This window comes from Nocardioides sp. 503 (genome assembly GCF_004522095.1).
Taxonomy (GTDB): domain Bacteria; phylum Actinomycetota; class Actinomycetes; order Propionibacteriales; family Nocardioidaceae; genus Nocardioides.
Genome location: NZ_SPUI01000004.1, coordinates 225,457 through 280,349, shown reverse-complemented (window position 1 = coordinate 280,349; position 54,893 = coordinate 225,457). Strand labels below are relative to the sequence as shown.

At 72.8% G+C, this 54,893-nt stretch carries 60 protein-coding genes, 2 tRNA genes and 1 other RNA gene (2 of these 63 only partly in view); 23 read left to right on the top strand and 40 right to left on the bottom strand.

Features of this window, described 5'->3' with window-relative positions:
- A protein-coding gene (gene nhaA, locus E4622_RS15170) for a Na+/H+ antiporter NhaA (protein ID WP_134741058.1) crosses the window boundary here: on the top strand, nt 1-559 show its 3' end. It extends 767 nt beyond the left edge of the window; only the last 559 of its 1,326 coding nucleotides appear in the window; the start codon falls outside the window, past its left edge; the stop codon is at nt 557-559.
- A 66-nt stretch (nt 560-625) separates the two neighbouring features.
- Nucleotides 626-1,039 (top strand): phage holin family protein, encoded by a 414-nt coding sequence (locus E4622_RS15165; RefSeq protein ID WP_134741057.1) that lies wholly within the window; start codon nt 626-628, stop codon nt 1,037-1,039.
- Nucleotides 1,040-1,055: 16 nt separating this feature from the next.
- Here E4622_RS15165 and E4622_RS15160 read toward each other — a convergent pair whose 3' ends face one another.
- The 4 genes from E4622_RS15160 to nth are packed head-to-tail and all read right to left on the bottom strand — an operon-like array spanning nt 1,056 to nt 4,154.
- Nucleotides 1,056-2,228, bottom strand: coding sequence for a MarP family serine protease (locus E4622_RS15160; RefSeq protein WP_134741056.1), 1,173 nt, complete (start codon nt 2,226-2,228; stop codon nt 1,056-1,058).
- Complete coding sequence (locus tag E4622_RS15155) at nt 2,225-2,938, bottom strand: CoA pyrophosphatase (RefSeq protein WP_245156050.1); 714 nt, start codon at nt 2,936-2,938, stop codon at nt 2,225-2,227. The genes E4622_RS15160 and E4622_RS15155 overlap by 4 nt, the downstream gene beginning before the upstream one ends.
- Nucleotides 2,935-3,453, bottom strand: coding sequence for a TlpA disulfide reductase family protein (locus E4622_RS15150; RefSeq protein ID WP_167736106.1), 519 nt, complete (start codon nt 3,451-3,453; stop codon nt 2,935-2,937). The genes E4622_RS15155 and E4622_RS15150 overlap by 4 nt, the downstream gene beginning before the upstream one ends.
- A complete protein-coding gene (nth, locus tag E4622_RS15145; RefSeq protein ID WP_134741055.1) occupies nt 3,450-4,154 on the bottom strand; it encodes an endonuclease III in 705 nt (234 codons plus the stop codon). The genes E4622_RS15150 and nth overlap by 4 nt, the downstream gene beginning before the upstream one ends.
- 129 nt (nt 4,155-4,283) lie before the next feature.
- Here nth and E4622_RS15140 point away from each other — a divergent pair, with 129 nt between their 5' ends.
- From E4622_RS15140 to E4622_RS15130, 3 genes are all read left to right on the top strand, one after another.
- Complete coding sequence (locus E4622_RS15140) at nt 4,284-4,961, top strand: Crp/Fnr family transcriptional regulator (protein WP_134741054.1); 678 nt, start codon at nt 4,284-4,286, stop codon at nt 4,959-4,961.
- Nucleotides 4,962-5,152: 191 nt separating this feature from the next.
- Nucleotides 5,153-5,644, top strand: a complete 492-nt coding sequence (locus E4622_RS15135; RefSeq protein WP_245156049.1) for a SigE family RNA polymerase sigma factor — start codon at nt 5,153-5,155, stop codon at nt 5,642-5,644.
- Nucleotides 5,641-7,314 carry a hypothetical protein gene (locus E4622_RS15130; protein ID WP_134741052.1) on the top strand — a complete coding sequence of 558 codons (1,674 nt, stop codon included), beginning with the start codon at nt 5,641-5,643 and terminating at the stop codon, nt 7,312-7,314. The genes E4622_RS15135 and E4622_RS15130 overlap by 4 nt, the downstream gene beginning before the upstream one ends.
- A gap of 131 nt (nt 7,315-7,445) precedes the next feature.
- Here the strand turns inward: E4622_RS15130 and E4622_RS15125 are convergent, their stop codons facing one another.
- From E4622_RS15125 to E4622_RS15110, 5 genes are read right to left on the bottom strand one after another with little or no spacing between them, the layout of a single operon-like run.
- A complete protein-coding gene (locus tag E4622_RS15125) occupies nt 7,446-8,264 on the bottom strand; it encodes an MBL fold metallo-hydrolase (RefSeq protein ID WP_245156048.1) in 819 nt (272 codons plus the stop codon).
- Entirely contained in the window at nt 8,261-9,127 is an 867-nt protein-coding gene (locus E4622_RS15120) for an NUDIX hydrolase (protein ID WP_209021964.1), read from the bottom strand. The genes E4622_RS15125 and E4622_RS15120 overlap by 4 nt, the downstream gene beginning before the upstream one ends.
- 4 nt (nt 9,128-9,131) lie before the next feature.
- Nucleotides 9,132-9,590, bottom strand: a complete 459-nt coding sequence (locus E4622_RS15115; RefSeq protein ID WP_134741051.1) for a RidA family protein — start codon at nt 9,588-9,590, stop codon at nt 9,132-9,134.
- A 3-nt stretch (nt 9,591-9,593) separates the two neighbouring features.
- The gene (locus E4622_RS22855; RefSeq protein ID WP_167736105.1) at nt 9,594-9,752 is read right to left on the bottom strand and encodes a DUF4177 domain-containing protein; all 159 of its coding nucleotides are present in this window, start codon (nt 9,750-9,752) and stop codon (nt 9,594-9,596) included.
- 23 nt (nt 9,753-9,775) lie between these two features.
- On the bottom strand, nt 9,776-10,126 hold the full coding sequence (locus tag E4622_RS15110) for a hypothetical protein (RefSeq protein ID WP_134741050.1): 351 nt from the start codon (nt 10,124-10,126) through the stop codon (nt 9,776-9,778).
- Nucleotides 10,127-10,309: 183 nt separating this feature from the next.
- On the opposite strand from E4622_RS15110, the gene E4622_RS15105 reads away from it, so the two are divergent.
- From E4622_RS15105 to E4622_RS15080, 6 genes are all read left to right on the top strand, one after another.
- A complete protein-coding gene (locus E4622_RS15105; RefSeq protein ID WP_134741049.1) occupies nt 10,310-11,473 on the top strand; it encodes a sensor histidine kinase in 1,164 nt (387 codons plus the stop codon).
- Entirely contained in the window at nt 11,470-12,162 is a 693-nt protein-coding gene (locus E4622_RS15100; RefSeq protein ID WP_134741048.1) for a response regulator transcription factor, read from the top strand. Before E4622_RS15105 ends, E4622_RS15100 begins: the two co-directional genes overlap by 4 nt.
- An 89-nt stretch (nt 12,163-12,251) precedes the next feature.
- A complete protein-coding gene (locus tag E4622_RS15095) occupies nt 12,252-13,007 on the top strand; it encodes an ABC transporter ATP-binding protein (RefSeq protein WP_134741047.1) in 756 nt (251 codons plus the stop codon).
- A 5-nt stretch (nt 13,008-13,012) separates the two neighbouring features.
- On the top strand, nt 13,013-15,403 hold the full coding sequence (locus tag E4622_RS15090) for an ABC transporter permease (RefSeq protein WP_209021963.1): 2,391 nt from the start codon (nt 13,013-13,015) through the stop codon (nt 15,401-15,403).
- A gap of 76 nt (nt 15,404-15,479) precedes the next feature.
- The gene (locus tag E4622_RS15085; protein ID WP_134741045.1) at nt 15,480-16,070 is read left to right on the top strand and encodes a hypothetical protein; all 591 of its coding nucleotides are present in this window, start codon (nt 15,480-15,482) and stop codon (nt 16,068-16,070) included.
- A 53-nt stretch (nt 16,071-16,123) separates the two neighbouring features.
- Entirely contained in the window at nt 16,124-16,729 is a 606-nt protein-coding gene (locus tag E4622_RS15080) for an SGNH/GDSL hydrolase family protein (protein WP_134741044.1), read from the top strand.
- Nucleotides 16,730-16,740: 11 nt separating this feature from the next.
- Here E4622_RS15080 and E4622_RS15075 read toward each other — a convergent pair whose 3' ends face one another.
- Nucleotides 16,741-17,130 (bottom strand): hypothetical protein, encoded by a 390-nt coding sequence (locus E4622_RS15075; RefSeq protein ID WP_209021962.1) that lies wholly within the window; start codon nt 17,128-17,130, stop codon nt 16,741-16,743.
- 1 nt (nt 17,131) lies between these two features.
- Nucleotides 17,132-17,809: a VOC family protein gene (locus E4622_RS15070; RefSeq protein WP_134741043.1), complete on the bottom strand. Its 678-nt coding sequence runs from the start codon at nt 17,807-17,809 to the stop codon at nt 17,132-17,134.
- On the opposite strand from E4622_RS15070, the gene E4622_RS15065 reads away from it, so the two are divergent.
- Nucleotides 17,808-17,987 (top strand): hypothetical protein, encoded by a 180-nt coding sequence (locus E4622_RS15065; RefSeq protein WP_134741042.1) that lies wholly within the window; start codon nt 17,808-17,810, stop codon nt 17,985-17,987. The genes E4622_RS15070 and E4622_RS15065 overlap by 2 nt on opposite strands.
- Nucleotides 17,988-17,989: 2 nt before the next feature.
- On the opposite strand, the gene E4622_RS15060 is transcribed toward E4622_RS15065, so the two are convergent.
- The 9 genes from E4622_RS15060 to E4622_RS15020 are packed head-to-tail and all read right to left on the bottom strand — an operon-like array spanning nt 17,990 to nt 28,035.
- Complete coding sequence (locus E4622_RS15060) at nt 17,990-19,192, bottom strand: MFS transporter (protein ID WP_134741041.1); 1,203 nt, start codon at nt 19,190-19,192, stop codon at nt 17,990-17,992.
- Nucleotides 19,189-20,760, bottom strand: a complete 1,572-nt coding sequence (locus tag E4622_RS15055) for a bifunctional 3-(3-hydroxy-phenyl)propionate/3-hydroxycinnamic acid hydroxylase (protein WP_134741040.1) — start codon at nt 20,758-20,760, stop codon at nt 19,189-19,191. Before E4622_RS15055 ends, E4622_RS15060 begins: the two co-directional genes overlap by 4 nt.
- A gap of 43 nt (nt 20,761-20,803) precedes the next feature.
- The gene (locus E4622_RS15050; RefSeq protein ID WP_134741039.1) at nt 20,804-21,808 is read right to left on the bottom strand and encodes a branched-chain amino acid ABC transporter permease; all 1,005 of its coding nucleotides are present in this window, start codon (nt 21,806-21,808) and stop codon (nt 20,804-20,806) included.
- A complete protein-coding gene (locus E4622_RS15045) occupies nt 21,805-22,662 on the bottom strand; it encodes a branched-chain amino acid ABC transporter permease (RefSeq protein WP_167736104.1) in 858 nt (285 codons plus the stop codon). The genes E4622_RS15050 and E4622_RS15045 overlap by 4 nt, the downstream gene beginning before the upstream one ends.
- Nucleotides 22,663-22,675: 13 nt before the next feature.
- Nucleotides 22,676-23,917 (bottom strand): ABC transporter substrate-binding protein, encoded by a 1,242-nt coding sequence (locus E4622_RS15040; RefSeq protein ID WP_134741037.1) that lies wholly within the window; start codon nt 23,915-23,917, stop codon nt 22,676-22,678.
- Nucleotide 23,918: 1 nt separating this feature from the next.
- Nucleotides 23,919-25,412 (bottom strand): ATP-binding cassette domain-containing protein, encoded by a 1,494-nt coding sequence (locus E4622_RS15035; protein ID WP_134741036.1) that lies wholly within the window; start codon nt 25,410-25,412, stop codon nt 23,919-23,921.
- Between the two features lie 3 nt (nt 25,413-25,415).
- The gene (locus E4622_RS15030) at nt 25,416-26,228 is read right to left on the bottom strand and encodes a 3-keto-5-aminohexanoate cleavage protein (RefSeq protein WP_134741035.1); all 813 of its coding nucleotides are present in this window, start codon (nt 26,226-26,228) and stop codon (nt 25,416-25,418) included.
- A gap of 19 nt (nt 26,229-26,247) precedes the next feature.
- Nucleotides 26,248-27,168 carry a VOC family protein gene (locus E4622_RS15025; RefSeq protein WP_134741034.1) on the bottom strand — a complete coding sequence of 307 codons (921 nt, stop codon included), beginning with the start codon at nt 27,166-27,168 and terminating at the stop codon, nt 26,248-26,250.
- Between the two features lie 12 nt (nt 27,169-27,180).
- The gene (locus E4622_RS15020; RefSeq protein WP_134741033.1) at nt 27,181-28,035 is read right to left on the bottom strand and encodes a fumarylacetoacetate hydrolase family protein; all 855 of its coding nucleotides are present in this window, start codon (nt 28,033-28,035) and stop codon (nt 27,181-27,183) included.
- Nucleotides 28,036-28,178: 143 nt separating this feature from the next.
- Here E4622_RS15020 and E4622_RS15015 point away from each other — a divergent pair, with 143 nt between their 5' ends.
- Together E4622_RS15015 and E4622_RS15010 are read left to right on the top strand one after the other, a co-directional pair.
- Nucleotides 28,179-28,859 carry a GntR family transcriptional regulator gene (locus tag E4622_RS15015; RefSeq protein WP_134741032.1) on the top strand — a complete coding sequence of 227 codons (681 nt, stop codon included), beginning with the start codon at nt 28,179-28,181 and terminating at the stop codon, nt 28,857-28,859.
- A 559-nt stretch (nt 28,860-29,418) separates the two neighbouring features.
- Nucleotides 29,419-29,952, top strand: a complete 534-nt coding sequence (locus E4622_RS15010; RefSeq protein ID WP_134741031.1) for a hypothetical protein — start codon at nt 29,419-29,421, stop codon at nt 29,950-29,952.
- A 70-nt stretch (nt 29,953-30,022) separates the two neighbouring features.
- On the opposite strand, the gene sigJ is transcribed toward E4622_RS15010, so the two are convergent.
- The 5 genes from sigJ to E4622_RS14985 form a co-directional block, all read right to left on the bottom strand.
- Nucleotides 30,023-30,907 (bottom strand): RNA polymerase sigma factor SigJ, encoded by an 885-nt coding sequence (gene sigJ / locus E4622_RS15005; RefSeq protein WP_134741030.1) that lies wholly within the window; start codon nt 30,905-30,907, stop codon nt 30,023-30,025.
- Nucleotides 30,889-31,617 (bottom strand): NAD(P)H-binding protein, encoded by a 729-nt coding sequence (locus E4622_RS15000; RefSeq protein WP_134741029.1) that lies wholly within the window; start codon nt 31,615-31,617, stop codon nt 30,889-30,891. Before E4622_RS15000 ends, sigJ begins: the two co-directional genes overlap by 19 nt.
- Entirely contained in the window at nt 31,614-32,027 is a 414-nt protein-coding gene (locus E4622_RS14995) for a hypothetical protein (RefSeq protein WP_134741028.1), read from the bottom strand. The genes E4622_RS15000 and E4622_RS14995 overlap by 4 nt, the downstream gene beginning before the upstream one ends.
- Before the next feature lie 75 nt (nt 32,028-32,102).
- Nucleotides 32,103-32,729 carry a CoA transferase subunit B gene (locus E4622_RS14990; protein ID WP_134741027.1) on the bottom strand — a complete coding sequence of 209 codons (627 nt, stop codon included), beginning with the start codon at nt 32,727-32,729 and terminating at the stop codon, nt 32,103-32,105.
- Entirely contained in the window at nt 32,726-33,514 is a 789-nt protein-coding gene (locus tag E4622_RS14985; RefSeq protein WP_134741026.1) for a CoA transferase subunit A, read from the bottom strand. Before E4622_RS14985 ends, E4622_RS14990 begins: the two co-directional genes overlap by 4 nt.
- A 102-nt stretch (nt 33,515-33,616) precedes the next feature.
- Here E4622_RS14985 and E4622_RS14980 point away from each other — a divergent pair, with 102 nt between their 5' ends.
- From E4622_RS14980 to E4622_RS14970, 3 genes are read left to right on the top strand one after another with little or no spacing between them, the layout of a single operon-like run.
- The gene (locus E4622_RS14980; protein WP_134741025.1) at nt 33,617-34,375 is read left to right on the top strand and encodes an IclR family transcriptional regulator; all 759 of its coding nucleotides are present in this window, start codon (nt 33,617-33,619) and stop codon (nt 34,373-34,375) included.
- Between the two features lie 41 nt (nt 34,376-34,416).
- Nucleotides 34,417-35,418 carry an ArsA-related P-loop ATPase gene (locus E4622_RS14975; RefSeq protein ID WP_134741024.1) on the top strand — a complete coding sequence of 334 codons (1,002 nt, stop codon included), beginning with the start codon at nt 34,417-34,419 and terminating at the stop codon, nt 35,416-35,418.
- Nucleotides 35,415-36,587: an ArsA-related P-loop ATPase gene (locus tag E4622_RS14970; protein WP_134741023.1), complete on the top strand. Its 1,173-nt coding sequence runs from the start codon at nt 35,415-35,417 to the stop codon at nt 36,585-36,587. Before E4622_RS14975 ends, E4622_RS14970 begins: the two co-directional genes overlap by 4 nt.
- 37 nt (nt 36,588-36,624) lie before the next feature.
- Here E4622_RS14970 and E4622_RS14965 read toward each other — a convergent pair whose 3' ends face one another.
- Nucleotides 36,625-36,909 (bottom strand): WhiB family transcriptional regulator, encoded by a 285-nt coding sequence (locus E4622_RS14965; protein WP_134741022.1) that lies wholly within the window; start codon nt 36,907-36,909, stop codon nt 36,625-36,627.
- A gap of 220 nt (nt 36,910-37,129) precedes the next feature.
- Here E4622_RS14965 and E4622_RS14960 point away from each other — a divergent pair, with 220 nt between their 5' ends.
- Complete coding sequence (locus E4622_RS14960) at nt 37,130-39,445, top strand: transglycosylase domain-containing protein (RefSeq protein ID WP_134741021.1); 2,316 nt, start codon at nt 37,130-37,132, stop codon at nt 39,443-39,445.
- 36 nt (nt 39,446-39,481) lie between these two features.
- Here E4622_RS14960 and E4622_RS14955 read toward each other — a convergent pair whose 3' ends face one another.
- Nucleotides 39,482-39,940 (bottom strand): GatB/YqeY domain-containing protein, encoded by a 459-nt coding sequence (locus tag E4622_RS14955; protein ID WP_134741020.1) that lies wholly within the window; start codon nt 39,938-39,940, stop codon nt 39,482-39,484.
- Nucleotides 39,941-39,966: 26 nt separating this feature from the next.
- On the opposite strand from E4622_RS14955, the gene E4622_RS14950 reads away from it, so the two are divergent.
- The 3 genes from E4622_RS14950 (at nt 39,967) to E4622_RS14940 (ending at nt 42,217) form a co-directional block, all read left to right on the top strand.
- The gene (locus E4622_RS14950; protein ID WP_134741019.1) at nt 39,967-40,890 is read left to right on the top strand and encodes a metallophosphoesterase; all 924 of its coding nucleotides are present in this window, start codon (nt 39,967-39,969) and stop codon (nt 40,888-40,890) included.
- 107 nt (nt 40,891-40,997) lie between these two features.
- Nucleotides 40,998-41,074: transfer RNA gene (locus tag E4622_RS14945), tRNA-Pro, on the top strand.
- A gap of 84 nt (nt 41,075-41,158) precedes the next feature.
- Nucleotides 41,159-42,217, top strand: a complete 1,059-nt coding sequence (locus E4622_RS14940; protein WP_134741018.1) for a hypothetical protein — start codon at nt 41,159-41,161, stop codon at nt 42,215-42,217.
- On the opposite strand, the gene E4622_RS14935 is transcribed toward E4622_RS14940, so the two are convergent.
- From E4622_RS14935 to ffs, 7 genes are all read right to left on the bottom strand, one after another.
- On the bottom strand, nt 42,200-43,231 hold the full coding sequence (locus tag E4622_RS14935) for an aspartate-semialdehyde dehydrogenase (RefSeq protein ID WP_134741017.1): 1,032 nt from the start codon (nt 43,229-43,231) through the stop codon (nt 42,200-42,202). The genes E4622_RS14940 and E4622_RS14935 overlap by 18 nt on opposite strands.
- Before the next feature lie 2 nt (nt 43,232-43,233).
- On the bottom strand, nt 43,234-44,505 hold the full coding sequence (locus tag E4622_RS14930; RefSeq protein ID WP_134741016.1) for an aspartate kinase: 1,272 nt from the start codon (nt 44,503-44,505) through the stop codon (nt 43,234-43,236).
- Nucleotides 44,506-44,560: 55 nt separating this feature from the next.
- Nucleotides 44,561-45,145 (bottom strand): DUF5063 domain-containing protein, encoded by a 585-nt coding sequence (locus tag E4622_RS14925; RefSeq protein WP_134741015.1) that lies wholly within the window; start codon nt 45,143-45,145, stop codon nt 44,561-44,563.
- Nucleotides 45,142-45,738, bottom strand: coding sequence for a recombination mediator RecR (recR, locus tag E4622_RS14920; protein ID WP_134741014.1), 597 nt, complete (start codon nt 45,736-45,738; stop codon nt 45,142-45,144). Before recR ends, E4622_RS14925 begins: the two co-directional genes overlap by 4 nt.
- 6 nt (nt 45,739-45,744) lie before the next feature.
- The gene (locus E4622_RS14915) at nt 45,745-46,125 is read right to left on the bottom strand and encodes a YbaB/EbfC family nucleoid-associated protein (RefSeq protein ID WP_134741013.1); all 381 of its coding nucleotides are present in this window, start codon (nt 46,123-46,125) and stop codon (nt 45,745-45,747) included.
- A 52-nt stretch (nt 46,126-46,177) separates the two neighbouring features.
- On the bottom strand, nt 46,178-48,253 hold the full coding sequence (locus tag E4622_RS14910; protein ID WP_134741012.1) for a DNA polymerase III subunit gamma and tau: 2,076 nt from the start codon (nt 48,251-48,253) through the stop codon (nt 46,178-46,180).
- 158 nt (nt 48,254-48,411) lie between these two features.
- Nucleotides 48,412-48,502: signal recognition particle sRNA small type (ffs, locus tag E4622_RS14905), an RNA gene on the bottom strand.
- Nucleotides 48,503-48,596: 94 nt separating this feature from the next.
- On the opposite strand from ffs, the gene E4622_RS14900 reads away from it, so the two are divergent.
- Together E4622_RS14900 and E4622_RS14895 are read left to right on the top strand one after the other, a co-directional pair.
- Nucleotides 48,597-48,686: transfer RNA gene (locus tag E4622_RS14900), tRNA-Ser, on the top strand.
- 181 nt (nt 48,687-48,867) lie between these two features.
- Nucleotides 48,868-49,188: a helix-turn-helix transcriptional regulator gene (locus E4622_RS14895; protein ID WP_134741011.1), complete on the top strand. Its 321-nt coding sequence runs from the start codon at nt 48,868-48,870 to the stop codon at nt 49,186-49,188.
- Nucleotides 49,189-49,230: 42 nt separating this feature from the next.
- Here E4622_RS14895 and E4622_RS14890 read toward each other — a convergent pair whose 3' ends face one another.
- The 6 genes from E4622_RS14890 to E4622_RS14865 all read right to left on the bottom strand — a co-directional run.
- Complete coding sequence (locus E4622_RS14890) at nt 49,231-49,869, bottom strand: GTP pyrophosphokinase family protein (protein ID WP_245156047.1); 639 nt, start codon at nt 49,867-49,869, stop codon at nt 49,231-49,233.
- Nucleotides 49,870-49,918: 49 nt separating this feature from the next.
- Nucleotides 49,919-51,241 (bottom strand): S8 family serine peptidase, encoded by a 1,323-nt coding sequence (locus E4622_RS14885; protein ID WP_134741010.1) that lies wholly within the window; start codon nt 51,239-51,241, stop codon nt 49,919-49,921.
- Complete coding sequence (locus E4622_RS14880; protein ID WP_134741009.1) at nt 51,232-52,695, bottom strand: type VII secretion protein EccB; 1,464 nt, start codon at nt 52,693-52,695, stop codon at nt 51,232-51,234. The genes E4622_RS14885 and E4622_RS14880 overlap by 10 nt, the downstream gene beginning before the upstream one ends.
- Before the next feature lie 3 nt (nt 52,696-52,698).
- Nucleotides 52,699-54,066 (bottom strand): type VII secretion integral membrane protein EccD, encoded by a 1,368-nt coding sequence (gene eccD / locus E4622_RS14875; RefSeq protein ID WP_134741008.1) that lies wholly within the window; start codon nt 54,064-54,066, stop codon nt 52,699-52,701.
- A 273-nt stretch (nt 54,067-54,339) separates the two neighbouring features.
- Complete coding sequence (locus tag E4622_RS14870; RefSeq protein WP_167736102.1) at nt 54,340-54,636, bottom strand: WXG100 family type VII secretion target; 297 nt, start codon at nt 54,634-54,636, stop codon at nt 54,340-54,342.
- A 29-nt stretch (nt 54,637-54,665) separates the two neighbouring features.
- Nucleotides 54,666-54,893, bottom strand: partial view of a WXG100 family type VII secretion target gene (locus E4622_RS14865; protein ID WP_134741006.1) — the 3' portion only. The gene runs 93 nt beyond the window's last position; only the last 228 of its 321 coding nucleotides appear in the window; the start codon falls outside the window, past its right edge; it ends in the stop codon at nt 54,666-54,668.

Sequence of the window (54,893 nt, the reverse complement as noted above, 5' to 3'; positions counted from 1 at the left end):
CACGGTCCCGGTGCTGCGCCGCGACCGGGACGACGAGCGACCCGGCCTGGCCGAGCACCTCGAGCACCTCGTGCGGCCCATCTCGGCCGGGATCGCCGTGCCGGTCTTCGCGTTCTTCGCCGCGGGCGTCACCGTCGGCGGGCTCAGCGGGCTGGTCGACTCCCTCGGCGACCGGGTGGCGCTCGGCATCGTCTGCGGGCTCGTGGTCGGCAAGACGATCGGGATCCTCGGCTCGACCTGGCTGCTGGCGACGTTCACGCGCGCCGAGCTGGACGACGAGCTCACGTGGGTCGACGTGTTGGGCATGGCGATGCTGGCGGGGATCGGGTTCACGGTCAGCCTGCTCATCGGGGAGCTGGCGTTCGGCCAGGGCAGCGAGCGCGACGACCACGTCAAGGTCGGGGTGCTCGTGGGATCGCTCACCGCGGCCCTGCTCGCCTCGGTCGTGCTGCGCCTGCGCAACCGGGTCTACCGCCGCATCGAGGAGCGCGAGTCGCGCGACGACGACGGGGACGGCGTGCCCGACGTGTTCCAGCGCGACCGACCACACCCCTCCTGAGGAGGCGGAGTCGCTCGGTGGTTCTGTAGGGTCGGGGCTCCCACTTCGAGACCAGAGGAACCCTGCATGTCATCCGAACCGGTCAAGGCGCCCGCCGACGGCGATCCCACCATCGGCCGTCTCGTCGTCGACGCCAGCCGCGACATCTCCGCGCTGGTGTCCAAGGAGATCGAGCTCGCCAAGTCCGAGCTCAAGGTGAGCGTCAAAGCCGGCGGCATCGGCATCGGCCTGTTCGCCGCCGCGGGCTTCGTGGCGGTGCTCGCCGTGATCATGCTGTCGGTCGCGTTCGCCTACCTCATCAACTGGAACGGATCCGGCCTCGACCTGCACTGGGCGTTCCTGATCGTCTTCGCCTTCTACCTGCTCGTTGCGGGGCTGCTGGTCTTCGCCGGCATCAAGAAGGTCAAGAAGGTCAAGGCGCCCGAGAAGGCGATCGCCCAGGGCAAGGAGATCCCCCGCGCCCTGAAGGGCAAGGCGTAGCGACTTCGTCGCTCCACTATCCGGCGCAGTCGCCGGTCGACTCGGTCTCGGTGTTGGTGCGACCGATCGCGGCGCTGTCGGCGACCTGCGCGGACGTGAGCGCGTAGCCGGTGTCCTTGTCGGTCACCGACGCGGCGAACACCACGCCGGCCACCGCGCCGCGCGAGGTGACGATCGGCCCGCCGGAGTTGCCGGGACGCACGAGCCCGCGCAGGGAGAACACCTGCCGGATGACCGTGCCGTCGCCGTAGATGTTGGGTGAGCGCAGCTTCTGGTCGTCGCGGACCCGGCCGGGCTGGACGTCGTAGGGGCCGTCCTGGGGGTAGCCGAGGATCGCCACCCCGTCGCCGGGTGCGACCTTGGCGAAGCGCAGCGCGGGGATGTCGTCGGTCTCGAGCGCGAGGATCGCGATGTCGAGGTCGGGGTTGTACTCGACGACCTCCGCGTCGACGGTCGCGTCGCCGATCTCGACCTCGGGGTCGTCCACGCCGGCCACGACGTGGGCGTTGGTCATCAACCGGTCGGGGGCGTAGACGAAGCCGGTGCCCTCGACGCCGCGCCCGCAGCTGTTGGTGCCGCGGATCTTGAGCACGCTCTCCTCGGCGGCGACGACGTCGGGGTCCTGCAGCAGCCGCCGCGGCCCGGGGCCGACGTCGACGATGCGCTCGGGGGCGAACGGCTCGAGGTAGTCGGGGAAGAAACTCGTGCCGACCACGTCGTTGAAGGTCTGCAGGACCCCCGAGGCGGCGTGCGGCAGGGTCTTGTCGACGGCCCCCAGCACCGAGGAGCCGCGGACCATCGGCGTCACCGACCCGATGCGCGAGCCGGACACCGCGACTCCGAGCGCCCACGCGACGAGGAGTACGGCGACCGCGCTCAGCGCGGCGCCGCCCACGGCGTCGATGGCCCGGATGGGCTGCCAGGTGATGCGGTCGCGGACCTTGGAGCCGGCGTACTGGAAGGACGCCTGGCCGAGCGAGGCGCACAGGATGACGATGAACAGCGCGCCCAGCGACACCAGTAGCGAGGGGTCGACGTCGCCGAGCAGGACCGGCGCCAGCCAGATCCCGAGCAGGCCGCCGAGCAGCAGGCCGGCGGTGGCGAACGCGCCGGTGACGAACCCCTGCCAGTAGCCCGAGAGGGCGTAGGCCAGGACCAGCACCACGAGCAGCCAGTCGAGGGCGTTCACCGGCGCTCCTCGAAGCGGGTGTTGGGCTTCAGGCCGGGCGGGGGCGTGGCGGGGGCGCCGAGCAGCATGTAGGGCGGCAGGTCGTGCATGGGCGGGTCCTCGTCGGCGGGCTCGGTCCAGCCGAGGAAGTCGAAGAGCCGGGCGATGATCCCGGCGGTGAACCCCCACAGGATGACGTCCTTGTCGTCGCCGATGAGGAAGGCGGGGCCGACCCAGCCGCTGGGATGGCGGACCGCGATCCGGTGGGTCGGCTCGACCAGCTCGCGCAGCGGGACGCGGTAGATGGCGTGCACCTCGTCGGGCGAGACGACCGAGACCGGGCTCGGCTCGCGCCACCACGCCAGCAGCGGGGTGACGGCGAAGTTGCTCGGCGGCAGCCACAGCTCGGGCAGCTCGGCGAAGACCTGCACGCCGGCGGGGTCCAGCCCGGTCTCCTCCTGGGCCTCGCGCAGCGCGGCCTCGCGGGCGGTCTCGCCGGGGTCGATGCTGCCGCCGGGGAACGACACCTGGCCGGGGTGGGAGCGCATGTGGTGGGCACGCTCGGTGAGCAGCAGGTCGGGGCCCTCAGGCCCCTCGCCGAAGAGCATCAGCACCGCGCCGCGACGGGGGTCGGAGTCCTCGGGCGGCATGAACCGCGTGAGCTCGTGGACGGTGATCGTGCGCGCGCCCACCTCGACCGGCTTGAGCCAGTCGGGGAGCTCGGCGCTCACAGGTCCACGTCCAGGTGGTCCTCGACCAGCGCGACCAGCTCGTCGTAGCTCTTGATCGCCTCGGGTTGGCGGTAGGTGACCTTGCCCTCGGCGTCGATCATCCAGATCGTCGGGAGCGCGGGGATGCGCTGGTTGGGGGGCTCCCCGGTCTCGCCCTTGGGGTCGGCGATCACGTCGAAGGTGACGCCGGTGTCGTCGAGGAGCGCGAGCGCCTTGCTCTTGCGAGGGTCGGACCAGTTGAGGCCGAGCACCTGCACCTGGTCGCCGTGCTCCTGGGAGAGCCGCTCGAAGAGCGGGAGCTCCTTGCGGCACGGCCCGCACCAGTTGGCGAACAGCGGCACGACCATCGGGCCGCGCAGCGTGGAGACGTCGACCGAGCCGGAGCCTTGGAGCCGCGGCAGCGTGACGTCGGGCAGGACCTCGGGCGGCAGCTCCTCGTCCTTGCTGTCCGAGCAGCCGGCCAGCACGAGCGCCAGGGCGAGCAGTGGCGCCACGGCCGCTGACAGCCGCCTCACGCCGGTCCCTGGGTCTTGACGAGGGCGGCCGCGGCCTCCGGGTCGGTCGGCCCCTCGCCGTAGGACGGACACAGGCGGGCCACGGGGCAGGCCCCGCACGCCGGCTTCTTGGCGTGGCAGATCCGGCGGCCGTGCCAGATGAGGTGGTGGCTGAGCATCGTCCAGCTGGACTTGGGGAAGAGCGCCCCGATCGCGTGCTCGACCTTGACCGGGTCGGTCTCCTCGGTCCAGCGGAAGCGGCGGACCAGGCGCCCGAAGTGGGTGTCGACGGTGATGCCGGGGACGTCGAAGGCGTTGCCCAGGACGACGTTGGCGGTCTTGCGGCCCACGCCCGGGAGCGTGACCAGGTCGTCGAGGCGGCCCGGCACCTGACCGTCGTAGCGCTCGACGAGGGCGGCGCTGAGCTTGAGCAGCGACTCGGTCTTGGCCCGGAAGAAGCCCAGCGGGCCGACGATCTGCTCGAGGTGCTCGCGGGGGGCGGCCGCCATCGACGCGGGGTCGGGGTAGGCGGCGAAGAGGGTGGGCCGCACGGCGTTGACCCGGCGGTCGGTGGTCTGCGCGCTGAGCACCGTGACGACCAGCAGCTCGAAGGCGTTGTCGAAGTCGAGCTCGATGCCGGCGTCCGGGTAGACCTCCGCGAGCAGCCGGTCGGTCCTGCGTGCGCGCCGGACCAGGCCGGTGTGGGTCTCGGGCGCGGGCACGGCCCCAGCCTACGGCGCGGCTCCGACAGCCCCGTCGACGGCGCTGACCTGCGGACTCGCGGAGGGTCTTGTTCGTCTGTGAGATCGACCACTGGCTAGGATCAGCGTGACACCACACCAGGAGGATCCGTGGACAACGACGTACTCCGTCAGGCCCCGCTGTTCAGCGCGCTCGACGACGAGGCCGCGACGGCGCTGCGGGCGTCCATGTCCGAGGCGCGTCTGCGCCGCGGCGACGTGCTCTTCCACGAGGGCGACTCGGGCGACAAGCTCTACATCGTGCTCGAGGGCAAGGTGAAGCTCGGCCGGTCCTCCTCCGACGGTCGCGAGAACCTCCTGGCCATCCTCGGCCCCGGCCAGATGTTCGGCGAGCTCTCGCTCTTCGACCCCGGCCCGCGCTCGGCCACGGTCACCGCCGTCACCGACACGACGTTCGCCTCGCTCTCCCACGAGGACCTCCTGCGCTGGCTCGAGGGCCGCCCGGTCGTCGCCCGCGGCCTGCTGACCCAGCTCGCCGGCCGTCTGCGCAAGGCCAACGACGTCGTGGCCGACCTGGTCTTCTCCGACGTGCCGGGCCGCGTCGCCAAGGCGCTGCTGGACCTCGCCGACCGCTTCGGCCGCACCGCCGACGACGGCGTGCACGTCCACCACGACCTCACCCAGGAGGAGCTCGCCCAGCTGGTCGGCGCCTCCCGCGAGACGGTCAACAAGGCGCTCGCCGACTTCGCCGCCCGCGGCTGGCTGCGCCTCGAGCCCCGCTCGGTCGTCATCATGGACGTCGAGCGGTTGGCGCGCCGGGCTCGCTGAGTCGAGGAGTTTCACCGGGTACCCGGTGAAACTCGCGCTTCCGGTACGAAGTTTCGTACCGGAAGCGTGAGTTTCGTGACGGCACTGGGACGCGTGGGGCGACGGCCTCGCCGGCTTCCCGAGAAATGTCGCCTCCACCGACCCCCGGGCCCAGCCCTCCTCGCGTCGTCAGGGGTGGAAGGGGGCCACGGGTGAGCCGACAGCACGACTTCGACGCGTTCGTCGTCGCGCGCACCCCTGCCCTGTCGCGTACGGCGTACCTCCTCACCGGGGACGCCCACCTCGCGGAGGACCTCGTGCAGACAGCACTCTTCAAGGCGGCCAAGGCCTGGCACCGGATCGAGGGCGACCCCGAGCCGTACGTGCGCCGCATCCTCTACACGCAGAACGTCTCGTGGTGGCGCCAACGCCGCCTGCAGGAGACGTCGCTGGGGTCGTACGACGGCGCCTCGCCGGGCGTCGACGCCGACCTGCGCCTCAGCCTGGAGCAGGCCCTCGCCCGGCTCACGACGCGGCAGCGGACGGTGCTGGTGCTGCGCTACTTCGAGGACCTCACCGAGGTGCAGACCGGCCAGGCGCTGGGCATCGGGTCGGGCACCGTCAAGTCGATCTGCCGCCAGGCGCTCGCGCGTCTGCGCACCCTGTCCCCCGACCTCGCCGAGCTGATCGGGGACGCGTCATGACGCTGGACCGTCTCCGCGAGGAGCTCGCGCGCCTTGGCGACACTGCGCCGGTCGCGCAGGTGGACCACGACACCTGGCAGCGCGCCGGGCGCGCCCGCCGCCGCGACCGCCTGGTCGTCGCCGGCTCCGTCCTCGCCGTCGCCCTGCTGGCGGGTGCGCTGACCTGGCTGCCCGACCGGGTCGACCCGCCGGTCGCGGACGGCGCCGGGGGCGCCGTGCCGGACCAGGTGTGGGCCGTCCCCGAGCGGCTGGCCGAGCGGAGCGAGGACGACGGGTCCTGGGTGAGCGACGAGGTGGAGACCGACCTGGCGATCGGAACCGGAGCGCTCGCCTTCGAGAAGGACGGGCTCCCGGTCGTGGTCGACGCGGACGACGGGGACTACCACCTGCTCGAGCTGCCGGGGTTCTTCGAGCTCCAGGCAGACAGCCCGAGCTCCTCGACCGGGGACGACGCGCCGCTGTCCCTGTCCCCGGACGGACGGCGGCTTGCGTACGCGTGGGTGCGCTTCGAGACCGACTCGCCGCAGGCCGCGGTGGCGAGCGGGGTGCGCGTGGTGGAGCTGCAGACCGGGACCGTGCGCGAGATCCCGCTGCCCAGCAACGGAGGTGTCGCGGTCGGTGGCTTCGACTGGTCCCCCAGCGGTGACTGGCTCGCGTGGGTGGGTGACGACGTGTCCGGGTGGACTGGGGAATCGTCGGGAGGGACGACGCCGGTCGCCGGGCTCATCGGCCCCGTGGCCGACACGTCCCAGCCCCTGCCGGTGCTGCCCAACAACGCGTCGGTCTCCTACGCGCCCGCGGACGACGGGACGGTCGCGATCGTCGGCGACAGTCGCATGCTCGTGGTCGACGGCCCCTCGGTCGAACGACGTGTGCTCCACGTCGGCGAGCGGTTCTCGGTGGGTGCCACGTTCGTCGGCGGCGAGTTGTACGACGTGCGCACGGCCGGCGGCACCCGCGGCTACTCCGTCCACCTCGACCCGACCCGAGAGCGCCTCGACCTGCCCGACCAGGGCATGGCCTCGCAGACGGTCGAGCCCCTCGGGTGGATCGACGACCGTCACCTCGTGGCGCGGGTGACCGAGCCGTCCGACGAGGAGGGCGAGGTGTCGGCATCCGAGCTGGCCGTGATCGGCGTGGGCGACGACCCGTCGTACGACGTCGTCGGCACCATCGAGGCCGACGTGCCACCGATCAGCGTCGCCACGGACCTGATGAGCCTGGAGCAGCCGACCGTCGAGCGGCCCGAGCCGGACTGGCCGTGGTCCAGCACCCGGGTCGCCTTGACCATCGGTCTGGTGCTGGCCGCGGCGATGCTCGCGTACGCGACCACGACGTGGTGGCGACGCCGAGCCGGTGGGCGCAGGGGCACGACGGGCGACGCGCCGGGCGAACGGCGGACCAGCCGAAGCCTGCTGCTGGTCGGCGGAACGGTGCTCGGCGCGGCCGCGACGGTGGTCTGGCTGCTCGCAGTCCCGGGGATCGCCGGCGACTCGGCCAGCAACGACGACTCCTCCGCGGTGCTCCTGACGGGGGTCGCCTGCATCGTCGGTCTGGGCACTATCGCCATGGCGGTCCGTCGGTGGCGGTGGCTCGGCGCAGGGCTCATCCTCGGCGCGGTCGGAGCCGTGGTCGTGCTCCTCATGCTCCTGGTGACGACGGTCGGCTGATCCCACGTCCGTTGGTCCTGGCGTCCCACCTGCACCAGCGCCCGCACGAAACTCACGCTTCCGGTACGAAGTTTCATGACGGAAGCGTGAGTTTCACCGGGTACCCGGTGAAACTCCCCCGCCCCAGCGCCTCAGGACGAGCGGCCCTGGAGGTAGGCGAGCTGGGCGCGGACGGAGAGCTCGGCGGCGCCCCAGAGGACGGGGTCGACGTCGGTGTAGACGATCTCGACGACGCGGCGGGGCAGCTCGTCGACCGCGATGCCCTCGGGGTGGGGGGAGTCCTTCAGCGACGCGAGCGCGGCCTCGACCTGGCCCAGGCGGTCGCGGCGGTGCGCGCGGTAGAAGTCGAGGGCGCCCAGGGCGTCGGCGATGACGGGGCCGTGGCCCGGCCAGATCCAGGACACGTCCTGCGACGAGGCCAGCGCGTGCAGCCGGTCGAGCGAGTCGAGGTAGGCGCCGAGCTGGCCGTCGGGGTGGGCGACGACGGTGGTGCCGCGTCCGAGCACGGTGTCGCCGGTGAGGACGGCGCCCTCGGCCGGCACGTGGAAGGACAGGGAGTCGGCGGTGTGGCCGGGCGTGCCGACGACGCGGATCTCGAGACCGTCGATCTCGACCACGTCACCGTCGCCGAGGCCCTCGGAGCCGAGGCGCAGCTCCGGGTCGAGGGCGCGTACGCCGCAGCCCATCCGCTCCGCGAACTCCTGGGCGGCCTCGGCGTGGTCGTGGTGGTGGTGGGTCAGCAGCACGACGCCGACCTCGCCCGCGGCCTCCGCGATGGCGTCGAGGTGGGCCGGGATCGACGGGCCCGGGTCGATGACGACCGAGCGCCGGGCGCCGGGCTCGCGCAGCACCCAGGTGTTGGTGCCGTCGAGGGTCATCATGTCGGCGTTGTCGGCGAGCACGCAGCGCGCCCGCTCACCGAAGGACCCTCCCGTCCAGGGCTCGCTCACCGCGGCCGCTCCGCCACCAGGGGCCGCAGCCGGTCGGGCAGCGAGAGCGTGAAGCCGTCGCCGAGCGGCTCCACGGTCGGCGTGAACATCTCCACGGTCCGTCCCTGCGCCACCTCCAGGACCTCCTCGGGCGAGCCGAGGCGCCCGATCTCCAGGCACGTGAGGTACGTCGGCGGCAGCATCGCCAGGTCGCCCCGGTCGGCCTGGTCGGCGGCGACGCGCGCCGGCGCCCAGTGCACCGAGGACGACTCGGTCGACACGTCGCGGGTCCGCTGGCCCTCGGGCAGCGACGCGACGAAGAACCACGTGCGGTAGCGCTTCGGCTCGAAGGCCGGCGTCAGCCAGCCGTCCCAGGCGCCGAGCAGGTCCGTGCGCAGCACCAGCCCGCGCCGGGTGAGGAGCTCGGTCATCGCGAGCGCGCGCGACTCCAGGGCGTGCCGGTCGGCCTCCCAGTCGTCGCCGGTGGTGTCGGCGACGACGTTGGTCTCGGAGGTGCCGGCCAGCAGCACGCCGGACTCCTCGAAGGTCTCCCGCACGGCCGCACAGACCAGCGCCCGCGCGGTCTCCTCGTCGGTGCCGAGGCGGCGCGCCCACTCGGCCGGGGACGGGCCGGCCCACGCGACCGACGCGTCGAAGTCGCGCTTGTCGACCCCGCCGCCGGGGAAGACGCTCATCCCCGCGGCGAACTCCATCGAGACCTGGCGCCGCAGGAGGTAGACCTCGGGCCCCTCGGCCGAGGGCCGCATCACCACCACGGTGGCCGCGTCGCGCGGCTGCACCGGCTCGCGGCTGCCGTCCTCGAACTCGCGTGCCACGTCGACCAGGTCGGCCGGCAGCGGCACCGGCGGCAGCGGGATCCGCACGCGCTCAGACCTCGACGAGGAGCTCGACCTCGACCGGCGAGTCGAGCGGCAGGACGGTGACCCCGACCGCCGAGCGCGCGTGCACGCCCGCGTCGCCGAAGACCTCGCCGAGCAGCTCGGAGACGCCGTTGGCGACGCCCGGCTGGCCGGTGAAGTCGGGGGTGGAGGCGATGAAGACCACGACCTTGACGATCCGCTTGACCGCCGACAGCTCGCCGACCTCGGCCTTGATGGCCGCGAGCGCGTTGAGCGCGCACTGCCGGGCACAGCCGTAGGCCTCGTCGGCCGACACCTCCGCGCCGACCTTGCCGGTCAGCATCAGCTCGCCGTAGCGCATCGGCAGCTGGCCGGAGGTGAAGACCTGGTCGCCGCTGCGTACGGCGGGCACGTAGGCCGCCACGGGCTTCGCGACCTCGGGCACCACGAGACCGAGCTCGGACAGCCGCTCCTCGGGGGTGCTCATCGCTCAGCCCTCCAGCGGGCGCTTGAAGTAGCCGACGAGGTTCTCGGGGTTCATCCCGGGTGCGACCTGCACCAGCTCCCAACCGTCGGCGCCGAAGTTGTCCAGGATCTGCTTGGCGGCGTGGGTGAGGATCGGCGCGGTCAGGTACTCCCATTTCGTCATGGCTCGCACCCTACTCGGCCCGTTCAGCGCCAGGCGGCGGCCTTGGAGGCGAGCTTGTAGGCGCCGGTCTGGTTGGTGAAGGAGATGCCCACGGCGCCGCGCTTCGTGCAGGCCTTGTAGGCACGACCGACGACGAACTTGCCGCCGGGGAGCGGGTACTTGTTGACCTGCTTGCCGTTCGTTCCCGTCACGCGCCTGACCTTGGCGATGGTCATGCCCTTCTTGAGCTTGCGGTACTCCTTCTTGGAGACGCAGCCCTTCGCGGCCCGCTCGGACGGACCGTCGGCGGCCGCGGAGCCCGCCGGGGCCAGGGCGGCGGTGGAGGCGAGGGCGGTGGACAGTACGGCGGCGGCAGCGGCGCGGCGCAGGGACACGAGTTCTCCTGGAGGTCGGGGTGAGGCGTGGGCCCGGGGCGGGCACGCGAGGCTCCAGCGTCCCTGGGCCCGGCGGCGGTCGGTACCAACGGAATCGCGGAATCGCGCCTCCTCCCCTGGGACTGCTCGCCCTCATCCCAGGGACTGACGCGGGCGACCGGCGCCGACGTCTACCGTGGCGGCGTGGACGCCCCGCAGCCGCACCCGTGGCGCCTCGACGCGCGCGGGCAGCGCCTCTTCGACGTGCTGCTGGCGACCGCACTGCTGCTGCCAGTCGCGGCCTTCCCCTTCGTCGACGACGACGGCGTGACCTGGACCGTGCTCAGCCTCGCCCAGCTGGTCCCGCTCTACTGGCGCCGCGACCACCCCACGACCGTGTTCGCGGTGGTCGCCCTCGCCAGCGCCGCGCAGGCGCTGGTCCTCGACCTCCCGCTGTGGGGCCAGGTGGCGTTCCCGGTGGCGACCTACTCGGTGGCGCGCTTCGCCTCAGCGGTGCCGGCGGCGGTCGCGCTCGGGGTCGGCGTCTGCGGTGCGTTCGTGGCGACCTTCGACTGGCTGGGCGGCATGGACGCGCCGCTGAGCACCGCCAGCGTCGGGACCTACACGGTGTTCCTGACCGCGATCGTGGCCACCGCGTGGGCGCTGGGCACGCTGGGTCGGGTCCGGCGGGCGTACGTCGACGGGCTGGTCGAGCGCGGGGAGCGCATCGCCCGTGAGGCCGACCAGCGCGCGGAGCTCGCGGCCTCGGCCGAGCGGGCGCGGATCGCCCGCGAGATGCACGACGTGGTCGCCCACGGGCTCTCGGTGATCGTGGTGCAGGCCGACGGCGCCCGCTACGCCGCGGCGGCCGACCCGGAGGTCGCGACCGCGACGCTGGAGACGATCGCGGCCACCGGGCGTGAGTCGCTCACCGAGATGCGGCGGCTGCTCGGGCTGCTCCGCGCCGGCGAGGAGACCGGCTGGCGACCCCAGCCCGGGCTCGCGGACCTGCCGGCCCTGGTCGACGGCGCCCGCGCCGGCGGCGCCGAGGTGGACGCGGTGCTCCCCGAGGAGACGGCGTCGGTCCCCGACGGCGTGGCCCTGACGGCCTACCGCGTGGTGCAGGAGTCGCTCAGCAACGTCCGCAAGCACGCAGGGCCCTCGCCGCACGTGCGGCTGAGCGTGACCACGGGTGCCGAGCTGGTCGTCGAGGTCGAGGACGACGGCCGCGGCGCCGCGACCGCCGACGACCGCCAGGGCAACGGACTGGTCGGGATGCGCGAGCGCGTCACCGTGCACGGTGGCCGGTTCGAGGCGGGACCCCGCCCCGGCGGCGGGTTCCGGGTCGCTGCGAGGCTGCCGCTGTGACCGACTCCCCCGCCCGGCCGATCCGGGTGTTCCTCGTCGACGACCAGCAGATGGTCCGGGCCGGCTTCCGGATGCTCGTGGACAGCCAGCCCGACCTCCAGGTCGTCGGCGAGGCCGGCGACGGCGGCGAGGCCGTCGAGCGGCTCGCCGTCACCGCCGCCGACGTCGTCCTGATGGACGTGCGGATGCCGCGCATGGACGGCGTCGAGGCCACCCGCCGCATCGCCGCCGGCCCGGACGCACCGCGGGTGATCGTGCTGACGACGTTCGACCTCGACGAGTACGCCTTCGCCGCGATCCGAGCCGGCGCCTCGGCCTTCCTCCTCAAGGACGCCGCGCCGCCGGACCTGCTGAGCGCCATCCGCTCGGTGCACGCGGGCGACGCGGTGGTCGCGCCCAGCACGACCCGCCGGCTGCTCGAGCACTTCGCGGGCACCCTGCCCGAGCCTGGAGGACCCGCCCCGGATGAGGTGGCGCCGTCGCTGGCGAGCCTCACCGACCGCGAGCGCGAGGTGCTGGTGCTGGTCGGGCGCGGCCTGTCCAACACCGAGATCGCCGAGGAGCTGGTGGTGGCCGAGGCCACCGTCAAGACGCACATGAGCAGGCTGCTCGCCAAGACCGGTCGGCGCGACCGCGTGCAGCTCGTCGTGCTGGCCTACGACGCCCGCCTGGTCATCCCCGGGTCGTAGGCCGCGCCGCGGCGTACCCCCGTCGGGGGACGCCGGGTCCATCCCGGCGAGGGACGACCGGCGGCGCCGCTGCGCGAAGACTCGGAGGCATGAACCCCACCTCCACCGCCCTGGCCGCCAGCGCCCGCGGCCTCACCCGCACCTACGGCCGCGGCGACGCCCAGGTCCATGCCCTGCGCGGCGTCGACCTGGACCTTCCCAGCGGCCGCTTCACCGCCATCATGGGCCCGTCCGGCTCCGGCAAGTCCACCCTCATGCACTGCCTGGCCGGCCTCGACGTCCCCACGTCCGGCACGGTCACCGTCGCCGGCACCTCGCTGGAGTCGCTCGACGACACCGCGCTCACGGTCTTCCGACGCGAGCACCTCGGCTTCGTGTTCCAGTCCTTCAACCTGCTCCCGATGCTCACCGCCGGGCAGAACGTCCTGCTCCCCCTCGAGCTCTCCGGACGGCGCGTCGACGCCGACCTGCGCGCCCGCTACGACCTCCTGGCCGCGACGCTCGGGATCACCGACCGTCTGCACCACCGGCCCGACGCCCTGTCCGGAGGCCAGCAGCAGCGGGTCGCGATCGCCCGCGCGCTGGTGACCCAGCCCGACCTGGTGTTCGCCGACGAGCCCACCGGCAACCTCGACAGCGAGTCGTCGGCCGAGGTCCTCGGCTTCCTGCGCCGCTCCGTGCGCGAGCTCGGCCAGACCGTCGTGATGGTGACCCACGAGCTCGACGCGGCGGCGTACGCCGACGACGTGGTGGTCATCGCGGACGGGGAGATCCGCGCGCACCTCGTCGACCCCACGCCGGACCAGCTCGTGTCCGTGCTGCGACCCGGCGTGGCCCTGCGATGAGGACCGTGCTCCTCGCGTCACTGCGCACGCACACCCGGCGCTACGTCGCCGCGGCGCTCGCCGTCGTCATCGGCGTCGCGTTCATCGTCGTCACGAACGCCCTCGCCTCGGCCACCCGCAACGGGCTGGTCTCCGGGATCGAGCTGCCCTACGAGGGCGCCGACACGGTCGTCTCCGACGTCAGCGGCGAGGAGGCGGCGACCCTCCTCGCCGACGCGAGGACCTCCGGCGACAAGGCCGCCGTGCTCGGCTGGGCGATCCTGCCCGTCTCCGAGGGCAGCCGGCTCGTCGACGGCCAGGTCGACGTCGGCGCCGTCGCCGACGACCCGTCCCTGCGCTGGCAGGAGGTCCGGGAGGGCCGCCTGCCCGACGGCCCCGGCGAGGCCGTGGCCGACGCCAACGCCGCCAAGTCCGAGGACGTGGCGGTCGGCGACCGGCTCCGCGTCGGGTCGGGCGCGCTCGCCGAGGACGTCACCGTCGTCGGGCTGGTCGACAGCCCTTCGGCCAGCGTCCGCGCGTCGCTCTACCTCTCGTGGTCCGACCTGGAGCCGTGGGCCTCGAGCCTCTACGTCGACAGCGTCGCCTACGACGGCACGCCCGACGTGAGCGCGATGACCGGCGTGAAGGTGCAGCCGCGCGACGAGTTCGTCGACGACCGCTCCACCGAGCTGAGCCAGGGCGTCAACGTGCTCGCCTACGTGCTGCTGATATTCGCGGCCGTCGCGCTCTTCGTGTCGGTGCTCGTCATCGCCAACACGTTCTCGATCCTCTTCGCCCAGCGCAGCAGGGACTTCGCGCTGCTGAGGTGTGTCGGCGCCACCCGCCGCCAGGTGCTGCGGTCGGTGCGGGTCGAGGCGCTGCTGCTGGGTCTCGCGTCCTCGGCGCTAGGTCTCCTCGCCGGGTTCGCGGCCGGCCACGGACTCGTCGCGCTCGCGCGTGCTCTGGCCCCGCGGGCCGCGCTGGGCGACGTCACGCTCTCGTGGCGGTGGCTGGTCGGCGCGTTCGTGATGGGGCTCGTCGTCACCCTGGTGGCCTCGTGGCTGCCGACCCGCCGGGTGGTGTCGGTCAGCCCGCTGGCCGCCCTGCGTCCCGACCAGTCCGTCGACGTCGGCTCCGCGGCGGGCCGGCTGCGCCTCGCGCTCGGCGCCGTGCTGCTCCTCGGCGGCGTCGCCGCGATGGCGCTCGCCGTCTCCGGCTCCGTGGTCGCCCTCATGCTCGCCGGCGGCGCGGCCACGTTCACCGGCGTGCTGCTGCTGGGTCCGGTGCTGGTCCCCGCGCTGATCCGCCTCGCCGGCCGTCCCGCCGGGCGGCTGCTCGGCTCCGCCGGACGGCTCGCCACCGGCAACGCCGTACGCAACCCGCGCCGCACGGCGGCGACGACCGCGTCGCTGCTCATCGGCGTCACGCTCACGACCGCCGTCCTCACCGGCCTGGCCAGCTCGCGCAGCGCCGTCGACGACGACATGGCGACGCAGCACCCCCTGGACGTCACCCTCACGGCCGTGAAGGGCGGCCTGCCCGCCTCGCTCCTGGGGGACGTGCGCGGGACCGACGGCGTGGCGCGGGCCGTGGCCGTCGAGGGCGTCACCGCGACACTCGGTCGCGGGGTCGGCGAGCTGACCGTCCTCGCCACCCCCGACGGCGCGGCCTCGGTCTCCCACGACGACGACGCCGTGGACCCCGGACCGGGCGAGATCCTGCTGCCCTACGACGTGGCGCCGGACCGGCCGCGCGTGGACGTCACGGTGGGTGGGAGGTCACGGACCCTCCGGGTGATCACCGGCGAGGGCTGGGGCGGTGCCGGGGTCGTGGCTCCGGCCACCCTCGCCGCCCTGGCGAGCACCACCGAGACCCGCGCGGTGTGGGTGCGCGCCGACGACGGCGCCGACGCGGAGGACCTGACCGGCGACCTCACCGCGCTCGCCACCCCGCTCGAGGCCGAGGTGGGCAGCGGCCTGGAGCAGCGCGCCTACGTCGACCTGCAGCTCGACATCCTCACCGGTGCCGTCGTGGCGCTGCTCGGGGTCGCGGTGCTCATCGCGCTGATCGGCATCGGCAACACGCTGGGGCTCTCGGTCCTCGAGCGCGGCCGGGAGAACGCGCTGCTGCGCGCGCTCGGTCTCACCCGCCGCCAGCTGCGGCGGATGCTCGCGGCCGAGGCGGTGCTGCTCTCGGTGGTGGCCACCGTCCTGGGCACGACGATCGGGGTGGTCTTCGCCTGGGTCGCCGTCGAGACCATGGTCCGGCCCACGATCGACACGGCGCCGTTCGTCCTGCCCTGGGGGCAGCTCGCGATCGTGGTGCTGGTCGCCGGCGCGGCCGGCCTGCTGGCCTGCCTGCTCCCTGCCCGCCGCGCCTCCCGGGTGGCACCGGCGGCGGGGCTCAGCATGGACTGAGGTCGGGGCTCTCTGGGGGTTTCCTCGGGGACCAGCCCCGATGCGCGTACGCCGCGAGCGCCCCTAGCGTCGACCCATGGCACACACCCGGACCACCAGCCCCGAGACAGCCACCGGGCGAGCTCTGGCGGCGCAGCCGACCGAGACTCGGCTGCGCCGTTGGCCGTCCGTGGCGATCGCGTGGTCCGTCGGCCTGTTCTGCCTCGTCGTCACCGGCGCCTGGGTGCTCGACCACCTGGTGCGCGGCGCCCCGGTGGACGAGACCGGGTGGATCGTGGCCGGAGCCACCGTGCTCCGGGTCCTGACCATCCTCGTCGCGCTCGCGGCGGTGCAGCGGTGGGGACGTCGGATCCCTGCCCGCCTGCTGTCGATGGCCCTGTGGGGCTGCGCCGCCGCGCAGCTGGTCTACCCGGCAGCGGAGGCGGTCGTGAAGTCCGCCGTGCTGACCGGTCTCCTCGACGCGCCAGACCGCGGGCTGGGCAACATGAGCGCCGTGGGCTGGTTCAACTTCGCGGCGGTCTGGCTCATCTTCGGCATCCCGGGCCTGCTGTTCGCGCTGGCCGCGCGCGACCACGACCGCCGTCGCCGGGTGTCGTGGGTCTGGCCGGCCGCAGGTCTCGCCGGAGGAGTCGTGGCACTCTTCGCCATCGGCGCCCTCATCTCCTGACCGTGCCCGCGGCACGGCCTCGACCGTCACCAGGCGTCTGGTCTCCTGGTGGCATGAGCATCAAGCTGGCCGTCCTCGGGGACTCGATCGCGTGGGGGCAGGGCGCCGCCCGCGAGCGGGACCGGCTCGGACCGCGCCTCGTCGAGGGCCTGACGACGCACGGGTACGACGTCACCTCGCGCGTCTTCGCGGTCCCCGGCGCGCGCAGCTCCGGCCTGGCTGCCCAGGTGGCCTCCTGCCTGCCCTGGGGTCCGGACCTGGCGGTCGTGGTGATCGGGGCCAACGACCTGACCCACCTGGAGCCGCTCGACGGGGCGGTCGAGGCGCTCGCGCAGGCCGTGCGGCGGCTGCGCGCGGCGGGTGCCGAGGTCGTCGTGGCGCCGGCCCCGGACCTCAGCGCCGTACCCCACGTGCCGGCGTTCCTGCGCGACGCCGTGCGCGCCGCCGGCGAGGAGCTCCGGACCCGCCAGGCGAGCGCCGTACGACGTGAGCAGGGTCGGGTCGCCGACGAGGACCAGCGGGCGTCGCGGGCCTTCGCCGTCGACCGCACGCTCTTCTCCGCCGACCGCTTCCACCCGTCGAGCGCGGGCTACGCGGTCATCGCCGACTCGCTGCTGCCGACCGTGCTCGTCGCGGCCCGGGCGCGAGAGGCCGCCTGAGACGGGTCTTCTCAGCGCGCGTCGCGCGCGGCGACGGCGGCGTCCCAGCTGCCGTTGGCCCTGGCGACCTCGACGGCCGCCCAGCCCGCGGCGTGCATCCGGCCCTCCGCGTCGAGCCGCTCGACCCGCTCGACGTTGCTCACCGACCAGTTGCTGCGGGCCCGGCGCGGGGTCATCCGGATGAACGTCCCACCCTCCTCGCGGCGCCGTGCCTGGCCGTCGATCCAACCGAAGCAGAGCGCCTCCTCGACCGCCTGCGCGTAGGTCAGGGCGGTCACGGTGTCGCCCTTCTTGTCCAGGACCAGCCAGACCCCCGGGGCGTCCCCGTGGTGCGACTCCAGCCACGCCCGCCAGGCACCGGCGTCGGGGACCAGGAGCTCCTCCACCTCGGGCGCGGCCACGTCAGTCCTCCGTGAACGCGACGAACTCGTTGCCCTCGGGGTCGGCGAGGATCGTCCAGGAGATGTCGTCGTCGGGCTCGCGCAGGACCGTGGCGCCGGCCCCCACCAGGAGGCCGACGTCGGTCGTGTCGAGGTCCCAGTGGATGCGGTTCTTGACCGTCTTCGGCTCCGGCACGGCCGCGAAGACCAGGCTCGCGAACGGCGCCGCGGGCACCGGCACGCTCACCCAGCCCTCGTCCGCGTCCACCTGCGGCGTGGAGCCGAGCACGTCGGCCCACCAGGTGGCGATGCGCTCGGGCTCGACGCTGTCCACGTCGACCTCGTAGAGACGCTCGGCCGGCACCGGCTCACGCTCGAAGACGCACAGCTCCCCGCCCTCGGGGTCGGCCAGCACCTTCCAGGCGAACGTCTCCAGGTCCCGCGGCGTCGCGCCGAGCGCCAGCACGTCGTCGACGCCGCCGGCGTGCACGTCGAGGTGGACACGCTGCTTGACCGTCACGGGCTGCGGCACCTGGTTGACCCAGACCGTGTGCCGGTCGGTGGGGCCGGACAGACGCACCGGGCTTGTGTCGTCGTCGCGCTCGTGGCGCTCGCGGCCGAGCACGCCGGCCCAGAAGTGGCTCATCCGTGCTGCGTCGACGGCGTCGATGCACAGCGCCTGGTACGTCGCGAGGCTCATGAGGCACTCCTACCAGAACGGCAGGTTCTCCTCCAGCACGTTCGCAGCTCGTCGGCGCCGCGCGCCACACTGTCCCTGGCTCCGGGTCGGCCCCCAGGTGCTGGGCCCCGAGGCCGAGCTCCGAGTCTGGGTCGAGCGCGGCGTCGCCGCCGCGCGGGTCCAGCCGCCGAAGGGCTGAGGTCAGGCAGGCAGCCGCCACGCGGGCACGATCATCGCCCACATCACCAGCGAGAGGACCAGGATCCCCGCCAGGAACGAGCCGGTGAGCGAGACCATCGCGCCGATGACCGCCGGCCCGGCGAAGCCGCCCATCTCCCCGACGGTGAAGTAGAGGCCGGCGGCGGCGCCCATGTGTCCCGCACCGACCTCGCGCAGGTCCATGAGCGCGTTCATCATCGTCGGCATCAGGGCGGCCGCGCAGAAGCCCTCCGCCGCGACGGCGACGAGGAGCAGCGGTCCGGTCGCCCACGCCGCGACGAGCATGGCCGCCCCGACGACCGCGAGCAGGCACACGACGGTCGACCGGCGGTCGCGCCGGGAGCCGAACCTGACGATCAGGATGCTCCCGAACAGCCCGCAGAGGGCGGGGACGGCCGCGACGAGGCCCGCGGTGGTGGCCGACATGCCCTTGCTGCCCATCATCTCCGGGAGCCACGACCGGTAGCCGTGGCTGGCCAGGAACCCCGAGAACCCCACGACCACGATCAGCCACACCGCGGGGATCCGCACGACGTGGCGCAGGCCGCCCAGGACGGCAGTCGGCGGCTCGGCCCCGGTGCGGTCGCTGGCCTTGGAGAGGACCAGCCACACCAGCGCGATCACCACCACCACCGCGGCGTAGATCCGGAGCGTGACGCGCCAGTCCCCCACCAGCACCACGACCAGGCTGGTGCCGGCCAACGCGACCAGGTGGCCCATCTGGGCCCCCGTGACGTAGATGCCCGCGGCCAGAGGGCGGTGTCGCCCGGCGAACCACTCGGAGACGACCTTGGGCAGGCCCACCGACATGACAGGCCCGCCGAGGCCCAGCAGCGCGACCGAGAGGAACAGAGTGAGGAAGCCGTCGGCGTAGCTGCGGCACAGCTGGGAGGCGGCGACGAGCAGCGTGCCGACGAAGAGCACCGGCTTGGGCTGGACGCGGTCGACCAGCATCCCGACCGGGATGGCCGCCACCAGGTAGACCAGCTGCCAGCCGCCCAGGACCACCCCGATCGCGGCGTACGAGAGGCCCAGGTCCTCGCGGACCCTGCCGACGATCGGGAACAGGGAGGCGACGGTGAAGGTGAAGGAGAAGTAGAGCAGCCACGCCAGCGCGAGCATGCCCCAGTCGTGCCGGTCCTCGTCGGCGCGGGACGGGCTCGGCCCGCCGAGCGTGGAGGTCACACGAGCTGGCCCTCCACGAGCACCTGCGCGGTGAGCCGCTCGACGAGTGTGCCCATCTCCTCGCTCGACGCCGCGGCGCCGTAGAGGTAGAAGTCCGGGCGCACCAGCAGCGCCGTGACCCCGTGCAGACCGAAGTACGCCGCCGGCGACTCGTCCGTGGACCGCACCGCGACCGTCGGGCCGGCCGGCGCCTCGGCGGCGTCGATGACGACGCAGGTCACCCCGAGCGCGTCCAGGTGGGCCTGCTGCGCCGGGTCCAGTCCGAGCCTCGGGTCGGTGCGGTGGCCGACCAGGGTCAGCCCGCTCCCGACGAGGTCGTCGAACCGGCCGCGAGCGCCGTCGCGCTCAACGGTGAACTGGGGCGTGAGCGTGCCGCGCAGCGCCTCCGGGGTGAGCTCGTCGTCCCAGCAGCCGGGGCCGAGGCGCTCGGGGGGCAACGGCGGCATGACGACAGCCGGGTCGGCCCCGCCGGCCACCATCCGCTCGTCGCGCTCGCGGGCCTCCTCGGGGTCAAGGACGCAGATGATCCGGCCCAGCGCGACCGAGATCGAGATGGCGTGCTGGAGGTGCTCCTTGCGCTCGGGGGCGTAGGTGTCGAGGAGCTCGTCGGAGGTGGTGCCCGACAGCACCCGGCTGAGCTTCCAGGTGAGGTTGGCGGCGTCGCGCAGCCCCGAGCACATGCCCTGACCGGCGAACGGCGGCATCAGGTGCGCGGCGTCCCCGGCGAGCAGCAGCCGGCCCTCGCGCCACTCGTCGGCCCACCGCGCCTGGAAGGTGTAGACGGCGTGCCGCTCGAGGATCGTGTTGTCGGGGGTGCGGCCCCACGGGCCGAGCAGGCTCCAGGCCGTCTCGGCGCTGTTCATCGCCTGCGGGTCCTCGTGCGGCAGCCGCATGAACTCCCAGCGCCGGCGGCCCGGGCCACCCGACACGATCGTCGTCGGCCGGGCGGGGTCGCAGAGCTGCCAGTTCATGGGCGACCACTCGCGGTCGTCGGTGGGGATCGTGTCGACGATCAGCCAGTCGAAGTAGAAGCCGAGGTCGGTCGTGCCCGTGCTCATGTGCTCGCGGACGAACGAGTTGGCGCCGTCGCACCCGACGACGTAGCGCGCGCGGACCGGCGCTCCGTCGGCGACGCTGACCTCGACGTGGTCGTCGTGCTCGGCGATGCCGACGACCTCGGCGCCGCGTCGCAGCTCGACGGTCGGCTGGCCGGCGACGGCCTCGGCCAGCACGCGCTCCAGCTCGGGCTGGGTGAAGAAGTTGGCGATGGGCCAGCCGCTCGGCCCGTTCATGGACCAGTCGATCTTCACCAGCGGCCGGCCGTCGGCGGCGCGCCACTCGTACAGGTCGCGGACCGGCTCCACGGTGGCCGCCACCTCCTCGGCCACGCCGGCGTCCTGGAGGAGGCGGCCGATCTCGTGGTCGAAGTGCACGGCCCGGGGCCGCGGGTAGGCGACCGGCCACCGCTCGAGCACGACCACGTCGTGGCCGGCGCGCCCGAGCAGCTGCGCCGTCATGAGGCCGACGGGCCCGGCGCCGACGACGACGACATCGTGGATGGTGCTCATGGGATCCTCCTGGTGGGGGGCGCGGCGGCGCACGGTACGGCGGTCACGAGACGCGTTCGCGTCGCGGCTCGACGGGCACGGGCTCGACCTCCGCCGGTGGCGGCGGCGGGGGCGGCCGACGGACGAGCCGGACCACCCCGTCACGGACGGTAGGCCAGATGCCGCGGGGCACGAAGCGGATCACCAGGATCAGCAGCAGGCCTTCGAGGACCAGGCCGAGGACCGGGTTCTCGCCGAGCTGACGGGTGAGCCCGAGGTGGATGATGACCGCGCCGAGCGCCGGGCCGACCAGCGTGCCCGCGCCGCCCACCACCGTCATCAGGATCGCGTCGATCGTCCAGGTCAGCCCGAGCGTGCCGATCGGCTCGACGTGGACCTGCTGCAGCGCGACCACCGAGCCGGCGGCCCCGGTCAGCGCCGAGCTGACCACCAGTGCGAGCAGGCGCAGCCGCCACACGTTGACGCCGAGAGTGACCGCGGCGTCAGGGTCCTGGCCGACGGCCGACATCCGCAGGCCCACCGACGAGCTCATGAACCACAGGGTCGCCAGCGAGCACGCGAGCACGACGAGGACCGCGAGCCGGAAGAGAGTGACGTTGTCGGGGATGACCTCGAGCGGGACGTTCAGCCCGGACGACCCGCCGACCGACGAGGCGTTGACCGCCCACGCCTGCACGGCCAGCGCGGCCGCGAGGGTGCCGATCGTGAGGTAGTCACCGCGCAGCCGCAGCAGGGCCGGCGAGAGGCACACGGCGAGCACCGCGGACGCCACGGCGCCGCACAGCACGGCCGTCAGCGGGCCGCTGCCGAGGTGGATCATGACCAGCGTCGCGGCGTACGCGCCGGTGCCGACGAAGGCGCTCACGCCCAGCGAGAACTGGCGGGAGAAGCCGGCGAGCAGGTTCCACGCCTGCGCGACCGCGATGAGCACGAGCAGCGTGGTGCCGACGTCCAGCGTGTAGCGCGCCAGGTTGGTAGCGCCGGCCGCCAGCGCGCCGAGCACCACGACCAGGACGAGCGCGGCCACCATCCCGCGGCGCGCGCTCATGCCGCCACCGCCCTGCGGGACAGGCCCTGCGGGCGCAGCGCGAGGACGAGCAGGAACGCGGCGTAGATGATGAAGTCGCGGTAGCCACCGCCGAAGAGCTGGGTGCTGACCGTCTGCACGACACCGATCGCCATGGCCGCGACGAAGGTGCCCGAGACGCTCCCGATGCCTCCGAGGACCACCACGGCGAAGCCGAAGACCAGGTAGGAGGGACCGCTGACGGGGGTGAAGCTGGCGACCAGGCCCACCATCACCCCGCCGACGGCGGCCAGGCCGGTGGCTGCCCCGAACACCACCGCCTGCAGCCGGCGCACGTCGATCCCGACGGCGCCCGCGACGACCGGGTCCTTCCCGGAGGCCCGCACCATGGCTCCCCAGCGCGTGCGCTCGAGCGCCCACCACACGGCGGCGGTGACCGCCGCCGCGACGGCGAGCACCACGACGTAGGCGGCCTGGACCCGCACCCCCAGGAGGGTGAGGCCCGCGTCCGAGTAGGACGCCGGGAGCGACCGCGGGTCGTAGCCGTAGCTCTGCGCGAAGACCGCCTGGAGCAGCAGCGAGATCCCGAACGTCGCCACGAGCAGCTGGTCCGGCCCGAACTCGCCGACCCGCGCCAGCAGGAAGCGGTGCAGCGCCCACCCGCCGACGGCGCCCCCGAGGGCGACGACGGGCAGGGTCAGCAGAGGGTCCAGCCCGGTGACGTCGCACACCACGAAGGACAGGTAGGAGCCGAGCAGCACCATCTCGCCGTGGGCGAGGTTGACCATGCGGAGCACGCCGAACACGAGCGTCAGCCCGAGCCCGGTGACGGCGTACAGCCCACCGATGAGGAGGCCTTGGACGAGTGCGCTCACGGGATCCATGCGATCACCGCAGCCCGGCGGCCGGCGCCGACACGGGGGTGTCGCTCGCCGGGAAGACCTGCGCGGCGTCGCCGTCGGCCCACTGCAGCACGAGGTAGTCGGTGGCGACGGTGTGGTCGTCCCCGAAGGCCACCTGGCCGATGGGGGTCTCGATGTCGATGGCCTCGATGGCGTCGTTGATGGCGTCGGACGAGGCGTCCTCGGCCTCGCCGATCGCCTGGAGCAGCACGTAGGCGGCCGAGAGCGACGCGACGGCGATGCCGCGGTCCGGCAGCGTCGGCATGCTGGCACCGAAGGCCTTCTCGATCTCGTCGGTCATGACGCCCCCCTCCGACGGGGCCCAGAAGCCCTCGGTCAGGGTGCCCTCGGCGGTGTCGCCCAGGGCCTCCCACCAGGTGCCGGCGGTCGCGGCCTTGGCCGAGAACGCCGCGACGGGCTCGAGCTGCAGCGCCTTCATCTGCTTCCACAGGGCGATGCCGTCGGGCGGGATCATCTGGGAGACGACGAGCTGGGCGCCCTTGTCCTTGGCGTCCTCGATGAAGCTGGAGAAGTCCGTGGTGCCGACCGAGAAGGTGTAGTCCCCGACGACGTCGTAGCCGGCCGCCTCGGCAGCCTTCTGGTAGAGCTTGCGCTCGATCACGCCGTCGGGCTCGGTGTCGGTGAAGAGCGCGACCTTCTTGTTGCTCTCGATCTCGTCGAAGGCCCCGTAGACCGTGGCGGCCTGGTCCTCCTCACTGAAGAACATGTCCCAGCTGTACTTCACGCCGGTCTCCGAGAACGACGTGAACGCACCCGTCGGGTTGCAGGTGGTGATCATCGGGACCTTCTGCGCCTCGGCCACCTGCACCACGGGGATCGTGATCGGCGGCGTGCAGGGGCCGAGCAGGGCGGTCACCTCGTCCTTCAGCACCAGCTCGCGGGCCTGCTGCCCGGCCAGGTTGGGGTCGCTCTGGTTGTCCTTGACGACCAGCTCGACCTCGCGCTTGGTGCCGTCGACGTCGACCCCGCCGGCGTCGTTGAGGGTCTGGACCGCGAGGTCGTAGCCGGCCTTCTGCAGCTGGCCGATGCCACCGAAGGCGCCGGTCATGGACAGCGAGGTGCCGATGACGATCGGCCCGTCGCTGTCGGCGGCCGAGCCCGCGGGGTCCCCACAGGAGGCCAGCGTCATCGCGGCTCCCAGCGTGAGGGCCACCAGGGAGGCCTGTCGGGTGGTGCGTCGGGTGGTCCGTGAGGTGGTTCCGCGCATGTCAGACACTTCCTTGTTGGAGCTCGGACGGGACGTCCTCGCTGGTGCCGAAGTACGCCGCGTCGAGGGCGTTCTGGTCGCCGAGATGGTGGGGGTCTCCCGAGAAGCTGATGCGGCCGCGGTTGAGCACGTAGGCGCGGTCCGCGAGGTCGAGGCAGCGCGAGACGTTCTGCTCGACGAGGAGGATGGCGGTGCCGAGCGCGTGCACGTCGCGGAGCGCGGCGTACAGCTCGTCGACGACCTTGGGCGCGAGACCGAGCGACACCTCGTCGCAGACGAGCAGGCGGGGACCCGACATCAGGGCCCGCGCCACGGCGACCATCTGCTGCTGGCCGCCGCTGAGCGACCCGGCCAGGGAGGCGAGCTTGTCGCCGACCGGCGGGAAGGTCTCCACGAGGGCGTCGATCCGGCTCTGCACCTCCACGAGGGGCAGCGAGGAGGGTGCCCCCAGCACGAGGTTCTCGCGGACGGTGAGGTCCACGAAGAGGCGGCGGCCCTCCATGCAGTGCGCGATCCCCGCGCGGTTGCGCCGGTAGGAGGGGGCGTCGACGAGCTCGGTGCCGGCCATCCGGATGGAGCCGCCGAAGGCGGGCACGACGCCGCTGATCGCCGCGCAGAGCGTGCTCTTGCCGGCGCCGTTGGCGCCCAGGACCGCGATCACCTCGCCCTCGCCGATCTCCAGGTCCACGCCGTGCAGCGCGGCCTGGCGTCCGTAGCCCGCGCGCAGTCCGCTGACGCTGAGGAGCGGCGGGGCGGCCGGCCGGTCGTCGGCGCGAGCCGCGGCGGCGGCCGGAGCCGCCTCGCCGAGGTAGATCTCGCGGACCCGCTCGTCGGCGGCGATCTCGGCCGGCGTGCCGTCGGCCAGGACCTCGCCCCAGTTCATGACGACGACGCGCTCCGCGAGGGAACGCACCACGGCCTCGACGTGCTCCACGAGGATCGTCGTGATGCCGCTCGCGTGGACGCTGCGGACCAGCTCGATGGCCTCGTCGAGCTCCCTTCCCACGAGCCCGGCCGCGATCTCGTCGAGCAGGACGACGTCCGGCGCGCAGCCGAGCGCACGCGCCACCTCGAGCCGCTTGAGGTCCAGCACCCCGAGGGAGCCGGCGGGACGGGCGGCGTGACGGGTCAGGCCGGTGCGGGCGAGCACCTCGTCCACGTCGGCGCCACGCCGGGCCGCCTGGGTCGCCACCGAGACGTTCTGCCGGACCGTCAGGTCGCGGAACGGTCGCGGGATCTGGCTGGCGACACCGACACCACGGCGGGCCAGCGCCCATCCCGGCAGCCGGTCGACGCGGTGCTCGCCGACGGTGATCTCACCGGTGGTGGGGCGGTGGGTGCCGCTGATCAGCTTGAGGATCGTGCTCTTGCCGGCCCCGTTGGGTCCGATGACCGCGACCGCGGAGCCGGCGGCGACCTCGAGGTCGACGTCGTGGACGGCGCGGACGCCGCCGAAGTGCTTGCTGACCCCTCGCAGGGTGACGGGAGCGCTCACGGCTCAGCCCTCACCGAGGATGAGGTGCCGCGTCTCGTCCACCGTGGCCACGCCCCGGTCCACGGCGGCGAGGAGGCCGGCGGCTCGGGAGACGAGGGCGTCGTTGGAGGGGACCTGCTCGCCCTTGCGGAGGTAGAGCGTGTCCTCCATGCCCGCCCGGACGTTGCCGCCCAGGGCGGCCGCCATGGCGCTGAGCATCAGGTTGGCGCGGCCGATGGCCACCACCTGCCAGACCGTGCCCTCGGGCAGCCGGTCGAGCATCATCACCAGGTTGGCGGCGGTGGGCGCCATGCCGCCCATCACGCCCAGCACCAGGCTGACCTGGAGCCGCTCGGGGATCAGGCCGCGGTCGCGCAACCGCAGCGCGGCGTCGAGGTGACCGGTGTCGTAGAGCTCGAGCTCCGGCTGGACGCCCAGCTCCATCATCCGGGCCGCGAGACGGTCGACGCCCTCGGGCGGGTTGTCGAAGGTGACCCGGCCGAAGGACATCGAGCACGGGTTGAGCGTGGCCATCTCGGGGGCCAGCTCGACCAGTCTGGCGCGCTCCTCGAAGGGGGCGGCAGGCCCGACGCCGGTGCTGACCTGGATCAGGATCGGGCAGCGCTCCCGGACCAGATCGACCGTACGGCGGGCGATGTCGAGGTCGGCCGTCGGTCGCTGCTCGGCGTCGCGGAAGTGCAGGTGGGCGACTGCCGCGCCCTGGTGGTAGGCGGACTCGACGGCCGCCGCGATCTCCTCGGGCTGCGTGGGGACGTGGGGGTTGTCCGCCGTGGTGGCGATGGGCCCGGTGGGGGCCACGGTGATGACGCCGTTCATGAGCGCTCCTGTCGAGCCGTCAGCGGGAGGCGTGGGTGCCGGTCATCAGCGCGCCGAGGTCCTCGGGCGCCAGGAAGGAGGGCGGGGGCGGAGGGCCCCACGCGTAGAGGCCGCGGGCGCCCTCGTAGACGCCGGGCTCCCACAGCTCGTCGTCGACGATGCAGTCGAGGTCGGAGTAGTACTCCGAGAAGTTGCCGGCCGGGTCCTTGAGGTACCAGAAGAAGTTGGAGCCGACGTAGTGGCGGCCCAGGCCCCAGACGTGACGGCCGGGGTCCTTCTCGAGCATCGCCATCGCGCCGCGGCCGATCTCGTCCACGTCGTCGACCTGCCAGGACGTGTGGTGGAGGTAGTTGATCGGCGCCTTCTGGACCAGCACGTTGTGGTGGTCGGTCGTGCAGCGCATGAACGCCGCCAGCCCGCGCACCTCGTCGGAGATCTTGAAGCCGAGACCGTCGGTGAAGAACTTCTGGGTGGCGTCCGCGTCGGTCGAGCCGATCACCAGGTGTCCCAGCTTGCGCGGACGGACGGGGCCCTCCCGGTCGAGGCCCGGGGCCCGACCGTCGGACCGCTCCTGGTTGCCCGGGTAGTTGTACGGCGTGGGCTCGCTGGCCTGCGCCAGGTGCTCGGCGATCGAGACCGTGGCGACGATGCCGGCGATGGGCTCGCGGGTGACCACGCGGTCGCCCTGGTCGTCGACCTCGAGGTCCAGCGCGCCGAGCTGGCGCACGACGCGGTCGAGGTCGTCGCGGTCGTCGACGCCGACGCCCACCTCGAGCAGCCGTCGCTGGGGCGAGTGGGTCAGGCGCATCTGCTCGCCACCGTCGGCGGTCGCGAACCCGCCACCGGGGGTGCGCAGGAGCCCGAAGTCCTCGTAGTAGGCCGCCGTCTCCTCCACGTCGGGCACGCCGATGGTGATGCTGGTCAGACGGTGCAGTGGCATGTCGCGCCCTCCTCAGGCCGAGACGCAGGTCTGGGAGAGGCTGCCGATGCCCTCGATCGTCGAGACGACGACGTCCCCGGGCTTGAGGAACCACTTCGGGGTCCGGCCACCGCCGACGCCCGCCGGCGTGCCGGTGAAGATGACGTCGCCGGGCATCAGGGTCGTCACGGCCGAGAGCCGGTGGACCAGCTCGGCGACGGAGAAGATCATCTGCTCGGTGCTGCCGCCCTGGACCTGCTCGCCGTTGAGGGTGCACGTGAGCTCGAGGTCCGTGGGGTCGTCCAGCTCGTCGGGCGTGACCAGCCACGGACCCTGGGGCGCGAAGCCGGGGTAGGACTTGCCGAGCGAGAACTGCGGCGCCGGGCCGGTGAGCTGGAGCGTGCGCTCGGAGAAGTCCTGGCCGACGGTGAGGCCCGCGACGTGGTCCCAGGCGTCGGCCGCCGCGACGCCCTGCGCCGTACGCCCGATCACGGCGACCAGCTCGACCTCCCAGTCGACGGTGTCGTTGGGCAGGCGCAGCTCGGTGACGGGGCCGCTGAAGCTGGACACGAACTTGGTGAACGTCGGCGGCTCCTCGGGGTAGGCGAAGCCCGACTCGTCGGCGTGCGAGCGGTAGTTGAGGCCGATGGCGAAGACCTGGCGCGGCGTCGGCGAGGGCGCCTCGACCTCCTCCAGCAGGAGCGGCTCCCCGTCGGTGGCGTAGTCGAGCGCGGCGTTCGCGGCCCACGCGGTGAACGCGTCCCACTCGTCGTACGCCGTCAGGGCCGCCGGCCCGAAACGGCCGGAGCTGGCCTTGGCGACGTCGATGCAGCGCTCCCCGTCGGGGGAGACCAACACTGCTCGGCCGAGCTTGGATGCGAGGCGCATGGGCCCTCCTGGTCGTCGGTGCCACTGGCCCCGGTCGTCGGCGGCCATCGGAGTGACGCCGATCACGAAACACCCAGGCGTTAGGACATGTCAAGAGAATTTCGAAACTTGACCCGTTTGCCGCAAACCGTTTGAATGCTCGTATGCCTCGGACCACCGGCCTCACCCGCGCGGATGCGACGATGCTGCGACTGCGCAACGACATCCTCAACGGCCACGTCGAGCCCGGGTCCAAGCTCGGCTTCGCCGACCTCGGTGAGCGCTACCAGGTCAGCACCGGCGTGCTGCGCGAGGTGCTGCCCCGCCTCGTCGAGCAGGGGCTGGCCACCTCGGAGTCCCAGCTCGGCTACCGCGTCGTGTCGGTCTCGGTGGAGGACCTCGAGCAGCTCACCCGCGCCCGGATCGCGATCGAGACCATGGTCCTGCGCCAGGCGACCGGCGTCGGGGACGTCTCCTGGGAGTCCGACGTCGTCGCCGCGCACCACGCGCTGGCACGCACACCGCGCTACGTCGACGGCGACCTCAACCAGGAGTGGATGACCCTGCATGACCGCTTCCACCTGGTCCTGCTCCAGGGCTGCGGCAACCCCTACCTCACCGACGTGGCCGCCAAGCTCCGCTCGATCTTCGACGTCTACCGCTGCTGGTCGCGCGCCGGCGAGGTGAGCTCTCCCCGCGACGTCGAGGGCGAGCACCGGATGATCGCCGAGGCGGCCGTCGCCCGCGACGCCGACGCCTGCGACCGCCTGATCACGGCTCACATCCAGCTGACGACCGACCTCTTCATCAGCACCCGCAACGAGGACGCCACCGTCGGGAGCTGACCTGCGGCCGCGACCCTCAGGCGGTCGGCGCGGCCTGGCTCCGAGTCGGCCCCGAGGTGCTGGGCCCCGAGGCCGAGCTCCTGGCCTGGGTCGAGCGCGGCGGCGCCACCGCGCGGGCCCAGCCTCCGAAGGGCTGAGCGGCCTGGCTCGGATGCTTGACACGCTGGGACCCCCCGACCAAGACTGCCGTTCCAGTGCCGCGCCCCAGGGTCGCCCCGACGGGACCCATGACGTGTCCTCTCTCGGAAGGATGCACATGCGTATCTGCCTCAAGCTTGTTCAGGCTGCCGCCGCGACTGCTAGCTGCGTAGCGATGACTCTGGTGGCCGTGCCGGCGCACTCGGCAGCGCCCGACAGTGCGCGTGGCGCCTGCGACTCGCCTCCCGCCACGAGGGGGGCCACGGTCGTCGATGGCCTCGTGGCGCGCTTGACCGCCCGCGGATTCTCGGAGCGGGCCATCGACAGGTCACTCGCCTCGAAGCTCTGTCTTGTCCGTATCGACCACGGGACCGCCGGCGACCGAGGCGCGCATCTCAGGAGCTCGAACTCAGCGGTCAAGGTGACTCCGCCGAGCATCTACTGGGACCGCCAAGCGGCGCGCTACTACGCGATCAGCAAGTGGAAGTGGGTCAACGAGTCGTACAAGAACGACGGCATGTCCTCCACGTGCGGGTGGAGGAATCTCGGCGGCAACGACGGTTTCGGGACGAGCTTCAACAAGGGGCTGCTGCTGACGGGCTACTCGCTGACCGTGATGTACTCCGGCGGCAAGTCGTGGACCGTTGCCAACGCCGCCGACGCCAACGCATCGGGAGTGGGCTACCGGTTCCAGGACAAGGCCACGCGGACGGGATGCGACGGCTCCGGGATTGGCGTAGCCATCAACTCTGCTCGAGGGCAGCAGGTGATCAGCTTCAAGAAGTCGGGCAAGTGCAAGACCGTGTACGGCTTCGCCAAGTTCGGTCACTCGTGGGACGAGACAGGGATCAACGGCGTCGGCGTGGGCCCTTACTCCGTGAGCTTCCAGTGGACGAAGAACGAGAACTCCTGGGTGGTCGCCAGCCAGCCTGGCGCAACTGCCAAGGTCTGCTGACGCGACCGCGTTCACAGGGGCGGCGACGACCTGTGCACGTTCGTCGGGAGCTGACCTGCGGCCGCGACCCTCAGGCGGTCGGCGCGGACGGCACCCCGGCCAGCTTGTCGGGCGCGAGAACCATGTCGATGCGGGTGATCTGCTCGCCGTCGACGGTGAACGACACGACCGAGTGCAGCCGGCCGCCGACGCGGAAGGTCAGGCCGGTACGGCCGTTGATCTCGACGATCTCCACCTGACCCTCCTTGCGGGCGACGCCGGCGAAGAACCGGGCCACGCGGTCGGGACCGAGCACCGGCCGGCGCGCGGCGTTGACGACCCCGCCGCCGTCGCTGGTGAGCACGACGGACGGGTCGAGCAGGCGGACCAGCCCGGCCAGGTCTCCCCCGGCGGCCGCGCCGAGGAAGGCCCCGACCACGCGGTCGTGGGTGCCGGCGTCGACCGCGACCCGGGGTGTGCCGTCGGCGACGTGCTGCCGCGCCCTGCGGGCCAGCTGGCGCACTGCGACCGGCGTACGCCCGACGGCCTCGGCGACCTCGTCGAAGGGCATCTCGAAGATGTCGTGCAGCACCCACGCGGTCCGCTCCGCGGGTGTCAGCCGCTCCAGCGCGACCAGCAGCGCGTAGCGCACCGAGTCGTCCAGGCTGACCCGGTCGGCGGCATCGGGGACGACGACGACGGGCTCGGGGAGCCACGGACCGACGTACGACTCCCGGCGCACGCGCGCGGAGCGGAGCACGTCGAGCGCCGCTCGAGCGACGGTCACCGTCGCCCACGCAGCGACGTCGCGCACCGACTCGCGCTCGTCGGCGCCGACCAGCCGCAGCCAGCAGTCCGCGACCACGTCCTCGGCCTCGGCGTGGCTGCCGAGGATGGCGTAGGCGACGCGGACCAGCCGGGGCCGCTCGGCGTCGTACGCCGCCGCGAGGAGGTCGGTCACCGGCCGGCCAGCCACGCGTCGAAGGTCAGGGTGCCGCGGGGGCCGTCGGACTGGGGCAGCAGCGCGCCGGAGCGCATCGCCCTCCCGGCGGCGCCCGGCACCCGCACCGGGACGACGCGTCGCCCGCGCGCGACCCGGCGGGCGAGGTCGACCACCTGGAGCCGCTCGGGGCCGGCGAGCTCGGGAGCCCGGCCGGCCGGCTCGCCCTCGGCCAGGGCCATCAGCGCCTCGGCCACCTCGCGAGCCGCGACCGGCTGGCTGAGCATCCGCGGCACCAGCGAGAACGGCCCGACCCGCATGAAGTGGAGCGCCTGCTCGGCGAACTCGTGGAACTGGGTCGCGCGGAGCACGCTCCACGGCACCGGCCCCTCGGCGACGAGGCGCTCCTGCAGTCGCTTGCCGGCGTAGTAGCCAGAGTCGACGTCGTCGATCCCCACGATCGAGAGCACGACGTGGTGGCGCACGCCGGCGGCCGCCTCGGCGTCCAGGAGGGTGCGGGTCACGCCGCCGAAGAACGCCTCGGAGTCCACCCGCTTCTGCGCCGCCTGGTTGGCGGTGTCGATGACGGCGTCGACGCGAGCCAGCCGCTCGGCCAGCCCGGCGCCGGTGGTCAGGTCGACGCCCTCCGAGCGCGACAGCACGACCACGTCGTGCCCGCGCTCGCGGGCCACCTCGACGACGTGGCGGCCGACGACGCCGGTGCCACCGGCCACGGCGATCCTCATCGCTGCGCCTCCTTCCGCGCCGGCACGAGCAGGAGCAGTGCCAGGACCAGCGTCCCACCCAGCGTCACGACGTTGCCGACGGCGTCCAGGGTGTCCATCTCGGCGAGGTGGTGGCCGTGGTAGCCCAGGTGCGGCACGGAGAACACCGTCCAGGCGGCGCCGAGCAGCGTCGTCACGTGGGACCCGCCCCAGAGCAGACCGAGGAGGCCGGCCGCCGCGAGCGCGAGGTACAGCCCGCCCACGTCGCGGACGAGGTGCTCGTTGTAGGGCCCGTCGCCCCCGACCCACATCCGGTTCAGCCCGGGGAAGTCGTCGTAGAAGGAGCGGGGTGCCAGCGAGGCCCACGCGCCGACGTAGACCGCCGCTGCCGTGAGCACTCCCGCTGCCGCCGTGTGCGTCGTGGTGTCCATGCCCTGGTGACGAGACAGCCCGTCCGCTACGTGACATCGGCGGACTGTCCCCCCATCCGCCGGGAAGCCGCCGTGCTACAGCAGCGCGGGCTCGGTCTTCTCGCGGACCTCGTCCTCGGTGACACCGGGAGCCAGCTCGACGAGCCTCAGGCCTTCCGGGGTCACGTCGATGACGCACAGGTCGGTGATGATCCGCTGGACGACGCCGCGGCCGGTGTAGGGCAGCGAGCACTCCTCGACGATCTTGTAGGTGCCGTCCTTGGCGACGTGCTCCATCAGGACGATCACCCGCTTGGCGCCGTGGACCAGGTCCATCGCGCCGCCCATGCCCTTGACCATCTTGCCCGGGATCATCCAGTTGGCGATGTCGCCGCGGGCCGAGACCTGCATCGCGCCGAGGATCGCGGCGTCGATCTTGCCGCCGCGGATCATGCCGAACGACGTGGCGGAGTCGAAGAAGCTCGCGCCGCGCCGCAGCGTGACGGTCTCCTTGCCGGCGTTGATGAGGTCGGCGTCCTCCTCGCCCTCCCAGGGGTAGGCGCCCACGCCGAGGATGCCGTTCTCCGACTGGAGCACGAGCTCCACGTCGTCGTCGACGTAGTTGGGCACCAGGGTCGGCAGGCCGATCCCGAGGTTGACGTAGGAGCCGTCGGTCAGCTCGGAGGCCGCGCGCGCGGCCATCTCCTCGCGGGTCCAGCTCATGCTCCGGCTCCTGCCGCTCGGGTGCGCACGGTGCGCTTCTCGATCCGCTTGTCGGCGGCCTGATCGGGCGTCAGCGCGACGACGCGCTGCACGAAGACCCCGGGGGTGTGCACGTGGTTGGGGTCGATCTCGCCGGGCTCCACGAGCTCCTCGACCTCCGCGATGGTGACGCGTCCGCACATCGCCGCGAGCGGGTTGAAGTTGCGGGCGGAGTCGCGGTAGACGAGGTTGCCGTGGCGGTCGCCCTTCCAGGCGCGCACCAGGCCGAAGTCGGCCACGATCGCGTGCTCCAGCACGAACTCGCGCGGACCCTCGGCGGTCTCGAACGTCTGGATCTGCTTGGGCGGCGAGGAGACGACGACGTTGCCGGCGTCGTCGTAGCGCCACGGCAGGCCGCCGTCGGCGACCTGCGTGCCCGACCCGGTGGCGGTGAAGAACGCCGGGATGCCGGAGCCGCCGGCACGCATCCGCTCCGCGAGCGTGCCCTGCGGGGTGAGCTCGACCTCGAGCTCGCCCGAGAGGTACTGGCGCGCGAACTCCTTGTTCTCCCCGACGTAGGAGGAGATCATCCGCCGGATCCGACGCTCGGCGAGGAGCCGGCCCAGGCCCCAGTCGTCGACGCCGCAGTTGTTGGACACCGCCTCGAGCTCGTCGACGCCGGCGCTGAGCAGCGCGTCGATGAGCACGGACGGGATCCCGCAGAGTCCGAACCCGCCCACCGAGAGCGTCGCCCCGGAGGGGATGTCGGCCACGGCCTCGGCCGCGGAGGTGACCACTTTGTCCATGGGCCGATCCAATCCATCCGGGTCCCGCCCGTCAACGGGTGGCCACCCACCAGACGCGCATCACTCGCACAGTGGACCACCGCCTCCGGTAGCGTCCATCCAGTGAACGCCCCGGTCGACGTCGTGGGCCGCGCCGGCGCCCTGCTGCGCGCGGTCTCGGCCCGTGAGCCCGACGGCGCGTCGACCTCGGCGCTCGCCCGGGCCACCTCGCTGGCCCGCCCCACGGCGCACCGGCTGCTCGCCTCCCTGCAGGCCGAGGGCCTGCTCGAGCGCGACGAGGCGACCGGGCGGTGGCTGCTCGGGCCCGAGCTCTACCTCCTCGGCGCGGCGGCCTCCGCCCGCTACGACGTCACGGCGCTCGCGCAGCCGGTCGTCCGCAGGCTGGCGGTGGCCACGGCCGAGAGCGCGTTCTTCTCCGCCCGCCGCGGCGACGAGACGATCTGCCTGGTCCGCGAGGACGGCAGCTTCCCGATCCGCTCCCACGTGCTCGCCGAGGGGACCCGCTTCCCGCTGGGCGTGGCGTCGGCCGGGATGGCGGTGCTGGCCTACCTGCCCGACCCCGAGGTCGACGACTTCCTCGCCCGCACCGACCTGGCGGCGTCGTACGGCGAGCAGCACCGCGCCGACCGGGTGAGGGAGCGGGTGGCCGCGACCCGCGGCGAGGGCTACGCAGTCAACCCGGGCCTGATCGTGCCCGGCAGCTGGGGCATGGGGGCGGCGGTCTTCGACGGCCAGGACCGGCCCGCGTGGGCGCTGAGCCTCACCGGCATCGAGCAGCGCTTCGGCGAGGACCGCCGGCGCGAGCTGGGGGCCGTCCTCCTCCAGGCCGCGCACGACCTCACCCGCATGCTGCGCCGCTAGGGCCGATCCCGCCGCTGGGCCGACTCACTAGGCTCTGAGGTGTGAGCGACTGGCCGAAGGTGCGACTGCACGTCGTGACCGGCAAGGGCGGCACGGGCAAGTCCACGGTCGCCGCGGCGCTCGCCCTGGCGCTCGCCGACAGCGGCAAGAACGTCCTGCTCTGCGAGGTCGAGGGCCGCCAGGGCATCGCTCGGATGTTCGACGTCGACCCGCTGCCCCCCGAGGAGCGGCGCCTCACCACCGGGCTGCCGGGCGCCGACGGCGAGCCGGGTGTCGTGCACGCGCTGCACATCGACCCTGAGGCCGCGCTGCTGGAGTACCTCTCCCTCTACTACAAGCTCGGTCGCGCCGGCCGCGCCCTGGACCGCTTCGGCGTCATCGAGTTCGCCACCACGATCGCTCCGGGCGTGCGCGACGTCCTGCTGACCGGCAAGGTCTTCGAGGCGGTCCAGCGCAACAGCCGCAACAAGGGCGCCATCCAGTACGACGCCGTCGTGCTCGACGGCCCACCCACCGGTCGCATCGTGCAGTTCCTCAACGTCAGCAACGAGCTCGCCGGCCTGGCGAAGGTCGGACCGATCAAGTCGCAGTCCGACACGATGATGACGCTGTTCCGCTCGCCGCGGACCGCGGTGCACCTGGTGACGGTCCTGGAGGAGATGCCCGTGCAGGAGACCGCCGACGGCATCGCCCAGCTGCGCGAGGCGGACCTCCCGGTGGGCGGGGTGGTCGTCAACCTCGTGCGACCCCAGGACCTCTCGGCCGAGGACCTCGCCGTCGCCCGGGCCGGCACCCTCGACCGCGCCCGCGTGGCCTCCGACCTCGAGGCCGCCGGGATCGAGGCCGACACCGGCCTGGTCGACGGCCTGCTCGCCGAGGCCCGCGACCACGCGGAGCGCCGCGCGCTCGAGGACTCCCAGCGCGTGCTGGTCGGTGGGCTCGGCGTCCCGACCTACGAGCTGCCCCGGCTGGCCCAGGGCGTCGACCTCGGCGCGCTCTACGAGCTGGCCGCGAGCCTGCGGGCGCAGGGGATGAGCTCATGACCAAGAGCCGCACCCGCGTCGGCCCGCGCGGCACCCGCGCCCCGGCCCTCGACGTCGACGCCCTTCTCGACGACCCCGCCACGGGGATCATCGTGTGCTGCGGCTCCGGCGGCGTCGGCAAGACCACGACGTCGGCGGCGCTCGCCCTGCGTGCGGCCGAGCGGGGTCGCAAGGTGGTCGTGCTGACGATCGACCCCGCGCGTCGCCTGGCGCAGTCGATGGGCATCGCCGAGCTCGACAACACCCCGCGCCCCGTCGCCGACATCGACACGGCGGACGGCGGCCGGCTCGACGCGATGATGCTGGACATGAAGCGCACCTTCGACGAGGTGGTCGAGAGCCAGGCGAGCCCCGACAAGGCGGCGCAGATCCTGCAGAACCCCTTCTACATCGCCCTCTCCAGCTCGTTCGCGGGCACGCAGGAGTACATGGCGATGGAGAAGCTCGGGCAGATCCACGGCACGTCGGTCGCCGACGGCACCTACGACCTGATCGTCGTCGACACCCCGCCCTCGCGCTCGGCGCTGGACTTCCTCGACGCCCCCGAGCGGCTGTCGAGCTTCCTGGACGGCCGGTTCATCCGGCTGATGCTCGCGCCGGCGCGCGGACCGGCGCGCCTGATGACCGCGGGTCTGGGCATCATCACCAACGCCATGACCCGAATCCTCGGCGCGCAGGTGCTGCGCGACCTGCAGACGTTCGTGGCGGCGCTGGACACCGTCTTCGGCGGCTTCCGCCAGCGCGCGCAGAAGACCTACGCCCTGCTCCAGGCCGAGGGCACCGCCTTCCTGGTCGTCGCCGCGCCGGAGCCCGACGCCCTGCGCGAGGCGGCCTACTTCGTCGAGCGGCTCAGCGAGGACCGGATGCCGCTGGCCGGGCTCATCGTCAACCGCGCCAGCCCGGTGCCGGCAGGCACCGTGTCGGCCGACGAGGCGATGGCGGCGGCCGAGCGCCTGCGGCGCGAGGACCCGCACTCGTCGACGGCGGGCATGCTGCGCCTGCACGCCGACCAGACCCGCCTCGTGGAGCGGGAGGCCCGCCTGCGGCGGCGCTTCGACGCCGCGCACCCGCAGGTCGCGACCGCGGTCGTCCCGGCGCTCGCCGGCGACGTCCACGACCTCGACGGCCTGCGGCGCGTCGGCGAGCTGCTCGCCGTACGCCAGGGCTGAGCCGCCCCTCGCGGGTCGGCTCAGGCGCGGCGTCGGGTCAGACCGGGACCGGCTGCGCGATGTCGGCGCGGGCGGTCTCGAGGACCGTGCGCCACGAGGCGGCGGGACGACGGCGCAGCAGGGCCCGGCGCTCGCGCTCGGTCATGCCTCCCCAGACGCCCCACTCGATCTGGTTGTCCAGCGCCTCCGCGAGGCACTCGGTGCGCACCGGGCACCCCGAGCACAGCTGCTTGGCCTTGTTCTGCTCGGCGCCACGGACGAACAGCTGGTCCGGTGCCGTGGTCCTGCAAGCGGCGCGCGGCGCCCAGTCCTCTACCCACATGATCGATGTCCCCACATCCTCGGGTGGTGGTGCGTCCCCATGACGCCTCACCGGCCCGATCCCATTGCGCTCAAAGTAAAGGACGTTCGGGTCGCACCGTAAGGCCTAGTCGGCCCACCTCTTATAGTCACAAATGACTAGTCCATGCTCCTCAGCATGGCCCTGGGGGTGCGGCCGCGAGGAAATCGCCCGCTCCCGCCGCTCCCGTACCCTAGGGGCCATGCCTCGCCCCCGCTCTGAGCGTCTCTCCTCCTCCAAGGTGCTGTCCCACCTCGGAGTGATGGTGGCGGTCTCCGCCGTCCTCGGCGTCGTCGTCGCCGGCCTCGCCATCCCCTTCGCCGCCGTCCTGGGCGTCGCCACGGAGAACGTCGCCGACAGCATGGACAAGCTGCCGACCGAGCTCGAGGCCGACGACCTGCCGCAGAAGACGCGCATCCTGGACCGCAAGGGCGAGACCATCGCCACGATCTTCGACGAGAACCGCGTCAACGTCTCGCTCGACCAGGTCTCGCGCACGATGGTCCAGGCGATCGTCGCCATCGAGGACTACCGCTTCTACGAGCACGGGGCGCTCGACCTCAAGGGCACGCTGCGCGCGCTGCTGACCAACTCGGCCTCCAGCGGCGTGGTCCAGGGTGGCTCCTCGATCACCCAGCAGCTGGTCAAGCTGACCCTCCTCAGCCAGGCGGACACCCCCGAGGAGCAGGCCGCGGCGATCGACCAGACCTACGCCCGCAAGCTGCGCGAGCTGCGCTACGCCATCGCGATGGAGGAGAGCCACACCAAGGACTGGATCCTGGAGCGCTACCTCAACACCGCCTACTTCGGCGACGGCGCCCACGGCATCCAGGCGGCGGCGCGCCACTACTTCAACGTCAACGCGCGCAACCTCAACCTCAACCAGTCGGCCGTCCTCGCGGGCCTGGTCCAGAACCCCACCAAGTTCGACCCGACCAACTCCCCCGACCGCACCAAGCAGCGGCGCGACATCGTGCTGGACCGGATGGCCCAGCTCAACGTGATCCCGCAGGAGAAGGCCGACCGCACCAAGGAGCGCGGGCTGCGGCTCGAGGTGCGCAAGACCCGCAACGGCTGCGTCTACTCGCGCGCGCCGTTCTTCTGCGACTACGTCCTCAACTACCTGATGAAGGACCGCTCGCTGGGCAAGACCGCCGAGGAGCGCGAGCGCCTGCTCAAGTCCGGCGGCCTCACGATCCGCACCACGGTCGACCTCCGCTTCCAGGACGCCGCCGACGAGTCCGTGCGCTCCCACGTCTACAAGGAGAACGACGCCATCGGCGCGCTCGCGATGGTCGAGCCCCGCACCGGCGAGGTGAAGGCGATCGCCCAGTCGCGACCGATGGGCCGCAAGAAGAAGGAGGGCGAGTCCTACCTCAACTTCGTCGTGCCCTCGCAGTACGGCGACTCCAACGGCTTCCAGGCCGGCTCGACCTTCAAGGCGTTCGTCCTCGCGGCCGCGGTCAACCAGGACATCCCGCTGTCGGAGCGGATCAACTCGCCCCAGCAGGTCTTCCTCGACCAGGGCGACTTCGAGGTCTGCGACGGGGAGAGCTACGCGAGCTCGGAGATCTGGAAGCCGCAGAACTCCACCAGCTCCGGCAACTTCGACCTCTACCAGGGCACGCGCCTGTCGGTGAACACGTTCTTCGCCCAGCTCGAGCAGCGCACCGGCATCTGCGAGCCCTTCACGCTGGCCAAGAAGATGGGCGTGCAGCTCACCGACCCCGACACCGAGATGATCCCGGCGTTCACGCTCGGCGTGGCCGACGTCAGCCCGCTCGAGATGGCCGAGGCCTACGCGACGTTCGCCGGCCGCGGGCTGCACTGCGACGCCCGCCCCGTCACCGCGATCATGGACCCCAATGGCAACGCGCTGAAGAAGTACCCCGCGCGCTGCACCCAGGTGATGCCGAGCCCCGTGGCCGACGCGGTCAACGACGTCCTGCGCGGCGTGCTCGAGCCCGGTGGCTTCGGCTACAGCGCCAACATCCAGACCGCGCAGCCGGCCGCCGGCAAGACCGGCACCATCCAGGACAACAAGGCGGTGTGGTTCGTGGGCTACACCCCCAACCTCGCCACCGCCTCGATGATCGCCGGCGCCAACAAGGAGGGCACCAAGATCACCCTCAACGGGCAGACCGTCGGCCCGTCCTACGTCGCCTCCGCCGCCGGCTCCACGCTGGCCGGCCCCATGTGGGGCGACGCGATGAAGGTCATCGAGCAGTGGCTCGACGACGAGGACTTCGAGAAGCCGAGCAGCTCCGACATCCGCGGGGTCCTGACCGGGATCCCCGACGTCGGCGGGATGAGCGTCGACGACGCCCGCAACGAGCTGGAGAACCTCGGCTTCACGGTCAACGTCGCCGGCGCCAAGGCCTCCGACTACCCCAAGGGCACCGTGGCCTACACCGACCCCGAGGCCGGCGTCGAGCTCGCCAGCGGCGACACGGTCGTCATCTACACCTCCACCGGCAAGCGGCCCAAGGGCGGACGCGGGGGCCGCGGCGGTCGCTGACCCGATCGCTGGCCCCGTGGGCGGGCCGGTGCGGCGTCAGCCGAGCTGGCGGCGTACCTCCGCGGCGACGGCACCGCCGTCGGCGCGGCCCTTGACCTGGGGGGTGACGATGCCCATGACCTTGCCCATGGCCCGCATGCCCTCGCCGGCGGCGCCGGTCTGCTCGATCGCCGCGGTGACGAGGGACGAGATCTCCTCGGCGGTGAGGACCTCGGGCAGGTAGTCGGCGATCACGGCCGCCTCGGCCTTCTCCTTGGCCGCCATCTCGGCGCGGCCGCCGTCGGCGAAGGCGGTCGCGGCCTCCCGGCGCTTCTTGGCCTCGCTCGACAGCACGCCGATGACGTCGTCGTCGGAGAGCTCGCGGGCCTCCTTGCCGGCCACCTCGGCGTTGGTGATGGCGGTCAGCACCATGCGCAGGGTCGAGGAGCGCACCTCGTCACGACCCTTGATGGCGGTGGTGAGGTCGGCACGCAGACGGTCCTTGAGAGCACTCATGAGGACCATTGTGGCAGCCTGGGCGGATGCCCAGCCTCCGGATTCTCCCGCACCTGCTGGGAGCCGGGACCCTCGCCGGCGCCGGGCTGACGGCGTACGCCGCCTGGGAGGCGCGGGCCTACACGCTGCGCCGCTACGAGCTGCCGGTCCTGCCCCGCGGACAGCGACCCCTGAAGGTCCTGCACCTCAGCGACATCCACATGACGCCCGCCCAGACCCGCAAGCAGGAGTGGCTCCGCGGGCTCGCCGCGCTGGAGCCTGACCTGGTGGTCGACACCGGCGACAACCTGGCGCACCGCGACTCCGTGCCGGTGGTCACCGACGCGCTCGGACCGCTGCTCGACGTGCCCGGAGTGTTCGTGCACGGCTCCAACGACTACTACGAGCCGACCTTCCGCAACCCGCTGCGCTACCTGCTGCCCGACACCGGCAAGCGCCACGTCCACGTGCCGCAGCTGCCGTGGCCGTTGCTGAGCCAGACACTGACCGGCGCGGGCTGGCGCGACCTGACGAACCGCAAGGACACCGTCACCGTCGGGGAGACGACGCTCGCCTTCGCCGGCGTGGACGACCCGCACCTCGGCTACGACCGGCTCGATCTGGTCGCCGGGCCGGCCGACCCCACCGCCGACATGCGGCTCGGCGTCGCCCATGCGCCGTACCTCCGGGTGCTGGACCAGTACGCCGCCGACGGCTACGACGCCGTCCTGGCCGGGCACACCCACGGCGGCCAGGTGTGCCTGCCGGGCGGCCGGGCGCTCACCACCAACTGCGACCTCGAGCCGGCCCGAGCCAGGGGCCTGCACCGCCACCCCGCCGACTCCCGACCGGGCGACCCGGGCTCCGCGTGGCTCCACGTCTGCGCCGGTCTCGGCACCAGCCCCTACGCCCGGATCCGGGTCGCCTGCCGCCCGGAGGCGAGCCTGCTCACCCTGGTCCCCCGGACCTGACGCAGCACCGTCCCCGGGACCCCCACCGATTGCGAGGGGCGCTCGGCGCTCGGGTATGCTCCCGTGCTTGTGGGCTCACCTCCCTTCACGGGGAACGAGCCCATGATCGGGCTGTGGCGCAGCTTGGTAGCGCGCCTCGTTCGGGACGAGGAGGCCGCAGGTTCAAATCCTGTCAGCCCGACCAGTGGAACCCGAGAACCCCGGACCCTGCGGTCCGGGGTTCTCGTCGTTCCGGGCCGTGGAGACGTCGCCGTGGCAGACTGCCCGCATGTCAGACGAGGACCAGCAGGACGCGTCGGCGCGGCTCGAGCCGCCCCGCCTGTTCGGCCGCAAGAAGGGCCGCAAGGGCGCCGCTCCCGAGGACGCGACGCCGGCGGCGCCGCCGCCGGAGCCGGAGCCCCCTGCCGAGCCGGAGCCCGCCCCTGAGCCGGAGGCCGAGGCGGCCCCGGAGCCCGAAGCCGCGACCGAGCCCGAGGTGGAGCCCGAGCCCGTCTCGGAGCCCGAGCCCGTCTCGGAGCCCGAGCCCGAGCCCACGCCGGAGCCGGAGCCGGTCGCCGTCGATGCCGAGACGACGCAGGTGATCGAGGCCGACGAGCCGACCGAGGTCGTGGAGCCCGTCGAGCCGGTCGCGGACGAGCAGCCCACCCAGGTCGTCGCGCCGGAGCCGGTCGCCGCCGACCCCGTGACGCTCGCGGAGGAGGAGCCGGCTCCGCCGCTGTTCGCGGACGAGGTCGAGCCCGACGCCTCCCCGGCCGACGTCCCGGCCGCCCCCGTCGCGGCGAAGGCCTCGAGGCAGGCGACGGAGGCCGAGCCGGTCAAGACCGCCAAGCCCGTCAAGGCAGAGAAGCCGGTCAAGGAGCCGAAGGCACCGCGTCCGCCCCGCGAGCCGCTGCCGGGCCGCGTCGCCGCGGCCGTGACGGGCGTGCTGGTCGGGCTGGTGCTCGTGGGCGGCACCTACCTCGCGCTCCGAGGCTGCGAGGCCGTGCAGGGCACGACCTCGTGCGGCCGCGCGGGCTTCCCGCTGCTGGCCCTCATCTTCGTCGCGGCCATCCTGGTGGGCTCGGTCCTGATGGGCCGCTTCGCCGTGCCCGACGCCACGAGCACCAGCTTCCTCGCCACCGGCATGACCGCGGTCGTGGCGCTGCTGTTCCTCATCGACGTCCTCGACCACTGGTCGATGGTCGTCGTCATCCCGCTCGTGAGCGTGCTGACCCACCTGCTCTCCTACTGGGTCACGACGACCTTCATCGAACCCGCGAAGGAGCCCGCCGCTCCTGTCGAGGAGCGCGCGGCGAAGGACGAGCGGCAGTCAGCGGCGCGCGAGTAGCTCCGCGATCTGCACCGTGTTGAGGGCCGCGCCCTTGCGCAGGTTGTCGTTGGAGACGAACAGCGCGAGGCCGCGGTCGTCCGGCACGCCCGGGTCCCGGCGCAGCCGGCCGACGTAGGACGGGTCCTTGCCGGCGGCCTGCAGGGGGTTCGGTACGTCGGAGAGCTCGACGCCCGGCGCCGAGGCGAGGATCTCGCGCGCGCGCTCCGGCGTCATGGCCGAGGCGAACTCCGCGTTGATCGCCAGCGAGTGACCGGTGAAGACCGGCACCCGCACGCAGATGCCGGAGACCAGCAGGTCGGGCAGGCCGAGGATCTTGCGCGACTCGTTGCGGAGCTTCTGCTCCTCGTCGGTCTCGTTGAGCCCGTCGTCGACGATGGATCCGGCCAGCGGCAGCACGTTGTAGGCGATCGTGCGCGCGTACTTCACCGGGTCGGGGAAGGCGACGGCCTCCCCGTCGTAGGCGAGCTCGCGCGCCTTGTCGCCGGCTGCGGCGACCTGACCGGCCAGCTCCTCGACGCCGGCGACGCCGGAACCGGAGACGGCCTGGTAGGTCGACGCGATCAGCCGCACCAGCCCGGCCTCGTCGTGCAGCGGCTTCAGCACGGGCATCGCGGCCATCGTCGTGCAGTTGGGGTTGGCGATGATCCCCTTGCGGGCGTGCTCGATGTCCTGCGGGTTGACCTCGGAGACCACGAGCGGGACGTCGGGGTCCATGCGGAACGCCGAGGAGTTGTCGACCACGGTCACGCCGGCGGCCGCGAAGGCCGGGGCCAGCGCGCGGGAGGTCGTCGCGCCCGCGGAGAAGAGCGCGATGTCGAGACCGCTCGGGTCGGCCGTCGCGGCGTCCTCGACGGTGATCTCGCGACCGGCGAACGGCAGCACCGTGCCGGCCGAGCGCGCGGAGGCGAAGAAGCGGACCTCGTCGGCGGGGAACCCGCGCTGCTCGAGGATCTGGCGCATGGCGACGCCGACCTGGCCGGTCGCCCCGACGATGCCGATGCGGACACCCATGACTACCTCCCCGTCCCGCCGTAGACGACCGCCTCGACCTCGGCGGCGTCCAGCTCGAACGCCGTGTGCGTGGCGCGCACGGCCTCGTCGACCTGGGCCTCCTGGACGATCACGGAGATCCGGATCTCCGAGGTGGAGATCATCTCGATGTTGACGCCGGCCGAGGCGAGGGCGGCGAAGAACTTCGCGGTGATGCCGGGGTGCGAGCGCATGCCGGCCCCGATCAGGGAGACCTTGCCGATCCGGTCGTCGTAGAGCAGCTGCTCGTAGCCGACCTCGTCCTGGATGCGGGCCAGGGCGCTCATCGCCTGCTGGCCGTCGGCGCGCGGCAGCGTGAACGAGATGTCCGTGAGGCCGGTCGACGCGGCGGAGACGTTCTGGACGACCATGTCGATGTTGACCTCGGTCGCCGAGAGCGCCTCGAAGATCCGGGCCGCCTCGCCCACCTTGTCCGGAACGCCGACGACGGTGATCTTGGCTTCGCTGCGGTCGTGGGCCACGCCCGCGATGATCGCCTGCTCCATGGGGACTTCTCCTGGTTGGCTGGGGGTGATCCACGTCCCCTCCTTGTGCGAGAAGGAGGACCGGACGTGGACCGGCATGTCGTAGCGGCGGGCGTACTCGACGCACCGCAGGTGCAGGATCTTGGCGCCCGAGGCCGCCATCTCGAGCATCTCCTCGTAGGAGAGCCGCTCGAGGCGCCGCGCCGTGGGCACGATGCGGGGGTCGGCGGTGAACACACCGTCGACGTCGGTGTAGATCTCGCAGTACGCCGCACCGAGCGCGGCGGCCAGCGCGACGGCCGTGGTGTCGGTGCCGCCGCGTCCGAGGGTGGTGATCTCCTTGGTGTCCTGGCTGACGCCCTGGAAGCCGGCGACGATCACGATGTGGCCCTCGGCGATGGCCGCGGAGATCCGCCCCGGCGTGACGTCGATGATCTTGGCCCGGCCGTGGGCGGAGTCGGTGATGACGCCGGCCTGGGAGCCCGTGAACGAGCGCGCGGTGAACCCCAGGTCGGAGATCGCCATGGCGACCAGCGCCATCGAGATCCGCTCGCCGGCGGTGAGCAGCATGTCCAGCTCGCGTGCCGGCGGCAGCGGGCTGACGCCCTCCGCGAGCTCGAGCAGGTTGTCGGTCGTGTCGCCCATCGCAGAGACGGCCACCACGACGTCGTGGCCGGCCTTCTTGGACTCGACGATGCGGCGCGCGACCTCCTTGATGCGGCCGGCGTCGGCCAGAGACGAACCGCCGTACTTCTGCACGACAATGCCCACCGGGCTCACTCCTGGGATCGGGGAAGGACTACCCCGATCCTACCGAGTGCGCAGGTCAGACCGGGTCGCCGTCCAAGACCGCCTCGGCGGCCACGATCTGCTCGATCTCCTCGTCGTTGTCGACGTCGAGGCGGTCGTGGGAGACCACGGACAGCAGCGCGTTGAGCGCGGCGCCCGCGAGGTTGCCCCAGGAGGCGACGTAGGAGAACTGCCACCACCACAGCGCCTCGGCGACGTCGCCGAGGCGGTAGTGGCGCAGGCCGTTCTCGAGGTCGCTCGCGATCTGGGTCAGGTCGTCGGAGAGCTGGCTCTCGACCACGTCGGGGACGTAGGGGTCGAAGACGAAGCTGTAGGTGTCGACGTTGCCGAGCAGCTCGGCAAGGCGCAGCCGCATCTCGTCGAGATCGGCCTCCGGGCCCACGTCGGGCTGGTAGTCGGCCGTGGGCGTGAAGTCCTGCTGGGCGCCCAGCCGGGCGCCGGCGAGCAGCACCTGGCTGATCTCCAGGAGCAGCAGCGAGATGGCCTGCCCGGAGGTGGCCTCCCGGCTGATGGCGCGCAGGGCGATCAGGAAGCTCTCGACGCTGTCGGCGATCGACTGGGCGAAGTCCTCCGTCGCGTGGTCGATGGTCTTCTCACTCATTCGGCTGCCCGTCTTCCTACGAAAGCTCGTCCCAAGGTGACCTCGTCGGCGTACTCGAGGTCGCCGCCCACCGGAAGTCCACTCGCCAGGCGCGTGACTTGCAAGCCCATGGGGCTGAGCAGGCGGGTGAGATACGTCGCGGTGGCCTCGCCCTCGAGGTTGGGGTCGGTGGCGAGGATGACCTCGGTGACCACCCCGTCGTTGAGCCGGGGCATCAGCTCCTTGATGCGGAGCTGGTCGGGACCGATGCCGTCGATCGGCGAGATCGCGCCACCCAGCACGTGGTAGCGCCCGCGGAACTCGCGGGTGCGCTCGATCGCCACGACGTCCTTGTACTCCTCGACCACGCACAGCACCGCGGGCTCACGGCGCGGGTCGCGGCAGATGCGGCACTGCTCGTCCTCGGAGACGTTGAAGCACACCGAGCAGAAGCGGACCTTCGCCTTGACCTCCATCAGCACGTCGGCCAGACGGCGTACGTCGACCGGCTCGGCCTGGAGCAGGTGGAAGGCGATGCGTTGCGCGCTCTTGGGACCGACGCCCGGCAGCCTGCCGAGCTCGTCGATCAGGTCCTGGACGACACCTTCGTACAAGGTCGCTCAGAACCCGAGCTGGCCCGAGGACGGCATGCCGGGCAGGCCGCCACCCCCGGCGAGCGGTCCCAGCGCCTCGGCGGCCAGCGCGTCGACCTGCGCCTTGGCGTCGCGGTAGGCGGCCACGATCATGTCGGAGAGGTCGCTCAGGTCGTCGGCGTCGCTGCCGTCGAAGCCGCCGGCCTTGATCTCGACGCCGACGAGCTCGCCGACGCCGCTGACCTTGACCGTCACGGCCCCGCCGGCGACGGTGCCGTCCACGACGGTGTCGGCCAGCCGCTCCTGGGCGGACTGGAGCTGCTCCTGCATCTGCTGGGCCTGCTGGAGGAGGGCGTTCATGTCGAAGCCGCCGCCCCCCAGGGCGTCGAACGGGTTCTCGGTCGTCATCGTGAGGTCACCTCGTGGTCGGTGGGGCGGTGGTCGTGCGGGCGGCGGAGGGTCATGAGTGGGGGATCTCCTCGATCACCTGGGCGCCGAGCTCGCGCGCCAGCAGGTCGGCGCCCCCGAGCTCGTCGGAGTCGGCGTCCAGGTCGTCGGGGTGCGCGTCGGCGTCGGCCTCGGCGAGGCCCGGGGCCTGGCTGCGGTCGGCGCCGGCGGGCCGGGTGGTCAAGATGGCCTCGCGGGCGGCGTTGACCGACTCGGGCCCGGGACGCTCGGGCTCGCGGGGCGGGTCGCCGCCGTCGTCGTCGCTGAGCCAGGCGGGAGGGGCCTCGACCTCGTCGCGGGCGACGGGCGGGGCGGGTCGCGGGGGCGCGGGCTCGGGCGTGGGCGCCGCGGCCGGCGGCGGCACGTCGGCGGACGCGCCCGGGTCGACGATCGTCTCGACCTTCCAGTCGGCGCCCACGACGTCGATGGCCGCCTGCCGGACGATCTCGGAGCTGCCGCCGTTGTCGAAGGACTCGCGGGCCCCGCCGTTGGAGAACCCGAGGGTGAGCGTCCTGGCGTCGACCGCCACGACCTGGGCGTGCTGGGTGAGGTGGATCCAGGTGACGCGGCGCCGCTGCTTGGTGGCCTCGACGATGTCGGGCCACAGCCGGCGTACGTCGACGAGCGAGAGCGTGCTGGACCCGGCCGTCGCCGCGGGTGCCTCAGGCGCCGCGGGCTCGGCCGCCGGGGCGGCTGCGGGCTCCGGGACGGGGTCGGCGGCGGGCTGCTCCGGGACGACCTGGACGGGCGGGGCCGTGGGCGCGGGCGGGGTGGCCGAGACCGGCTCGCGGGCGGGCGGGGGCGTGACGGCGGGAGCGGGGGTCGGGACGGGCTCCGGCTCGCGGGGCGCGGGGCGCGCCTGGGCCGGCCGGTCCTGCGCGGGCACCGGAGGCGCGGCGGGCTCGGGCGACGGGGTGCCGCTGATGGCGGCGCGGCGCTCGAGCCGGTCGAGACGGGCCAGGACGCCGTCGGTGGAGTGGTCGGCGCCCGGCAGCAGCACGCGGGCGCAGATGAGCTCCAGGAGCAGCCGCGGGGCGGTGGCGCCGCGCATCTCGGTCAGGCCGGTCGCGACCAGGTCGGCCGCGCGGGTGAGCTCGGCGGCGCCGAAGCGCGCCGCCTGGGACACCAGGCGCTCGCCCTGGTCCTCGGAGACGTCGATCAGCCCGCTCGCGGGCGCGTCGGGGACCGCGGAGACGATGACCAGGTCGCGCAGGCGGCGCAGCAGGTCCTCGGTGAAGCGGCGCGGGTCCTGCCCGGTCTCGATCACCTTGTCGACGACCCCGAAGACCGCCGAGCCGTCGCCGGCCGCGAAGGCGTCGACCACCTCGTCGAGGAGGGTGTCGGGGGTGTAGCCCAGCAGCCCGCTGGCCAGCGCGTAGGTGACACCCTCGGCCCCGGCGCCACCGAGCAGCTGGTCGAGGACCGACAGGGTGTCGCGCGCCGACCCGGCGCCGGCGCGCACCACGAGGGGCAGGGCGGCCGCCTCGATGCTGACGCCCTCCTGGGCGCAGAGCTCGGTGAGGTAGGACGACAGCAGGCGCGGCGGGATCAGCCGGAACGGGTAGTGGTGGGTGCGCGAGCGGATGGTCGGGATGACCTTGTCGGGCTCGGTGGTCGCGAAGATGAAGCGCAGGTGCGGAGGCGGCTCCTCCACCAGCTTGAGCAGGGCGTTGAAGCCCTGCGTCGTCACCATGTGGGCCTCGTCGATGATGTAGACCTTGTAGCGGCTGCGCACCGGCGCGAAGAACGCCTTCTCGCGCAGGTCGCGCGCGTCGTCCACGCCACCGTGGGAGGCGGCGTCGATCTCGATGACGTCGATCGAGCCCGGGCCGCCGCGCGCCAGGTCGACGCAGCTGTCGCACTCGCCGCACGGGTCGGCGACGGGGGCGAGCTCGCAGTTGAGCGCGCGGGCGAGGATGCGCGCCGAGGTGGTCTTGCCGCAGCCGCGCGGGCCGGAGAAGAGGTAGGCGTGGTTGACCCGGTTGTTGGCCAGCGCCGCCCGCAACGGCTCGGTCACGTGCTCCTGCCCGATGACCTCCTGGAAGGTCTCGGGGCGGTAGCGGCGGTACAGCGCCAGGGGTGACTCCACGTACAGACCCTAACCACCGCGTCCGACAGCTGGTAGCGGGCGGCTGCACAGCGGGTGCGGCGGTCGGTGCGGGCTCGTTCCGGTCACCGACTGGGTCTCGAGACGGGTCGCGCCCGGATCCGCGCCTTCGCATGCTCAGGCGCGGGGGCGTGACGTGAAAAGGCCCCCCGTGCACCCGGCAGAGCCCGCCGACCCTTGCTGCCTTCCGGCCCTGGGGGAGTTGAGCGAGATACCGCCACACGGGGGGTTGCCCCAGAGTCTAGGTGATCCACCGACGGCGGCGAACCGGGACCCGGGGGGAGCGGATTTCACCGCCCGGCACGGCCCCGGTAGGGTCTCCGGCGGAGGATTCGCCTAGTGGCCTATGGCGCTCGCTTGGAAAGCGGGTTGGGTGTGAAAGCCCTCAGGGGTTCGAATCCCCTATCCTCCGCCACTCGCAGCACACCGCCGGCTCCCGTCCTCGACGGGAGCCGGCCGTGCGTGGGCCGAACGACGAGACTCATGCAGGACGTGCGCGAAGTTGCATAGGTTCTGCCCTGTCCGCCGTCCTGCGGCAGGAGGAGGCTGGTGGAGCCACCTCAGGAACACCCTCTAGGGCTCGACGAAGGTCTCCGATGTCCCGATCCCCTCTCCTCCGACCGAGCCCGTTCGATCGCTCCGCCGACCTCGCGGCCGACCGGCGCAGCCCGCACCTGAGCGGACGGGAGAGCGAGATCATCGCCATGATCGGCCACGGGTACTCCAACCAGGAGATCGCCGAGACCCTCGTCCTGTCGATCAACTCCGTGAAGACCTACATCCGGACGGCGTACGGGAAGATCGGGGTCAGCAGCCGCTCGCAGGCGGTGATCTGGGCCATGGCCCGCTCGCTGCTCCGGGCCCAGACCGAGGCGGAGGCCGGCGGCCCGCCACCCCGGCACCGCTTCGTCGGGTGACCCGGCGAGGCGTCCTCGTGGCCCCACGCTGAGCGCGTCGCCTCAGGCGCCAGGGCGTCGCGAGTCGCGGTGCAGCTGCTCCATCTGGTGGTCGAGCCGGTCGGTGGCGGCAGCGACGCCGGCGAGCTCCTCGCGCAGCCGCTCGGGCACCGCGCGCTGGTACTTGTAGTGGATCTTGTGCTCCAGGCTGGCCCAGAAGTCCATGGCGACGGTGCGGATCTGGATCTCGACCCGCACGGCCTCGGTGCGGTCGGAGAGGAAGACCGGGATCTCCACGATGAGGTGCAGGCTCTTGTAGCCGCTCGGCTTCGGCTCGGCGATGTAGTCCTTGATCTCGACCACGGTCACGTCCGGCTGCCGCTTCAGCATCTCGAGCACGGTGTAGGCGTCGCTGACGAAGCTGCAGACCACCCGGATGCCGGCGATGTCGGAGACCAGCTCGCGCACGTCGTCGAGGGTGGTGCAGCCCAGGCGCCGGGCCTTCTCGGCCAGGGCGGTCGTGCGCTTCAGGCGGAACGTCACGTGCTCGATCGGGCAGTCGTAGCTGGCTGTGTGCGTCAGCTCCTGCTTGAGGATGTTGACCTTGGTCAGCATCTCCTCCAGCCCGAACCGGTAGAGCATCAGGAAGCCCTCGAGCTCCTCGCTGACCGCGAGGAAGTCCTCGGCGTCGGTGCTGGTCACCTCCCGACCCTAGCGACGACGGCCCAGCCGGCTCCCGCCCACGAGCCGCTCAGTCGCGCCGGCGCGCGAGGACCGGGCGCAGCAGCATCGCCACGACGAGACCGCCGCCGGCGAGCAGCCCCCACCACACGGCGTTGCGCTTGGTGCTGGCGAGCACGTCGACCTTCTCCCGCGGCACCTGCGCCCGCTCGTTGCCCTCGTCCACGATCGTCGTGCGGGACAGCTGACCCTTCCTGCCCGGTGTGCTCGCCAGCGTCAGCGCCTCCACGGGCTGCACCACGCCGTGCCCGGTGAGGACGTTGGAGGAGGTGGGCGACCCGGTGGCCGAGCTCGTGAGACGGGCCACGATCTGCGGGGCGGACTCGTCGAACGTCGAGCGCAGCAGCGCCACGACCCCCGAGACCTCGGCGGCGGCGTAGACCGTCGACACGTCGCTGACCAGGCAGGTGCTGGCGCCGTCCATCCCGAGCGAGACCGCGTCGCGCGTGGGCGCGGCGACGTCCGTCGCGGAGCTGCGGAGCACCTCGTTCGCAGCGTCGCCGGGCACCACCTCGTCCTCGACCAGGGAGGTCGCGGTGGCGTTGACGGCGACGACGTTGGAAGCCGAGGCGGGCCACGTCCCCCCGCGGGCGTCCTCGCCCGGCGGCGGCTTGCCGGCGTCCTCGCCCTCGCGCTCGGCGTAGCCGAAGTCGGCGTAGAGCGGCTGGCCCTCCTCGGGGCGGTCGCCGGTGGCGGCCACGACCACCACGTCCTTGGCTGCCAGGTCGGCGAGCACGTCGCGCAGGTCGTCGCGCAGCTCCTCGGGCAGGGTGAGCGTCAGCGACACGTTGACCACGCCGACGGCGCCCCGTGGCAGGGCGGCGACCTGACGGAGACCGGCCAGCAGCCGGTCCATGCTGGGCTCCAGCTCGGCCGCGGGGTCGTTGGCCTGGTTGCGGTCGTAGACGCGCACGTCCATGATCCTGGCCCCCGGGGCGATGCCGATGGGCTGGTCGGGCTTGCCGCGGCCCGCGATCAGCCCGGCCACGGCCGTGCCCTGGGGGTCGAGCAGCTCGGTGCTCTTGCCCGACGAGACTCCCTGGAGCACCGGCTCGAGCCGGTCGGACTGGGCCACGCCCGAGTCGAGCACCGCCACCGTGACTCCCGCGCCCGGCTCGGTGCCGGAGCGCGCCGCGATGCGCTGGGCCTCGGCGACCTGCATCAGCCGCGCGGGAGCGCTGAGCGCCGTCGTGGTGACGGCGGGAGTCTGCTGCAGCGTGACGTCCTCGCAGCTCACGTCGGCGGCGTACGCCGGCGCGCCCGCGCCCACCACGAGCGAGCCGAGCGCCAGCCCGGCGACGACGGCGCCCCGCAGCGGGACGGTCACTCGCACGAGCGGCCCTCCTCGGCCGACTCGGCAGCCGGGTCGTCGTCCTGCGGCCCGGTGTCGCCGGGGCGGACCGGCGGGCACAGCGCGGCGTTGACCGACAGCGCCGCCCCGGGGTCGAAGAGCTGCATCCAGCTGCGCGGCACCACCGGCGCGTCGTACGTCTCGAAACCGAGGTTCGTGACGGCGTCGGTGCCGAGCAGCGCGTAGCTGGAGCCCTTGGAGTCGACGAGGAACGGCTCGCCGACATCCGGGGAGTCCCAGCCGCCGGACAGGACGTAGGCGCCGCGGCCCTCCTGGACCGACACGTCGTGCTGGGCGGGGTCCACCTCGGCGGCGCTGGCATCCTTCCCGGGCGAGCCGGCGAGCAGCACCCGCGGCTTCTCGCCGCGCTCGGGCACCAGCTGGGCGCAGGGCTCGGCGGGGGTGTCGGTGACCAGCAGCTCCGGCCAGCGCGCGGCGGAGTAGGGGGGCTTCTGGCGCCGCACGTCGGGGGGCTCGGTGAGCCCGAGGTTGCGCGGCTGCCGAGGCGTCTTGATGTTGAGGTAGACGGCACGGGCGAACGGGCTGAACTCGGCGAGGCTGGTGGCCGTGACCACCGTGAGGACGCCCTCGATCTCGAAGTAGTCCCCGACCTTGGCGTCGGCGGGCAGGCCGCCCTTGCCGGCGACCTTCGACGGCGTGCCGAAGCCCTTGAGGCCGAAGCTGTCGAAGGCCAGGTCCCCGCCGGAGGGGAACAGGTCGAGCCAGTCGGTGGGCACCTGGGGCGCCTCGTCCACGAAGGGCAGCTTCAGCTCTCTCAGGACGTTGTCCACGCCAGGGGTCTTCGGGAGGGCGTAGCGGTAGGCGCCGGTCTCCTCACCCTCCGCCGCCGACTGGCCGATGACGTAGAAGGAGCCGTCGGCGGCCTCCACGACCGCCCCGGCACCCTGGGCGGGGTCGGCGTCGGGGTCCTCGCGGACGTCGAGCTTGACCCCGAACCCGTCGCCCGTGCAGGCGGTCCAGCCACTCTCCACCAGGTAGTCGGTGTCGGGCACGGTGGCGGGCGCACCCAGGATGCCGATGTCGGCGCCGGGGATCTTGGTGTCGATCTTCTCCTGCGGCACGACCTTCGGCTTCACGTCCGCGCCCAGGATCAGCTGGGCCGAGGTGACGTTGATGACCGGACGCACCTGGTCGTTGCCGTCCTCGTCGGGCTCGAGGATGACGTAGGCCGCACCCTTCTCCTTGGACAGGATCAGCCCCGGCTCGTCCCACTGGACGTCGGTGTTGGGCTTGAGCACCCCGGCGATGGCCGCGCCGGCCATCAGCAGGACGGCGAGGGCCAGCCCCCCGACCAGGGTGCGGCCGGGCTTGGTGGGCTCCACCTCGCGGCCGCCGGGAGCGCCCGAGACGAACGCGGTGACGAGCCGGCGACGGCTGAACGAGTAGGCCTCGACGAGGTCCTTCTTGGTGGCCATCGTCTAGCCCGGGGAGGTGACGGACTGGGCCACGTCGAAGACGCCGATGGCCAGGACGAGCAGGGGCAGCAGGGTGAGCAGCGCGACGCTCTCGAGGACGTCGCCCAGGCGGCCCCGGCGGACCGACGGCGAGCCGGGCAGCAGCGTGGACGCGAGGAGCACCCCACCGGACGCGGCGAGCACCACCGCCGTGATCGGGTGCCACTGCGGGAACTGCACCAGCAGGGACACCGCCGTCGAGACCAGCCCGACCACGCCGGAGCCGAGGCCCACCAGGACCTCCGAGCCGGTGCGGTACTGGCGGGTGCGGAGCATGACGATGAGGCAGGCGTCGACGGCCAGCAGCGTCCCGAAGAGCCCGAGCGAGACCGCGAGCGGTGCGATCGCGAGCAGGAGCAGGCCGACCGTGCCGGAGATGGAGACCAGGATCTCGTGCGCGACGCGAGCGTCCGCCCCGACCTGGGAGGGGTCGACGTCGGCGGGGTCGGCGGTGATGTCGGCGTCGGAGTAGAGCTGGTCGACCGAGGTGCCGGTGACGCCGAGCGCCAGCCAGGGGAACACGCTGCCGATCATGACGACCACGGTGAGCACGACCGTCAGCACCGCCGCCGCCCGGAGGTCGGTGGCGTGCAGCAGCAGGCCGACGGCCAGGAAGACCGCGCCGACCACGACCGGCGGGAGCACCAGCGTGCGGCCCTCGCCGAGGCCCACGAGGCAGACCACCCCGGCGAGCAGCGCGCCGGCGCCGGCGCAGGCGACGGGGTAGTCGAAGAGCGGACCGTCGGGCGCGAGCATCAGCCCCGCCACGGCGGCGTACCCGGCGGCCATCCAGGCCACTGCGACCGCTGCCTCGGCCTCGCGCTCGGCGCGCGACAGCACGATCGCCGCGGCGACCAGCGCGAACGCCACCGTCGCGGCGGCCACGGCGGCGAGCTGCTGGCCGTCCTGGATCAGCAGCGCCACGGCGCCCAGGGTCATCAGGAGCGCGGCCGCGGTGAGCGCGGCCCGCCGCCCGGACGCCGGCTGCCACGGCTTGAGGTCACGCTCGACGACGTCCGTCATGGCCTCGACCACGTCGTCGTAGACGCGCGGCGGGTCCTCGTCGATGCCGGCCGTGACGGTGAGCGTCCCGCCGTCCTCGACCCCCTGCAGGGTGAGCCCCGAGTCGGGGGCGAGACGACGCCCCTCCGAGGTGACCAGGCGGTAGCCGCCGTAGACGGTGCTGGAGTCGAGGAGGCCGACGCTCCGGGCGAGCTCGGGGACGAGCTCGGCCACCGGCACCGCGCCCGGCAGCACGAGGTCCACCCGGCGCGTGCCCGACGTCACCGTCACCCGCACCAGTCCCGAGGATGTGGTCGGGGCCTGGGTCATCGTCTCTCCCTCAGGTGTTCGCAGCGGTCACTGTGCGAGCCGGCAGGTGGGTCCGGCCGCGGCCGGCCTTCACGAGCGAGCCGGATGCTACCGGCCCGTCCGCGCCCTGCCGGGCGTCAGTCGATCACACCGGGGGCGGCGTCGTCGTCATCGGTCCACCGGCGCTCGTGTCGCGGTGTCCCGACCCGGGACAGGGCTGATGGCCGCATCGGCGAGGGGGCCGACACCTCGCGGTGCCGGCCCCCTCGCCGTCGTGTCCATCGGGCAGTGAGATCAGATCTCGAACTGCGCCGCGCCGCGCTTGTCGGCGGCCTGGTACTCGGCGTTGGACTGGTAGACCGTCTGGCTGCTCTTGTCGAGGAGGTCGCGCATCTCCTGGATCGCGTTGTCCCACTTGGCCTTCGAGACGGTGTACTGCGACTGGGCCTGACCGACCCACTGGCTGCGCAGCGGCTCGAGCTCGGACTCCAGACGGTTCATCCGGTCGTCGATGTCCTTGACCTTCTGGTACATGTCGGCGGCGGCCTGGTCGACCGCGCCGTGGTTGACCTTGATTCCATCCATGCTCATCATCGTTCTCCTTGGTCTGAGTGCGGCGGTCAGCCGAGCTTGTGGGTCAGGTTGGCGAAGTTCGTGCCCTGGGACTCGTCGGTGTTGACGTTGTCCCGCTCGGTGACGCCGAGGGAGTTCTCGAACTCGTTGAGCGCGTCGACGATCGTCTGCTGCTTCTCGGTCCACGCCTGCTGCAGGGCGAAGAACGCCGTGGCGCCCTGGCCGCCCCAGCGGCCCTGGACCGAGGAGATCTGGTCCGTCAGCTGACGGCTGAT

Bases quoted from the DNA above. Each gene is read 5' to 3' on its own strand.
- E4622_RS15115 (WP_134741051.1), bottom strand. From the start codon at position 9,590: ATGAGCACCCCCGAGGAGCGGCTGTCCGAGCTCGGTCTCGTGGTGCCC.
- E4622_RS15050 (WP_134741039.1), bottom strand. From the start codon at position 21,808: ATGAGCGCGCGCCGCGGGATGGTGGCCGCGCTCGTCCTGGTCGTGGTG.
- E4622_RS14970 (WP_134741023.1), top strand. From the start codon at position 35,415: ATGACCAAGAGCCGCACCCGCGTCGGCCCGCGCGGCACCCGCGCCCCG.
- E4622_RS14880 (WP_134741009.1), bottom strand. From the start codon at position 52,695: ATGGCCACCAAGAAGGACCTCGTCGAGGCCTACTCGTTCAGCCGTCGC.
- E4622_RS15085 (WP_134741045.1), top strand. From the start codon at position 15,480: ATGGCACACACCCGGACCACCAGCCCCGAGACAGCCACCGGGCGAGCT.
- E4622_RS15065 (WP_134741042.1), top strand. From the start codon at position 17,808: ATGAGGCACTCCTACCAGAACGGCAGGTTCTCCTCCAGCACGTTCGCA.
- E4622_RS15025 (WP_134741034.1), bottom strand. From the start codon at position 27,168: ATGCCACTGCACCGTCTGACCAGCATCACCATCGGCGTGCCCGACGTG.
- E4622_RS14870 (WP_167736102.1), bottom strand. From the start codon at position 54,636: ATGAGCATGGATGGAATCAAGGTCAACCACGGCGCGGTCGACCAGGCC.
- E4622_RS14895 (WP_134741011.1), top strand. From the start codon at position 48,868: ATGTCCCGATCCCCTCTCCTCCGACCGAGCCCGTTCGATCGCTCCGCC.
- E4622_RS15030 (WP_134741035.1), bottom strand. From the start codon at position 26,228: ATGAACGGCGTCATCACCGTGGCCCCCACCGGGCCCATCGCCACCACG.
- E4622_RS14995 (WP_134741028.1), bottom strand. From the start codon at position 32,027: ATGGACACCACGACGCACACGGCGGCAGCGGGAGTGCTCACGGCAGCG.
- E4622_RS14915 (WP_134741013.1), bottom strand. From the start codon at position 46,125: ATGACGACCGAGAACCCGTTCGACGCCCTGGGGGGCGGCGGCTTCGAC.
- E4622_RS14965 (WP_134741022.1), bottom strand. From the start codon at position 36,909: ATGTGGGTAGAGGACTGGGCGCCGCGCGCCGCTTGCAGGACCACGGCA.
- E4622_RS15080 (WP_134741044.1), top strand. From the start codon at position 16,124: ATGAGCATCAAGCTGGCCGTCCTCGGGGACTCGATCGCGTGGGGGCAG.
- E4622_RS14935 (WP_134741017.1), bottom strand. From the start codon at position 43,231: ATGGGTGTCCGCATCGGCATCGTCGGGGCGACCGGCCAGGTCGGCGTC.
- E4622_RS15020 (WP_134741033.1), bottom strand. From the start codon at position 28,035: ATGCGCCTCGCATCCAAGCTCGGCCGAGCAGTGTTGGTCTCCCCCGAC.
- E4622_RS15095 (WP_134741047.1), top strand. From the start codon at position 12,252: ATGAACCCCACCTCCACCGCCCTGGCCGCCAGCGCCCGCGGCCTCACC.
- E4622_RS14985 (WP_134741026.1), bottom strand. From the start codon at position 33,514: ATGGACAAAGTGGTCACCTCCGCGGCCGAGGCCGTGGCCGACATCCCC.
- E4622_RS14940 (WP_134741018.1), top strand. From the start codon at position 41,159: ATGTCAGACGAGGACCAGCAGGACGCGTCGGCGCGGCTCGAGCCGCCC.
- E4622_RS15055 (WP_134741040.1), bottom strand. From the start codon at position 20,760: ATGAGCACCATCCACGATGTCGTCGTCGTCGGCGCCGGGCCCGTCGGC.
- E4622_RS15165 (WP_134741057.1), top strand. From the start codon at position 626: ATGTCATCCGAACCGGTCAAGGCGCCCGCCGACGGCGATCCCACCATC.
- E4622_RS15040 (WP_134741037.1), bottom strand. From the start codon at position 23,917: ATGCGCGGAACCACCTCACGGACCACCCGACGCACCACCCGACAGGCC.
- E4622_RS14990 (WP_134741027.1), bottom strand. From the start codon at position 32,729: ATGAGCTGGACCCGCGAGGAGATGGCCGCGCGCGCGGCCTCCGAGCTG.
- E4622_RS15070 (WP_134741043.1), bottom strand. From the start codon at position 17,809: ATGAGCCTCGCGACGTACCAGGCGCTGTGCATCGACGCCGTCGACGCA.
- E4622_RS14925 (WP_134741015.1), bottom strand. From the start codon at position 45,145: ATGAGTGAGAAGACCATCGACCACGCGACGGAGGACTTCGCCCAGTCG.
- E4622_RS15130 (WP_134741052.1), top strand. From the start codon at position 5,641: ATGACGCTGGACCGTCTCCGCGAGGAGCTCGCGCGCCTTGGCGACACT.
- eccD (WP_134741008.1), bottom strand. From the start codon at position 54,066: ATGACCCAGGCCCCGACCACATCCTCGGGACTGGTGCGGGTGACGGTG.
- E4622_RS22855 (WP_167736105.1), bottom strand. From the start codon at position 9,752: ATGACGAAATGGGAGTACCTGACCGCGCCGATCCTCACCCACGCCGCC.
- E4622_RS14960 (WP_134741021.1), top strand. From the start codon at position 37,130: ATGCCTCGCCCCCGCTCTGAGCGTCTCTCCTCCTCCAAGGTGCTGTCC.
- E4622_RS15015 (WP_134741032.1), top strand. From the start codon at position 28,179: ATGCCTCGGACCACCGGCCTCACCCGCGCGGATGCGACGATGCTGCGA.
- E4622_RS14955 (WP_134741020.1), bottom strand. From the start codon at position 39,940: ATGAGTGCTCTCAAGGACCGTCTGCGTGCCGACCTCACCACCGCCATC.
- E4622_RS15000 (WP_134741029.1), bottom strand. From the start codon at position 31,617: ATGAGGATCGCCGTGGCCGGTGGCACCGGCGTCGTCGGCCGCCACGTC.
- E4622_RS14950 (WP_134741019.1), top strand. From the start codon at position 39,967: ATGCCCAGCCTCCGGATTCTCCCGCACCTGCTGGGAGCCGGGACCCTC.